A 54,408-nucleotide genomic window follows, 5' to 3' on the forward strand; every position below is an offset into this window, starting at 1 on the left:
CACCCCCCCGGGCGGGGGTTCAGGCCCCCCCCCCCCGCCCCCCCCCGTGGGAAGGGGGCCTTCACGCGCTTCCCCAGTGCAAGGCGCCAGGCCACCAGTAGGTACCTAAAAGAGGGTTCGCTCTAACGACACTCACCACTGGCGACCAGGACCTTTCGGGCCCGGTGACGTGGGGCGATGGCTCTGACCGGCGGCGTGCGAGCGTGGAGGATTCGGGACGTTGAATGTCCCGAATCCTCCACGCTCGAGCGTGTCTCACGGTCCTGAGTGACCTGACCTCGCAGGTAGTCGACCACTTGCGAGGTGTCTGCACCGCGAACCAGGATGGAAAAGACGCTATGAAAGGTCCTTTCCTCGCAAAATTTGCGAGGAAAGGACCTTTCCTAGCGCTTGCGGGGCCTAGTCGATCGGCGGTTCGCCCGGGTCCAGTTCGATGAGGTCGCCCTCGGCGAGCAGTTCCTCGATGGACGCCGGCAGCAGGTACGCCGATCCGCCACCGGGCTGGTTGAACCACGGGATCGCGACACCGGCGAGCGCTTCGAGCGGACGCTGCACGCGATACACGTGGTACGGCCGGTTCACCCACTCCGGCACGAGCGAGCGCTCCTCGAACGGCGTCCCGGCCGCGTAGGTCAGGTTGCCGTTCGGGCCGCCGAAGCGGTCCAGCTCGCTGCCGGCGGGCAGCTCACGCAGTTCCTTGCCGCGGAACAGCGTCAGCGGCGGTTCGCCGCTGAGCGGCGAGATCGGCCAGTTCTGCTTGGCGTCGGGCTGCCCGGCGCTCGCCGCGGCGGCGGGCGGACGTGCCGGTTCCTCGCGTCGCATCGGCGGCGGAGGCGGCGTCACCGGCGGTTCGCGCCGGGGCGGGGCGGGCGGCGGGCTCGACAGCGTCGGGTTCGGCCGCACCGGGGGAGCGGGCGGGACGGGAGCCGGGGAGGGCTCGTCGTCCAGGTCGTCCCCGAGCAGTTCCTCCGCCGTCGTGAACGCCGTCTGCTCCTGCGCCGGGATCGACTCCCGCGGCGGCACCGGATGCGAACCGGTGGCGATCTCGGGAGAGAGCGTCGCCAGCACAGGAGGTGCCGGAGCGGGCGGTTCCTCGGCAGGCTGCTCTTCGACGGCGGGAGGCTCCTCGAAGGACTGCTCGGCGGGGGGCGGAGCGCCGTTCGGGTTCAGCAGGACCTTGCCGAGCATGAACGCGGCCGCGTCCTCGGCGTCGCCGAACACGGCCGGGTTGGTCAGCTTCCCGTCGTACCAGCCGACCCGCCAGCCACCGCCGTCGACCTGCTCGACACTCCAGCCGTGCTCGGCGGGCGAGCCGATGCGGTAGACGTCGTCGGGCACGTCGAGTTCGTCGAACTTCGACTGCAGCTCGTTCAGCACCGGAACGGGGTGCTCGGCTCGCCGCGGCCGGCGGTGATCCTGTGGCTCCGGGGCCGCACGACGCGGGGCTTCCTCGCGCCGTGGCTCGGGTTCCGGCCGGGGCGGGTGCGCGGCCGCCACCGGGGCGGGCTGCTCCGGCGCCGGAGCGTCGACCTGCGTGACCTCGGAGTCCGACGGCGGGGGCACATTCGGTGCCTCCGCGTCATGGGTGAGGAGGGGCAGCGAATCGGCGTCCGCCTGCTCGACCGGCGTATAGCCCGCTGTGGTCTCGGTGTCGTCCTGGTCGTACGAAGCGTCCTCGGGCCGCGTGTCCTCGTGTTGCTGGGCGTAAGAGTCGCCCTGCAGAGGCCGCGCGTACGTCGTGGCTTCGGGATCGGCGAGTTGCCGCTGCTGCGGGGCCTGCGGCTCCTGTTCGGGCTCGGCGCGCTGGTGCGGCTCGTCGTCCTGCCGGGCTTCGTCGGCGTAGACGTCCTGTTCGGACTCGTGGAACCGCGCCTCTTCGTGCGGATACTGCTCTTCGTAGCCGTCCGCGTACTGCTGCTCGGCGGCGGCTTCGTGGAAGTCCTGCGCCTGGTAGTCCTGAGTGTCGTAGTCCTCTTCGTACCGCTGGGCCTGCTCGGTCTGGTCCGGGAGGGTGTTCTCTGCCGCGGGAACGGCCGCGGCGGCGGCGACCGGTGCGGCCGACGCGGCGGCCACCGAGGCAGCGTCGGGGCCCTGCTGGTGCGAAGGCGGGATCGGCGGCTGAGCGGCCTGGTTCGGGCCGGGACCACCCGGACCAGCGAGCCCGTTGGGGCCGGGCTGACCGGGACCGCCCTGGTTGACCGGGGCCTGCTGCGGCGGCACCGGGCCGTTCTGCGGCGGGCCCTGTGGCGGCGGGCCACCGGGACCACCAGGGCCACCGTTGGGTCCACCCGGCCCACCGGGACCACCCGGGCCGTTCGGCCGCTGCTGCGGGGGCTGATTCCCCCGGGTGAGGTACCCCGCCGCGGCCTGCAGCGTCGGGTCATCGACCTCGGGCAGCGTGAAACCGTTCTGCCGGACGTGCTCGATCAGGTCGAGTTCCGGCGAGACGCCGTACTCGCGCAGGTAGAAGTTGACGGCGGCGGGCCAGATCCACTGGCCGTCGCTGTGGAAGGCGACCGGGACGGTGGCCTCGGGGGTCTGCGCGAGCCTGTCGATGTCGTAGCCGCGCTCGGTGACCACCAGCGGCGCGTGGTCGAGGTATTCGAGCAGCCTGTCCTGCTCCTCGATCTCCAGATCGGGCCGGTTGATCACCGGACGACCGGCCGGGCCGATGGTGTCGAAGATGCGGGCGATGCGGAAATGCGGTCCGGGTTGCTCCGGGCCGAGACCGGACATGCGCCGGATCAGCCATTCGGGCACGTTCTCCTCGGAGCGGGGGAACATGCGGAGCTCGTCGGAGTACGCCTGCGGAGGCGGCGCGAGGCGCCACTGCGGCTCGTCGCGGTTGTACTCGAGGTTGTAGCTGGAGGGGTGGTCGAGCTGGTAACGAGCGTTGAACCAGGTGCCGCGACCGTCGCGATACATCCCGGCACGGAGCCTGCCGAACAGCGTCGCGATGTCGTGCGTCGCGACCCATTCGTGCGCGGTGCCGTCCTCGGTGATGATCTCGCCGGTCATCTCGTGGTACCTGCCGACGGCTCGGTACTCGGCGGTAACCTTCCGCCAATCACGCGGAGCGGCCCGCAGCAGGGCGAGGCCGATCTGCTTGACCAGGGTGTCCTGCTCGGTCGCGTTCAGCTGAGTCGTCGGTTGTGCCACGGTCACATTTTGACCGTATCCGCGTCCGCGTGCACCCCGCATGTGGGTTTTGCCGCTCTTGACACCGCGGAAGACGCCCTGACCTGGTGTCCGGTTACTCACCCGGGATACTGGCGAGGTGAACCGATTTGCCCGCGAGGCCATGAAGGACGAGGACTGATGGCGGTGGCCGGACAGCGGCGTGACCGTGGGGCACTGGTCCGTCACCTGCCGTTCCTGCTGGTGATGCTGGTGGTGGCCGTCGCGGCACTGCGGATCGGCCAGTACCACTGGCGCCAGGGCGCCGTGCTGATCGGCGGGGCCCTGATGCTCGCGGGTCTGCTGAGGGCGGTCCTCCCCGACGTGAAGGCGGGGCTGCTGGCGATCCGGGGCAAGCCGGTCGACGTCCTGACTTATGGCGCGCTTTCTGTCTTGATCCTTTTCATCGCCTTCACGATCACCGGCGGTCCCCTGTCCTGACGCGCGTGAAGGCCCCCTTCCCTCGGCTCAGCCGAGGGAAGGGGGCCTTCACGCGCTTGGGGGGTCAGGAAGCCATGGCCGGGGTGAGCCGGGCCTCGCGGCGGTCGAGACCGCCGGACACCGCGGCCAGGGAGAGCCCCAGCACGGCCAGCGACGCGCCGACCCAGTTGGGCGCGACCAGGCCGAGCCCGCCCGCGATCACCAGGCCGCCGAGATAGGCGCCGATCGAGTTCGCGATGTTGAACGCCGACTGCACCGCGGCCGAGACCAGCGACGGCGTCCCGCCCGCCTTCTCCATGATCCGCGCCTGCATCATCGGGCCGATCATGAAACCGGCCAGGCCGACGAAGAAGATCGTCACCGCGGCGCCGACCTTGCCGTTCGCGGTGATCGTGAAGATCGCGAGCACCGTCGCGAGCCCGGTCAGCGCGAGGTAGAGACTCGGCATCAGCGCCTTGTCGGCGAGCCTGCCGCCGAGGTAGTTGCCGATCGTCATGCCGACCCCGGCCAGCGAGAGCAGCAGGGTGACGTTCGACGGCGAGTAGCCGGTGACGTCGGTCAGCATCGGCGCGATGTAGGACAGGCAGGCGAACACGCCGCCGAGGCCGAAGGTGACGATCGCGAGTGCGAGCCACACCTGCGGACGGCGGAAGGCGCCGAGTTCGCCGCGCAGCGACGGTTCGGCCGGTTTGCCCTGGTGGGGGACCAGTTTCGCGATCGCGGCGATGGCGACCAGGCCGATCAGGGCGACGACGCCGAACGTCGCGCGCCAGCCGACCTTCTGGCCGAGCAGTGTCCCCAGTGGCACGCCGACGACGTTGGCCAGGGTCAGGCCCATGAACATCATCGAGACGGCCTTCGCGCGTTCGCCCGGCTTGGCCAGGCTGGACGCGACGACCGCGCCGGCGCCGAAGAACGCGCCGTGCGGCAGGCCCGCGAGGAAGCGGAAGGCGACGCCGAAACTTTGGTTCGGCGAGAGCGCGAAGAGGGCGTTGCCGAGCGTGAACAGCCCCATCATCGCCAGCAGCATGGTCTTGCGCGGCAACCGGACCGCGGCCGCGGTCAGCAGCGGGGCGCCGACCACGACGCCGAGGGCGTAGCCGGAGATGAGGTAACCGGCGGACGGGATCGACACGCCGAAATCAGTGGCGGCTTCGGGCAGCACGCCCATCATGACGAATTCGGTGGTTCCGATGCCGAAGGCACCGATGGCGAGCGCGAGCAGCGCGACGGGCACGGCTCTCCTTCCGGGGGTCGTACTGGTAAACGATTACTCGCCCACCGTCGCGGATGGTCGACTGAATCGATTTAGGTCTCGGACACAAAAGAAGACAGCGCGTTCGGCCCCAGCGTCGACGAGCTGTCCTGCATCCAGTTCAACGGATGGAGGGCGCCTTTGTCATCCCGGTTTCGGGTGAGGCTGACCACCCTCAGCGGCGCGCGGCGAGGACTCCCTGGAGCAGCCCCGGGAAGAGCTCGTCGAGATCGTTGCGGCGCAAGGAGTTGTAGCGGGTGGTGCCCTGCTGGCGGCCCATGATGACGCCCGCTTCGCGCAGGGTGCGCAGGTGATGGGTGAGTGTGGACTTGGTCACGGCGACGTCGAATCCGCTGCAGGAGATCTCGGTGCCGGGCTCGGCCAGCTGGCGGACCATGTCGAGGCGCACCGGGTCCGCGAGGGCGGCGAGGACCGCTTCGATCCGGATCTCGTCCTGCCCGGGGTAGACGTACTGCGGTGTCGTGGTCGCGGCCATGGGTCCATAGTACGACGCCCCTCGAACTTCCCGAAGGTTCGTAGTACGGTCGTCATCGAACTACGACAACCATCGAACAACGATCCCTGAGCGACTTTCGCCCGCTAATCGCGCTCCGGCGCCAGCCGAGCGCCCCGGGACCCAGGTCGCCTTTAGCGGGCTAAACGCGATCCGGCGGGCACCTGGGCGACCGGGGCCCGGAGCGACTTTCGCCCGCTAATCGCGATCTGGGCCGGAGGCGGGAGGCGCCGTGAAAAGGGGTCTGGAGCTGGGGAGTCCATGACTTTCGCACCACCTAGGACCTCGGTGCTGGCACTCGGCACCTTCGCGGTCGGCACCAGCGGCTACGTCGTCGCCGGGCTGCTGCCCGCGCTGACCGGCGAGCTCGGCGTCTCCGAGACGGCCGCCGCTCAGCTGGTCACCGCCTTCGCCATCGCGTACGCGGTCGGCTCGCCGCTCTTCGCCGCGGTCACGGGCCGCTGGGAGCGGCGCACCCTCCTGGTCGCCGCCCTCGTCGTCACCGCCGTCGGCAACGCCCTCGCCGCCCTCGCACCCGGCTACGTGACCCTGCTCCTGGCGCGGGTCGTCACCGCGATCGGCGCGGCGGTGTTCACCCCCGCCGCCAGCGCGGTCGCCGCCGAACTCACCACCCCCGAACGCCGGGGCCGCGCCGTCGCGCTCGTCTTCGGCGGCCTGACCATCGCGACCATCCTCGGCGTCCCGCTCGGCAGCGTCCTCTCGCAGAGCGTCGGCTACCAGGCCGTCTTCGCGCTCGTCGCGGCCTTCTCGCTTCTCGGCGCCTTCGCGGTCCGGATGGTCCTGCCCGCCGTCCCGGCACCGCCTCCGGTTCGCCTGGCCGAACGGTTCACCGTCGCCAAGGACCCGCGCGTCCTCGCCATGCTCGGCGCGACCGTGCTCGGCTGCCTCGCCGCGTTCTCCGTCTACACCTTCATCTCGCCGGTCCTGTCCGCCACGGCCGGCGTCCACGGCACGACGGTCAGCCTGCTGCTGTTCGTCTACGGCGCGGGCGGCGCGCTCGGCAACGTCCTCGGCGGCCGCGCGACCGACCGCTGGGGCGCCAAGGGGCCGCTGCTGGTCGTGTTCGGCGGGATCACCGTGGTGCTCGCGATGCTGCCGCTCGTGGCGACCACCGTCGCGGGCGCGGCCGTCGTCCTCTTCCTCTGGGGACTGGCCACCTGGTCGATCAATCCGCCGATCCAGCACCGGCTGATCGAGTTGTCCAGCAAGAACGCCGGGCTCGTCCTCTCGCTCAACGCGTCCGCCATCTACCTCGGCGTCGGCCTCTCCGGGCTGGTCGGGGGAGCGGTGCTCAGCGGCGGCGGCCCGCTCCTGCTGCCCGAGATCGCGGCGGTGCTGACCGCGCTGGGCGCGGCCGTGGTCGTGACGGGCTGGCGGAGCCGCGTGCGGCGGCCCGTGCCCGCCGAGTGACGCCTATTCGGCGCGAGACTGGACTTCGCAGTCGGGTCCGGGGAAGACCAGCCCTTCGTGCCCGTCGGCGAACCGGACGAGATACGGCGGGGCGCCGTGTTCTCCGCGTACCTCAAGGATTTCGCCGCGCTGCTCAGCCGAGCCCACCGTGCGTCCGTGCACGTGGATCTCGTCTCCGACGGTCGCGTGCATGAGTACCACCTCCGACGCTTCAAGGTTAGGAGCGTCGGAGGTGATCCCGCTACAGTGTCGGCATGATCCTCGAAATGCTTGGAGGCGCGGCGCCTCACGTCCGGTGAGCCCGTCGATCAGGGTCCGCACGCCCTCGGAACTCCGTGCGACCAGAAGAAGGAAATCCCATTCCTGCTGGGGACATCTCGTCGCGGCACCGCTGTGGCCACTGCACGGCGCCAATCTCGGCACCCTTTTGCGAACCTGCGACGCGGTGGGCGCCTGCCTCGCCGTGCCGCGGTTTCCCTGGGTGCCCGAGGCGCTGCGCCGCGGGAACACCTTGCGGCGCCCCGCTTGTGTGCACTGGGTGCACGATCCGCCGGGGTGGCTGGCCAGGGAACGGGTGGCGGGCACGGCCGTCGTCGGCGTCGAACTCGCCGACGAAGCCGTGCGCCTCGCCGATCTCCCACCCGCGCGCGGCCGGACGATCGCCGTACTCGGCCATGAGCAGCGGGGCATTCCGCCGGAGGCGCTCGATCTTCTCGACACCGTCGTCGAAATCCCCATGGTGGGTACCGGCGCGAGCCTCAACGTCGCCGTCGCGGGCAGTCTCGTGTTGTACAAATTGGCGGGCTTGCTGTGACCATCGCCGATAGGCTGCCCGGATGACCGACGTACTCGACGTGGTGGACGGGAGGAGCGGCGAACTCGTGCTTCGCCGCGCGGGCGAGGATTTCGAAGTCATCGCCAACGGCGTCTTCCTGATGGACACCCGCAACGGTGAATCCGAACGGTTGCTCGTCTCGGTGGCGGCGGATCTGGTGCCGGGCAAGGCGCGGATGCTGATCGGCGGCCTCGGTGTCGGCTATTCGCTGCGCGCCGCGCTGGACCACCCCGGCGTCGGCGAGATCGTGGTCGTGGAGCGCGAGCCCGCCGTGATCGCCTGGAACCGCGAGGGCCCGCTCAAGGACGTCCACGACGACGCCCTTTCCGACGAACGGGTCACCGTGGTCGAGGCCGATCTGGTGAAGTGGTTGCGCCGGACGGAAGAGCGGTTCGACGCGCTGTGCCTCGACATCGACAACGGTCCTGAGTGGACGGTAACGGACGGCAACGCGAAGCTCTACCAGGACGACGGGCTCGACATGCTCGCCGCGCGGCTGCGGCCCGGCGGCGTGCTCGGGGTCTGGAGCGCCGAGGCGGTTCCGGCGTTCGCGAAGCGGCTGCGAGCACGATTCGGCGAGGTGCGGGAGCTGAAGATCCCGGTGCCGCAAGGGGAACCGGACGTGCTGTGGTTCGCGCGGGTGTAACGGACGCCGCGCGGGTCAACGCTCGCTGGTGCGACACGGTGTGCCGGTCACACGGACTCATCGGCACGTTCGGCCCGCGCTCCTGGAGATCGGCACACCGGACACCGCCGCTGTACCCGGACGCGGTGACCCTGACCCCCGACGCGTCGGTATCGGACGTGCTGGACGGCATCGACACGTCGCCGGGCTGCTCGGTGAAGGACAGTTTCGGATGCCTGGACCTCTCCGAAGCGGGTTTCGAGGTGCTCTTCGAAGCGACCTGGATCGCGCGGGAGGTCCGGATGCCGCTCGAACCGGGCTGGGCCCGGGTGCCGGACCAGTTCGACGATCCGTTCGTCGCGGTGTGGTCCGACGTTGTGTCCGGCGTGACGGCCAACCGTGACGGCGGCTTCGCCGGACTGTCCAATTTGTACACTCAAGGCGATCTCGACGACGCGTGGCACGGCGCGACCTCGGCGGTCGCCGCGACGTTCCCCGGCCTGCCGATCACCGGTTACGAACGCGGCGACGACCTCGCCGCCGCCTTGCGGGCCGGGTACAGGGCGCTGGGGCCGCTGCGGATCTGGCTGAAATGATCGCTGGATGGAGATCACCACCTGGCACCTCGAACAGACCTCGCCGGACGACCTGAGCGCCGCGAAACCACCCGCCACCCCGATCACGGTCACCCGCGCCGAACTGGTCAGCCCGGAACTGAACCGGTACCTCTACACCGCCGTCGGCGGCGACTGGTTCTGGATGGACCGGCTCGGCTGGACTTGGACGCAGTGGATCGAGTGGCTGGACAGGCCCGGCGTCGAGACCTGGGTGGCCTACGCGCAAGGAACGCCGTGCGGGTACTTCGAACTCGACGGCAGCGACCCTGAAGGCACTGTCGAACTCGCCTACTTCGGCCTGATGTCGTCCTTCGTCGGGAAGGGCATCGGCGGTCATCTGCTGACCGTCGCGCTCCGCGAGGCCTGGGCGCTCGCGGAACGGTGGCCCGGCAAGACGGCGACGCGTCGGGTGACGGTCCACACCTGCACCTCGGACGGCCCGGCCGCGCTCAAGAACTACCAGGCACGCGGTTTCCGGATCTTCTGCACCGAAGTCGGGCAGGAAGAACTGCCCGCCGAGACACCGGGGCCGTGGCCGGGAGCCGAAAAGAAGTAGCTACTCCGCCGGAGCCTTGGCGGCTGCCTTCGCCGCCTTCTTGAACGCCCGCACCTCACCGAGGGTCTTCGTGTCGACGACGTCCGCGATAGAGCGCCGCGAGCCGCGGTCGCCGTACGCACCGGCGGCCGCGCGCCAGCCCTTGGGCTGCACGCCGAGCTGTTTGCCGAGCAGCGCCAGGAAGATCTTGGCCTTCTGCTCGCCGAAACCGGGCAGCGCCTTGAGCCGCTTGAGGACCTCGGGCCCGTCCGGCTTGGGCCGCCCGGAGGTCCAGATCCCGGCGGCGTCGCCGTCGTAGACCTCGACGATGTGCTGGGCGAGGTCCTTCACCCGGCGGGCCATCGAGCCGCCGTAGCGATGGATCGCCGGCGGGACCACACAGAGTTCGACGAAGGTCTCGGTGTCCATCGCGACGATCTTCTCGATGTCGAAACCGTCCATCCGGTCCGCGATCTTCTGCGGCCCCCGGAACGCGTGCTCCATCGGGAACTGCTGGTCCAGCAGCATGCCGACGAGCAGTGCGAACGGGTCTTCGCTCAGCAGTCGGTCCGCTTCCTCGTCCCCGACCAGGTGCAATGCGCGCGTCATGCGCACAGGATCTCACGACCGGGCCGGGGTGCGCGTCCTCATCCGGGTGGGTCGACCAGCAGGTCCGCGGCCGCCGTGGTGACGGCGGCCGACACCGCCGCCAGCGCGGGGGAGTCGAGTTTCCACTGCTGCCAGAACAGCGGTACGTCGATCGGGTGGTCCGGGTCGAGACAGACGAAGGTGCCGTCGCGCAAGCGGTCCCCGAGCTGCGCGACCGGCACCATGCCCCAGCCCATCCCGGCCGCGACGGCGTCGAAGAACCCTTCGGACGACGGGACGTAGTGCCGCAGCGAACTCGTGATCGTCCCGCGCTCACGAGCGAAGCGGTCCTGGAGGTCGTCGCGGCGGTCGAAGACGACGACGGGGGCTTCGGCGAGGGTGAGGTCCGTGCCGAGCTCCGGGCTCACGACGGCCAGGTACCGCATGTGCCCGAGCCGGTGCACCGAACATCCCGCGACCGGATCCGGTGACGACGTCACGGCCGCCATCACCAGCCCCTCCCGCAGCAGGGTCGTGGTGTGGTCCTGATCCTCGCGGTGCAGTTCGAAGCAGATCTTCTGCCCGTGCGGCACCCGCGTGAGCGCCGGAAGGAACCACGTCGCCAGCGAGTCGGCGTTCACCGCGATCGGCAGCCGGACCGGTTCGTCGCCGGCGGTCAGGCCGAGTTCGGCCCGGGTGTCGGCCTCCAGCAGGGCCAGTTGACGGCCGAAGCGCACGACGGCCTGCCCGGATTCGGTCAGGCGCACAGGTTTCGTGCGGATCAGCAGCACCCGCCCGGTGCGCTGTTCGAGCGCCTTGACGCGTTGGCTGATCGCCGACGGCGTCACGTGCAGTGCCGAGGCGGCGGCGTCGAACGTGCCTTCGTCGGCGACCGCCAGCAGCGTCCGGACGAGGTCGAGCGGCAGATCGGTCATCATGAGCGCTAATGTTACGTAAGAATCTTTAGCTGTACTGTTGACTCGTCGGTTCCTACTGTCCTCCCTATGGAAGACGTCCTGTTCAGTGCGGCCGCCGGATTCGGCGCCACCATGGCCCTCATCGTCGCGATCGGCGCGCAGAACGCCTTCGTGCTGCGCCAAGGCATCCGCCGGGAATCGGTGCTCGTGGTCGTCCTGATCTGCATCGTCTCGGACGTCATCCTGGTGAGCCTCGGCGTCGGCGGAGTGGGTGCCTTGGTGGGGACCTCGCCCGAAGCGCTGACCATCGTCGCCCTGGTCGGCGGTGCTTTCCTGCTCTGCTACGGCGCTCTCGCGGCCCGTCGCGCGTTCAAACCGGCGGCGCTGGAGACCGGCGGCCCCGAGACCGGCGGATCGCTGCGCCGCATCGTGCTGACCACGCTGGCGCTCACCTGGCTGAATCCGCACGTCTACCTCGACACGCTGCTCCTGCTCGGCGCGATCGCCGCGGGGCACGGTGGCGGCCGGTGGGCGTTCGGCGTCGGTTCGGTGCTGGCGAGCGTGCTCTGGTTCCTCGTCCTCGGGTTCGGCGCGAGGCTGCTCAGCGGGTTCTTCCGCAAGCCATCGTCGTGGCGGGTGCTGGACGGTCTGGTCGCCGCCACGATGATCGCCCTCGGGGTGACGCTGGTGGCCAGCGCCTGATCGGTTGCGGGGTTCCGCGGGCAGTTGTATGCATGAGTCATGCATGAATGGATCGCACTTCTGGCGGCGCTCTGTTTCGGCACCACTCATTTCGCGGGCGGAATGCTGTCGAGACACGCTCCCGGGATGACGATCTCGCTGTACGCGCAGGTCGGCGGCACCGTGCTCAGCGTGGCCGCTGCACTGGTCTTCGGTGGTCCCACCACGGCGCAAGCGCTTGCGTGGGGCGCCCTTTCCGGCCTCGGGACCGGCGTCGGCGTCGCCTTCCTCTACCGCGCGATGGGCCGGGGCGCGATGAGCGTCGTCGTCCCGGTCAGTGATCTCGGCGCGGTGATCATCCCGGCCGCGGTCGCCGTGCTGGCCTTGGGCGAACGGCTGTCCGTGCCCGCCGCGGCCGGGATCGTGTTGGCGCTGCCGTCGGTGTGGCTGGTCTCCCGCACCGGCGAGGGACACGGCTCCGCCGGGGTGGCCGACGCGCTCGTCGCGGGTGCCGGGTTCGCCGTGCAGTTCCTCGCCATGGCCAGGGTGCCCGCCGACGCCGGGTTCTGGCCGATCGCGGTCAGCCGGGCGGTCTCGGTCTGCGCGATCGTCCCCCTCGTGCTCCTGTCGTCGGCGGCGTTCCGGCTGCCCAGCGCGACGGCCGTGAAGGCGGCCGCCGCCGGGGCGCTCGGCTCGGTCGCGATCCTGCTGTACTGGTATGCCACGCAGCGGCAATTGGTCGCCGTCGCGACCGTGCTCACCGCGCTCTACCCGGCCATCCCGGTCGTGCTCGCGATGCTCTTCCTGCGCGAGCGCGCCAACCGGGCGCAGGTCGCCGGGCTGATCGGCGCCGGTGCCGCCGTCGGGCTCATCGCCATCGGATGATCACGGCAGACGAGCGAGATCGTCGGCGGTGAGCACGAGGTCGGCCGCGGCCGCCGAATCGCGGATCGTCGCGGGCCTCGTCGAGCCGGGGATCGCGATCACCGACGGCGACTTCGCGAGCAGCCACGCCAGGCAGACCCGCTGCGGGCTGACACCCTGTTCCTCCGCCACGGCAAGGAAACCCGCGTGCGCCGCGCCGACTCGCGAGGCGCCGGAGATGCCGCCGAGCGGACCCCACGGCAGGTAGGCGAGCCCGAGTTCGGTGCACAGCGCCAGTTCCGGTTCGTGCGCCGGATACGCGGGCGAGTGTTCGTTCTGCACCGAAACGAGCTGCTCGCCGAGGATTTCGCGTGCTTCGAGGATCTGTGCACTGGACACATTGGACACCCCGGCGAGCCGGATCTTGCCTTCGTCGGCCAGGTCCTTGATCGCGCCGACGGACTCCGCCCAGGGCACGTTCTCGTCGGGCTTGTGCAGCTGGTAGAGGCCGATCGCGTCGACGCCGAGCCGTTTCAGCGAACCCTCGCAGGCGTTTTTGAGATGCGTGGGTGTCGCGGTGACGGTCCACGAGCCGTCACCGGGCCTGCCTCGCCCGCCCTTGGTCGCGACGAGTACCGCGTCCGAGTCGCCGCCGTAGGTGGCCAACGCGTCGGCGATCAGCGTCTCGTTGTGCCCGGTTTCGCCCGCGTGCCAATGGTAGGAGTCGGCCGTGTCGATGAGGGTGACCCCGGCGTCGAGCGCGGCGTGGACGGTGGCGATCGCGCGGTCGCGGCCGGGGCGGCCTTCGATCGACAACGGCATCGCGCCGAGGCCGATCGCGCTGACTGCGACGTCGCCGATGGTGCGGTACTGCATGGTCAAAGTGCCTTTCGGAGTTCTTCGACGACATCGCCGAGCCAATCGGTGGTGGAGGAGAAGGAGAAACCGAGACCGGTCGCGCGGGAGGTGTCCAGGACGGCGTACCGGTCGAAGGAGTACGGCGAGGCGTCCCGCTCGACGATCCGGAACCGCGGCTCGGCCACGATGGCACGGGCGAGGTCCGTCGCGGACAGCTCTCCGTGCGAACCGGCGTTGATCGGGCCGGTGAAGTCCGCTTTCGCCGCCCAGGCGAGGAAATCGGCGATTTCCCGCTCATGGATGAACGTCGACGGCCGCGGTTCCGCGTGGACGCCGACGGCGTCGCCCGCGTCCAGCCGTTCGACGTAATGCCGCAGCCGTCCGGTGAAATCGTCGCCACCGAGGACGTGCGCGACCCGTACCGAGACGAACGGCACGTCCCCGGCGGCGAAGACCGCTTCGGCCTGCCGCTTGCCTTCGCCGTAGTGCGCTTCGAGGAAATCCCCGTCGTGCCAAGGAAGTGTGCGGTCGGCGGACGGCAGGGCGACCAGCGATTCGGCCATCGGCGCGTCCGTGAGGACTTGGTTGTAGACCTCGATCGTGGACGTCATCAGGTACCGGTCCGCGCGGATCACCCGGCGCGCGATATCCGCTTGGACCGGGGTGTAGCAGACCTGGTCGAGCACGACGTCGAAGGAACGGGAACCCAGCGCGGCCTTCAACCCCGCTTCGTCGTCGCGATCGGCGATCAGGTGGGCGACGCCGGACGGTGCCGGCGCGGAGCCGCGGTTGAGCACGGTGACGTCCAGTCCGGCGTCGCGCAGCCGCTCGACCACCCCGCGGCCGAAGTACCGGCTCCCACCCAGAACGAGCACTTTCTTCATGTCCACCAGTGTTACGGTGGCGATCCAGGTGTTTGAAGGGGAAATGATGGGCACATCGGCCGAAGCGCTGAAAGAACAACGGCAAAAACCGGCTTCCACTGAAAGTTCACTGGACGTGATCGACCGGCGACTCCTGGAACTTCTTCAGGAGGAAGGCCGCATCACCCTGAGCGAACTCGGCCGCCGCGTTTCGCTGAGCCCGGCGGCCGTCGGCGAGCGGGTCAAACGGCTCGAAGCCGACGGCACGATCACCGGCTACGCGGCGCTCGTCTCGCCGTCCGGCGTCGGCCTCGGACTGCGGGCGTTCGTGCGGATGGCGCCGCACAGCGGCTTCACCGTCCGGCATCCACGCACGCGGAAGCTCATGGACCGCCCCGAAATCCTCGAACTGCACCATGTGGTCGGGGAGGACTGCTGGATCCTCAAGATCGCCGTCCGCGACACCACGCACCTGGAAGAACTCCTCGAGGACCTGTCCACGCTGGGCGCCACGACGACGTCCATCGTGATGTCGAGTCCGATCGAACGACGAGTCCTGCTGCCTTTGTGATCTGTCACAAGGAGAGGTGGTCAAGTCTGGTTTTTCTCCCGGTTCTCGCCGTTGGTTTGTGACGGATGATGACTCGCACCACATACTGACGAGTAATCGGAGGCAGGGATGCGGGTTCGGGTCACCAACGGCGGTGCCACGAAGACCAGAAGGATCCTCACCACGCTTGTCGCGGCTTTGACGTTCACGGTCGCCGCCCCCGCGGTGGCGGACGCCGCGACGACGAGTGGCTGGAACGACTGGTCGTGCCGTCCGACCGCGAAGCATCCCGAGCCTGTCGTGCTGGTGCACGGTCTCGGTGGCAACGCGACGACCAACTGGTTCTATCACGCGCCGAAGCTCAAGAACGCCGGCTACTGCGTCTACTCGCTGACCTACGGCGCCACTGTCCTGGGTGGACAGTTGTTCGGCGGGCTCGGCTCCATGCGGAAGAGCGCCGTCGAACTCGACGCGTTCGTCGACCGGGTGCGATCGAGCACCGGCGCGGACAAGGTCGACCTCGTCGGGCATTCCGAGGGTACGACGATGCCCGCGTACTACCTCAAATTCGTGGGCGGCGCGGAGAAGGTGAAGCATTTCGTCGGCTTCGGTTCGAACTTCAAGGGCACGTCGCTCAACGGCCTTTCCGAGCTGGCCAGGGCCGTCCTTTCGCTGCCCGGCATCGACCTGCTCGCCGACGGCGTGTGCGGGGCGTGCCGGGAATACCTCGCGCCGTCGGACTTCCTCGACGATCTCGCCCGCGGCGGCGTGAGCGTTCCGGGGCCGACCTACACGAGCATCGTCAGCCGCCACGATCGAGTGGTCACGCCGTACACCAGCGGTGTGCTGGGCGAACCGGGCACGACCGACATCGTGCTGCAGGACCGGTGCGCGACGGATCTGCCCGGCCACCTGAGCCAGGCGATCGACCCGAACGTGACGGGCCTGATCCTCAAGGCGCTCGACCCGGCAGGCGCGCCCGCGCCGGTGTGCGTGCCGTTCTTCGCGCCGCTGTAGGCCTCAGGGCCTGGTCGCGTGCACCACGAACACCGATCGGGTCCGGTCCGGCGTTTCGACGTCCAGACGTTTGACCGTCACCTCGGTGAACCCCGCTTCGGAGGCCAGTTCCGCCGCCTCGTCCTCGGTTTCCGGCAGCTTCAGGTCGGTGGGGACGATGGCGGCGAACGCCGCCGAGGGCCGGAACGCCGACGCCGGCGGCAGGCTGAAGCCCACGCGGCCGCCGGGGCGCAGCACCCGAAGCCAGTCACGGAGCGCGGCCGCGCCGAGGAAATGCAGCGAGGAGGCGCAGAGCACGGCGTCCGCGCCCTCGTCCTCCACCGGCGCGGGGACCGCCGACGCGACCTGCCAGGTGACGCGCTTGCCGGGATCCCGCGTCGCCGCCTTCGCCTCGGCCTGGGCGATCATGCCCGGCGAGATGTCGATCGCGAGGACCTCGCCCGGCTCCAGGCGCAGCGCGGCGAACGCGGCCACACCGGTGCCGGTCGCGACGTCGAGAACGCGTTCGGGAGCCGTGCGGCCGAGACCGTCGACGAGTGCGTCGGCGACGAGGCCGTGAAAGGTGTCTTCGTCGTAGTGCGCGGCGATGCCGTCGAAAAGACCGGCCGCGATTTCCTCGCTCACGGCGTCGACCTTATCGGGCAACCGGCGTCGTCCGGCGAAACCCAGGTCGGCGCGGTGATACCAGCACAGTTCCTGGTCGCCTTCGAGCCAGCAGAGCAGGACGTCGACGCCGTCGAGGTCGGCGGGGAAGTCGATCAGGAGCGGAGCGAACCCCTTCAGTTCCGCGCCGGTCCGCTGCACGGTGGTCATCAGATCGTCCAGCCGGGCCTGCGCGGCCTTCCACTCCGGCATCCCGCCGAGCGCGGTCTCGCGGCCGCCCGGGCGCAGGGACGCGGCGAGCTCGGCGGCGTCGGCACGCAGGCGGACGAGCTCGTCGAGCACGGGGCGTAGCCGGGCGAGTTCGGCGCGGGCTTCAGGAACGGTGAACAATCCCATGCGCCGATGGTCCCAGTCCGCTCAGCGGCGGCGCCGGGCGAGTCTCGCCGCGAGGCCCGCGCCGATCAGGAGGAACCCCGTCCCGAGCAGTCCGCCGATGAACAGCCAGCTCGTGACGCCGTAGGTGACATCGTTCTGCGGCAGGTACTTCACCAGCCGGAAGCCCCATTCGGGCACCGCGGCGGCGGCCACGCCGGGTGCGACGCCCCAGACGAGACCGCCGACGATCGGGCCGGTCGCCGAGAGCGCGCCGAGCAGCCCGACCGCGAGCAGCAGGATCCCGCCGCCCACCAGCAGGCCGATGCCGAAGACGTCACGCTGGGTGCTGAGGGTCGCCTGGACGAGCATCTGCTGCCGCAGGCCGCCCCAGGCCAGCAGGCCGAGGGCGACCGGCGTCAGGATCAGGCCGCCGGCCCCGCTGAGCACCCGGCGCACGCCTCGACCCGCACGGCTGTCTTCGGGGACCACGTCGTCGTCGAAGGGCTCGTACGGTTCGTACGACTCGACGTCCTCGTAAGGCCTGCGAGGGTCCTTGGGCTGCTGGTCGTACTCGCCGTACTCCTGGTAGTCCTCGTCGTCGTACTCCGCGACGTACCGGTGCGATGACATGGGCGGGCCACCTCCCTTAACCGGACTACGGATGCCGGGCCCGCTCGGTTCACATCGATCTCGCCCGGGAGCGCGTTTAGCCCGCTAAACGCGCTCCCGGGCGGCGGCGGGTGAGGGTGCCGACCAGGCCTGCCCCGACCAGAAGGACCCCGCTTCCGAGCAGGGAACCCATCACCAGCCAGGTCGCCAGGCCGACGCCGAGTTCACGGCCGCCGATGTCGTACATGAGGCCCAGGAGATCCGACGAGCCGGCGAGAGCCGCCAGTCCGGGCAGCACACCCCAGATCAGGCCGCCGATCACCGGACCGAGCCCGGACAGCGCGCCGAGGAGTGCGACGCCGAGCAGGAGCAGGGCGCCGAACAGCAGCAGGATCAGTCCCATGGGGTCCTCGCCGACGCTGTAGGCCTGCGCGAACACGCGCTGCAGCCGCGAGCCGCCGTAGATCACCATGCCGAGCGCGACCGGGGTGAGCAGCACGCCACCGAGCGCGCTGAGCACCCGAGGCACCGCGCGGCTGCTTTGCCTAGGCTGGAGGTAGGGCTCCGGAGCCGGTTGCTGCTCGTGAGGCGGCACGGCGTAGGGGTTGGTGGACATGGGGACCGCCTTTTCCGATGACCGGGAGAGAAGTGCGGTTCGATGATGTCGCGGTTTCGCCGGTTCCGTGACGGCCGGATGGCCGTCGTCCGACCGGGTGACGTCGGCCACATCGGCTTCGTGGAGACTTGATGCCGACCACTACTTGAACCATCCAGGACCGTTAAGCAGTACGCTTGTACCGCTACCGGAGATTTAGAAGAAGAACGCGAAGATCCGCGGAAGGAGCACCGCTGCTCATGGCCAAGATCAAGGTCCAGGGCACCGTCGTCGAGCTCGACGGCGATGAGATGACCCGCATCATTTGGCAGTTCATCAAGGACAGGCTGATCCACCCGTACCTGGACGTGAACCTGGAGTACTACGACCTGGGCATCGAGGAGCGGGACCGCACCGACGACCAGGTCACCGTCGACTCCGCCAACGCGATCAAGAAGCACGGCGTCGGCGTCAAGTGCGCCACGATCACGCCGGACGAGGCGCGTGTCGAAGAGTTCGGCCTGAAGAAGATGTGGCTCTCGCCCAACGGCACGATCCGCAACATCCTCGGCGGCGTGATCTTCCGTGAGCCGATCGTCATCCAGAACATCCCGCGCCTGGTGCCCGGCTGGACCAAGCCGATCATCATCGGCCGTCACGCGCACGGTGACCAGTACAAGGCGACCAACTTCAAGGTCCCGGGTCCCGGCACGCTGACCATCAGCTACACCCCGGACGACGGCTCCGAGCCGATGGAGTTCGAGGTCGCGAAGTTCCCCGAGGGCGGCGGCGTCGCCATGGGGATGTACAACTACCGCAAGTCCATCGAGGACTTCGCGCGCGCCTCGCTGCAGTACGGCCTCGACCGCGAGTACCCGGTCTACATGTCGACCAAGAACACCATCCTGAAGGCCTACGACGGCATGTTCAAGGACGTGTTCGAGGAGATCTACCAGGCCGAGTTCAAGGCCGACTTCGACGCCAAGGGCATCTCTTACGAGCACCGCCTGATCGACGACATGGTCGCCGCCGCGATGAAGTGGGAGGGCGGTTACGTCTGGGCGTGCAAGAACTACGACGGTGACGTGCAGTCCGACACGGTCGCGCAGGGCTTCGGCTCGCTGGGCCTGATGACGTCGGTGCTGCGCACCCCGGACGGCAAGACCGTCGAGGCCGAGGCCGCGCACGGCACGGTGACCCGGCACTACCGTCAGCACCAGCAGGGCAAGCCGACCTCGACCAACCCGATCGCGTCCATCTACGCGTGGACCCGTGGCCTCGAGCACCGCGGCAAGCTGGACTCGAACCCGGAGCTGATCGGGTTCGCGAACAAGCTGGAGCAGGTCGTCGTCGAGACCGTCGAGAGCGGCAAGATGACCAAGGACCTCGCGCTGCTGATCAGCAAGGACCAGCCGTTCCAGACCACCGAGGAGTTCCTCGCGACGCTGGACGAGAACCTGGCCAAGAAGATCAGCCAGGGCTGAGCCTCTCGCTGAGTACGTGAAGGCCCCCTTCACCGCGCTGGACGCGGTGAAGGGGGCCTTCACGTACTCCGGCCCGGCCTGTGACGGTGGGTAGTACGCGTGCCGTCCGGTTGGCGCCTCCGGGTGGTTGGCATTCCGGGATCTGGGCGACCGCCCCGGCTTCTGCCACTCTGTTCGAGGAAGAAAACGATTCCCTTGTTCGAGGAGTGACCACCATGGCCATCTCGAAACCGGTTTTGTTCGCCGGCGGCGGACTGGCGTTGATCGTCATCGTCGCCATCTCGGGTCAGGACAGGGAGTCGAGCGCTTCGAGCCCGACCGGTTGCCAGGTCGTGGTGACGGCCGACGTGCTCAACGCCCGCGACACCCCTGGCGGGCAGAAGATCGTCGGCAAGTACGTCAAGGACGCGAAGATCGACGCCCAGCCGGTGGTCGAGAACGGCTTCCGCAAGATCGCCGAGGGCAAGTGGGTCTCCGCCCAGTACGTGGCCCCGGTCGAAGGCTCGAAGTGCGGCCCGTGACCCCCTCCCGCGCGGATCGCGTTTAGCCCGCTAAACGCAGGTGGGTGCCCTCTTCGGCCGCCAGTACCTCGCCACTGAACTCCTCCCGCGCCTCGGCCACCGAGACCTCGCGGTCGGAGCCGGGCCAGAAGTGGGTCAGCAGCAGCCGCCGGGCGCCTCCGCGCTCGGCCCAGTACCCGGCCTCGCCCGCCGTCGACACCAGCCGCGGCGTCTCGTCGGGAGACGGACCCTGCAGGGTCGCGTCGGCGATGAGCAGGTCGGCGTCGCGCCCCAGCTCCGCCAAGATCGGGCTGGGCCCACTGTCGCCGGTGTAGGCGATGGTGAGCCCGGGCGCCGTCAGTCGGACGCCGTAATTCGGCACGTGATGCGGCAACAGGAACGTGGTCATCCGGAACGGCCCGATCTCGCGCGGCGGACCGAGGTCCAAGATGTCGAAGATCGTCGTCGGATGCGGCCGCGGTTCCAGTGCCTCCAGCCGCCGGACCGTGCCCGGCGTGCAGTGCAACGGGATCCTCGGCTCGTCCGGCAGCCCATAGGCACGCGCGCGGCCGAGCGCGCTGACGTCCGCGCAGTGATCGGGATGCTCGTGCGTCACCACCACCGCGTCGACCCGGCCGCCGGGACAGTGTTCGAACAGCCGCGACGCGGCGCCGTAGCCGAGGTCCAGCACGAGCCGGAAACCTTCGTGGACCAGGAGGAAGCCGGCGCAGGCGCGGCCCGGTTCCGGCCAGGCGCCGCAGCTGCCCAGCACGGTCAGCTCGCTCATGCGCGCAGTCTCGCAGAACGAACACCCTGACGGTTCTGTCGGACCCTCCGGGTAGCGTGCGAAGGGTGCTGACCGTCTCCACTGTGAATGTCAACGGCCTCCGTGCCGCCGCGAAAAAGGGCTTCGTCGAGTGGCTCGGCTCCACCAAGGCCGATGTCGTCGCCTGCCAGGAGGTCCGGGCCGAGCTCAAGGAGCTCCCGGCCGGTGCCGCCGCGCCCGAAGGCTGGCACGTGGTGCACGCGCCGTCGGCGCAGAAGGGGCGCAACGGCGTCATGCTCTTCAGCCGCGCCGAGCCGGACGAGGTCCGCATCGGTTTCGGCGAGCCCGAATTCGAGGACAGCGGCCGCTACGCGGAGATCCACCTGCCGAACGTCGTGGTCGCGAGCCTGTACCTGCCCAGCGGTGACGTCGGGACCCCGCGCCAGGACGAGAAGGAGCGCTTCATGGCGGCGTTCCTGCCGTACCTCGTCGACCTGCGCGCCAAGGCCGAGGCCGGCGGCCGTGAGGTCGTCGTGGTCGGGGACTGGAACATCGCCTACGAGAAGACCGACCTGAAGAACTGGCGCGGGAACCAGAAGAGCTCTGGCTTCCTCCCGGAGGAGCGGGAGTGGCTCGGCCGCGTGTTCACCGAGGCCGGTTATGTCGACGTGCAGCGCAAACTCGATCCGGAAGGTCCCGGCCCGTACACGTGGTGGTCGTATCGCGGGAAGGCGTTCGACAACGACTCGGGCTGGCGTATCGACTGCCAGATCGCCACTCCTGGACTCGCCGAGCGGTGCACCTCGGTCGTCGTCGAGCGCGCCGAGTCCTACGACCAGCGGTGGTCCGACCACGCGCCGGTGACGGCGACCTACTCCGACTAACCCGGGCCGGTCATGGAGACGAACGAAGCCAGGCGTATCGAGGCGACGAACGCCGAGCGCTACCAGATGTCCGGCCAGTACGGGTGGGAGTTCAGCCCGGACGCGCCGAACCTGCTGGAACGCTGGACGGTGCTGCCGTTCAACCAGCGTGGCGACAAACGGATCGCGTTCGGCGCGCTGAGTGGCGTGTACAACGGGCTCCCGTTCAGCGTTTTCGACTATCACCGCCGCCCGACGGTCACGAGCGTGCACACGCGGTGGACCAACAAGAAGGTCAACGAGCTCGACACGATCTCGATCGACACGGTCTGGGTGATCACCCTGCCCGCGCCGATGCCGAACTTCCAGATCGTGTCGAGCATCGAATCCGCCTGGGACGTCGAGCAGTACCCCGAGCCCGCCACCGCGGACCGGAAGTTCAATCGCTGGTACAAGCTGATCGACACCGATCCGAACATCGCGGTCCAGGTGCTGACGCCGCAGGTCGCCGCCCTGATGCGGTCGTCGAAGCTGCACACCTGGTCGCTGGTGGGGGCGGAGCTGGTCTACGTCGAGAATCCGACGTTCGGCCGGACCAAACCGGACGACGTCCTCGCGACGCTCGGCAAACTCGGGCAGCTGGTGTCAGTGCTGCCTTTCCACCTCGGCGGTGGGCAGCCCGCCGCGCCGCAACCGCAGCCTCAGTACCCGCCCCAGCCGCAGCCGTATCCGGCCCAGCCGTATCCGCCGCAGAACCCCGGCTATCCGCAGCACTATCCGCCCCCGCCGCAGTACGGCCAGCCGCCGTATCCGCCGCAGCAGCCGGGATATCCGCCACCCCAGTACCCGCAGCAGCCGTATCCGCAGCCCGGCTATCCGCCGCAGGGGCCTCCGCATCCCGGGCCGTACGGGCCTCCGCCCGGCTATCCGCCGCAGGGGCCTCCGCATCCCGGGCCGTACGGGCCTCCGCCCGGCTATCCGCCGCGCGGCTACTGACGGTTCTTCGCGCTCTCCGTCCACACTGGACTTTCGACGAAGTGGTTGTCGAACTTTTCCTGACTGTCCAAGAGATCCTGGACGGTCGCCTCGCCGTGGCCGACCTTCTCCAGCAGCCGGAAGTAGTCGAAGCGTTCGACACCGGGGACGAATACGATCAGCACGTCCGCCGATGAGCCCGCCGCCGTACGGAAAGCGTGCGTCGTCAGCGGTGGGACGACGAGCATGTCACCCTCGGAAACGGTGACGATCTCTTCTCCCACAAGGACTTCCATCATTCCGCCGAGCATGAAGAACAGCTCGGACGATCCGGTGTGGTAGTGCGGCGCCGCACCGTCGGCGCCGACGCCCAGCCGTGTTCTCGCGCTGCTCATGACGCCACCTGTGGTCGAGACGTCGGCGAGCAGGGTGACGAAGTTCGGGGCGGCGCCGACGGTTTCGGCTTCGGCGGCGCGGACGAGGACGGTTTCGCGGGTTTCGCTGTGCTGAGTCATAGCGCGATAGTTCCACCGCTGATAGTTCGCTGTCAAACTATCTCCCGTCGAATAGACTGTCGTCGTGAGTGAAGAACGGAACGCCGACGCGATCGACGCGGTGGTCGGCGCTTGGCGGCGGGAACGGTCGGACCTGGATCTGACCGCCATCGGGGTCGCCGGGCGCCTCGGCCGCGCGGTGCTGCTGACGACGCCGATGGTGGAGGCCGTGTTCGCGAAACACGGCTTGAAACAAGGAGAGTTCGACGTGCTCGCGGCGCTCAGGCGGTCCGGGAAGCCGTACACGCTGATCCCGTCCGAGCTGTCCGCGACGCTGATGATGTCCAGGGCCGGGATGACCAGCCGGATCGACAGGCTGGAATCGGCGGGGCTGGTCGAGCGCGCGCTCGATCCGGAGGACCGGCGCAGTTTCCGGGTCACGCTGACCGAGCGCGGCTTCGAAGTCGTCGACGCCGCGATGACCGAGCACACCGCGAACGTCACGAAGCTGCTCGCGCCGCTCGGTGAGGACATCGGCGTTCTGGACGCATCCCTGCGCCGGCTGCTGATGACCCTCGAAAACTGAAGGGGCACTTCGCCGCGTCATGTGCGGCGAAGTGCCCCTTCGGCTCCCTGGATGGATCAGCAGTACAGGTTGCCTCCGGGGTCGACGCCGAGGATGCCGGTGAACTGCTGGTACTTGCTCACGCGGCTCTGCACCTGGCTTGGGTTGCCGCCGTTGCACTCGAGGCTCCCGTTGATGCTGCGGATCGTCTCGCCGAAGCCGCGGCTGGTGACCATCGCGTCGTGCGGGGTCATCGTGCCCGGCCCGCTCTGGGTCATCCAGTACCAGATGCCGGTCTTCCAGGCGACCGCCGCGTCGTTCTGCACCAGCCACGGGTTGGTCAGCAGCGGCAGGCCCAGTGCGTCGCCGGCGGCCTTGTAGTTGAAGTTCCAGCTCAGCTGGATCGGGCCGCGGCCGTAGTAGGCGGCGTTGCCCGCCGGGCAGCCGTAGGGCTGGGTCGTGTCGCAGTAGTGCGGGTAGTTGGACGTGTCCTGTTCGACGACGTGGACCAGGCCGCCGGTCTCGTGGCTGACGTTCGCCAGGAAGGCCGCCGCTTCCTGCTTCTTGACGGTGTCGCTGCCCGTGCCCGCGAAGGCGGGGTATGCGCTCAGGGCGGTGACCAGGCCGTTATAGGTATAGAACGAGTTCCGGCTCGGGAACATCTGGTTGAACTGGGCTTCGCTGACCACGAAGCCGGACGGGCTCGGCGGGTTGGTCGTGCCGCCGCCGCAGGTGCCCTGATCGGCCCAGACCTGGGCGGTTCCCGGGGTTTCGTTCTGTGTCCACCACTTCGCGGACCAGTTGTGTCCGTTGTAAGAGGCGGTGTTGCCGCCCCAATAGACCGAGCTCGCGTTCCACGGCGCCACGCAGTCCGCCGCGGCGGCGGACTGGGCCGGGACGATCACGGCGACCGTGGTGGCGGCGAAGGTGGCGGCGACCGCCGCGAGAATACGTCGAAGAGACATCGGTGGCTCCTTCGTACGAGGGGACCATGCAGGGATAATGGTCTATACCTTTTAAGGGGTATGGCCAACAGGTATAGACCATTGCGCACAAGAAACCAACCGGCGAAAGCGGGATCGTGCCTGTTCGGCCGCACGGTGGCGGGGAAACGGTCCAACCTGTCCAGTTTTGTCAGAAACCACTTCCGTCCGCGGCACACTTTGCGGAGAGGGGTGGTCGAAAGATCCCCCCTGTGAGGGGCTACTCTCGTGCCCCGAGTTGATCAGAACCGACAGGTCTTGACACGCTCGGTAGTTTTTTGACCAGCAACCTGGAAATGCTCACTCGTTCGGGTTAGCGTTCCGGTTCGGCAATGTCACGTCACGGGAGGCACTCCGGTGCGGAACCCAGTTCATCTCCTGATGCGGTCGGCTCTGCCCGCGGCCAGGGCCGCGGCGGTCGTCGCGATCCCTGTCGCGCTGCTCGTCGCGGGCGCTGTCCCCGCGTCGGCGGCGGAGTCGACTACGCGCTCGGAGATGGCGTTCGGTCTGTTGGGCCCGGTCGGCCTGATCGCCGTCGCCCTCGGCATCGTCGGTATGGCCTTCGGGGTCTTTCGTCAGCGCCGGAAGGCGCGTGCCGCCGCCGTCATCCCCGCCGCCCCGGTCCAGCCCGCCGGCCAGGACGTCACGGCGATGGCCGAGGCCGTCCTCGCCGAGGACGACGGCCTCGCCCGCCCGCAGCGCCCCTGACCTGCACCTTCTCGGCTCAGATCGCGTTTAGCCCGCTAAAGGCGACTGCCCGCCGGAGCGCGATTAGCCCGCTAAAGGCGACTTGCCGGATTTCTTGGGTAGGTACACCTAGTCCGGCCCGGATTGTTTAGCGGCGCGCTGATCGCCACGCTCAGGTCCATGACGGTGACGCGGCGTCGCAGCCGGCCCGGTGATCCTTTCCCGCGCGCACTGGACCAGGCGATCACGGAGAGCGGTCTCGGTCTCGACCGGATCCGCCACCGGCTCGCCCAGCAGGGTGTCCGGGTCAGTGTCGCGACCTTGAGCTACTGGCGGACCGGAAGAAGCCGCCCCGAGCGGTGCGACTCCCTGAAGGCGGTCGCGCTGCTGGAGCGGCTCTTCGAACTTCCGCACGGATCCTTGCTGAACCGGCTGGGCCCGCGTCGCCCCCGGGGACGGTGGGGCGACGCGGGAACCGGATCAGACTCCGGTGTTGGTGCGGATCCAGCTGCGGAAGTAGGGGACGTCGACGTAGATGGACGGCCCGGTCGCGCAGGTGCTGCTGTTGTTCCCCGCGCGGCTCGTGGCGCCGATCAGCTGCCAGACACCGTTGACCTGCTTGATCTGCGGGCCGCCGGAGTCGCCGTAGCAGGCGCCCGAGTTCCCGTTGGGGTTGTTGGTGCAGATCTCGCTGGCACCGTTGATGCCGAGGCACCGGCTGTCGGAGACGATCGAGGTGTTCAGTTCCTGCAGGGTGATCGGGGCGCCACAGCCACCCTGCGGGGCGCAGGTCTGGCCCCAGCCGATGATCCGCGTCGCGGTGCCGACGGCCCCGGACGTGTCGGCGATCGTGACCGGCGCCTGCGAAACCGCCGTCGAGAGGCGCAGCAGCGCCAGGTCGGCGCTCGGGTGGGCGATCCGCTGGGCCACGCGGGCCACGGTGCCGCCGCTGGTGCGGTTCGTGGTGCCGACGCGTACCTGGTACGGCGTGCCACAGTGCTTCGCGGTGACCACCCAGGTCGAGCTGATCAGTGAGCCACCACACTGGTGACCGCCGGAGCTCGACTGCTGCGACACCATGAACGAGTAGACCTGGGTCGCGTTGCCGCCGCCGACGATGTTCGGCTGGACGCCGCCGGTGGGCTCGGTCGCGGTCGCGACGCCGGGGAGCGAGAACACGGCCGCGGCCGCGATGGCCAAGCCCATCAGCAGGGATCGTGCCTTCATCTGGGTTCTCCTTCGGTGTGGCCGGAAGATCCGGTGCCATGAACGCTAGGAACCGGGCTCCTCGCTCAGAACCGTCGGAAGTATGTGGCGTTTAACCGTTTAGACCGTTCGGCCGGGGTGACCTCCGGTGACCCGCCACGGCGCGGCCTGACAGAATCCGGGCGTGTCCGACGAACTGAAGCGCCCGCGGGTGCTCTCCGGGATCCAGCCGACCGCCGACTCGTTCCACCTGGGCAACTACCTGGGTGCGCTGCGGCAATGGGTGCGGCTGCAGGACACGCACGAGACCTTCTACATGGTCGTCGACCTGCACGCGATCACCGTCGAGCAGGACCCGAAGGTGCTGCGCGACCGCACTCGGCGCTCGGCGGCGCAGCTGCTCGCGCTCGGCGTCGACCCGGCCCGCAGCGCGTTGTTCGTCCAGAGCCAGGTGCCCGAGCACGCCCAGCTGAGCTGGGTGCTGGAGTGCCAGACCGGGTTCGGCGAAGCGAGCCGGATGACGCAGTTCAAGGACAAGGCCGCGAAGCAGGGCACGGATCGCGCCAGCGTCGGCCTGTTCACCTACCCGGTCCTGCAGGCCGCGGACATCCTGCTGTACCAGGCGAACGAGGTCCCCGTCGGCGAGGACCAGCGGCAGCACCTGGAGCTGACGCGCAATCTCGCGCAGCGGTTCAACAACCGCTACGGCAAGACGTTCACCGTGCCGGAGCCGCATATCGTCAAGGACACGGCGAAGATCTACGACCTGCAGGACCCGACCGCGAAGATGAGCAAGTCCTCGTCGACCGGCAACGGTCTCATCGAGCTGCTCGAAGACCCCAAGAAGTCGGCGAAGAAGGTCCGCTCGGCGGTCACCGACACCGGCCGCGAGATCGTCTTCGACGCCGAGAACAAGCCGGGCGTCTCGAACCTGCTGACGATCCTCTCCGCGCTGACCGACCAGCCGATCGCCGAACTCCAGACCTCGTACGAGGGCAAGGGCTACGGCGATCTGAAGAAGGGCGTCGCCGAGGCGTTCGTCGAATGGGTCACGCCCGTGCAGGCACGCGTCCAGTCCTATCTGGACGACGTCGCCGAGCTCGACAAGGTGCTGGCCCTCGGTGCGCAACGGGCCAGGGAAGTCGCTTCGGTGACGTTGCGGAACGTCTACGCGAACATCGGGTTCCTGCCTCCGGCCGGCTAGCTCGCGTTGCGGGTCGCCCTGGGCGTGGTTAGCGTCTACTGGTGGCGAAAGATGACGGCGCGAAGCCGGAAGAGGACAAGCTGTTACCCCGTCTCCGGCGAAAGTACGGCTGGCTCGATCACCTCATCCGGGCGAACGACGCCTTCACCGAGCGCTACGGCAACCACTACGCCGCCGCCATCACCTACTTCAGTGTGCTTTCGGTGATCCCGATCTTGATGGTCGCCTTCGCGGTCATCAAGATCGTGCTCGCCGGCGATCAGACGGTGACGAACCAGCTCGTCGACGGCATCAAGAAGTCGGTGCCGGAGGGGCTGAGCGATCTGGTCGGCAGCATCATCAAGGCGGCGCTGGACTCCGGCGGCGGTATCGGGATCTTCGGTCTGCTGCTCGCGCTGTACTCGGGTGTCGGCTGGATGTCGAACCTGCGTGACGCGCTGACCGCCCAATGGGGTCAGGAAAAGCAGAAGCTGCCGTTGGTCTCGACGACGATCAAGGATCTGCTGTCCTTGGTCGGACTCGGCGTCGCGCTGGTGGTCTCGTTCGGTCTCACCGCGGCGGGCAGCGGGGTCGGCCGGTTCCTGCTCGAACTCGTCGGCCTGGAAAACCAGGGCTGGGCCGTGTTCCTGCTGAAGGTCGCGACGATTCTGCTCGGTCTGCTCGCGAACACGCTGGTGTTCCTGTGGGTCATCGCGAGGCTGCCGCGTGAGCACGTCGCGCTGCGCAGCGCCGTCAAGGGCGCGGTGTTCGCCGCCGTCGGCTTCATCGTGCTTCAGCAGGCCGCGACGTTCTACCTCGGCAGTGTCACGAAATCGCCGGCGTTCGCGTTGTTCGGCCCGGTGATCGGCCTGCTCGTGTTCGCGAACCTGGTTTCGCGGTTCCTGCTGTTCGTCACCGCGTGGACGGCGACCGCGAAGGAGAACATGTCGACGGTCATCGAGCCGCCCGCCCCCGTCGCCATTCACCCGAGGGTGACCGTGCAGCAGGGGCCGGGCCTCGGTGCCGTCGGCGGTGCTTTCGCGACCGGCGCGCTGTTGGGCTGGCTGGGTCGCCGGAAGTCCTGACCGGCGCCGCTACTTGCTCGCCATGGCCTTTTTGCGCTGGTGGCCGATGACGAACGACGCCACGATGATCAGGAAGACGACGAGCGTGATGATCCAGCCGATCGTCCCGAACGGGTCTTCGGCCGCGACCGCGGCACCGCTGTTCGACGCGCCGTCGCCGTTGGGTGCGGCCTTGGCCACGCCCGCGTCCACGGTGTCCGCCGGTTTGTAGTCGATCCGCCCGACCGATTCGGCCTTGTCCTGGCGCAACGCGATGCCGTAGTCGAGGAGCTTCGCGGCCTGCTCGGTGACCCGGGTCGGGCGCTGCTCGGCGCGAAGCATCACGACGGCGACACGGTGGCCGTTCTGGAGCGCGCCGCCGACGTAGGTGTGGCGCGCGTCGTCCGTGAAACCGGTCTTCCCGCCGAGGAATCCTGGATAGGAACCGAGAAGCTTGTTGTCGTTGTAGATCGTGATGGCCGGTTTCCCCGCCGTCGGCGGGATTTCGAAGGACTTGGTCTTGACCACCTGCGCGAACTCGGGCTGCCTCATCCCGTAGTGGAAGATCAGGCTCATGTCGTAGGCCGAGGTCGTCATGCCGGGCCCGTCGAGCCCGGACGGCGTCGCGGCCCGCGTGTCCGTGGCGCCGATGCGGGCGGCCAGTGCGTTCATCTTCCCGACGGTGGCGTCGACACCGCCCAGCACGGTGGAGAGCGCGTGCGCCGCGTCGTTGCCGGAGTGCATCAGCAGCCCGTGCAGCAGCTGGTCCACTGTGTACTGACCGCCGGCGGCGATGCCGACGCAGGTGCACTCCTGCTCGGCGTCCTCCTTGGTCGGGACGATGACCTTGCGCGGCGGCAGTTCGGTGACCACGACCAGCGCGAGCAGGGTCTTGATCAGGGAAGCGGGCCGCTGACGGGCGTGCGGATCCTTCGCCGCGATGATGTCGCCGGTTTCGAGGTCCTGCAGTACCCAGGACGCGGCGGTGGTCCCCTCGGGCGGGTTCAGCGCGCGTTTGGGGAGCACGAGCCCGCATTCGGCCATCCGCTCGCCGCCGACCGGAGCGGGCGGGACCGGCAACGGCGCCGGGACGGCCTCGCCGGGGCGCGGCTTCTCGGAGGTGTCGACGGGCGGCGGTGGCACCGTCTTGTTCGCGCACGGCTGCGCCTGGTCTGGAGGCTTCGGGGCGGCTGTGGCCACCGGCGTCACCGCGAGGGCGAGCACACCGGAGACGAGGACCAGGAGCGACCGGGAGATAGCGCTGTGCACCCGAGCAATGTAGCGTCGCGGCGCCCGCTGCATACTCAGGGGCATGCGCATTTCGCGAGGTACTTCGATGTTCCTGCTGGGCTTCGGCGTGTGGTCGTGGATCATCTGGATCACGTTCGCCAAGAATCTCTGGGACAGCGACCGAGCCTGGGCCGCCGACGGCTCACCCACCGCCTACTTCATCGTGCACGCGGTGCTGACGGTCGTCTCGTTCGTGCTCGGCACCATCATCGGCCTGATCGGTCTGCGCACGCTTCGTGGCGCCAAGTCACGGGACGCGGAAAAGGCAGGCGCCTGATCAGGTTTGTCGTCCTTTTGACGGTGGCGGGCCCGGCGTCGGCTCCTTAACGTTCACTCCACCGAATCATGGAGGTTGAATGTCCCGGATCAGACGTCTGCTCGTCCCCGCGCTCGTCGCGGCGGCGGCGGGAACCGTGTTCGCGGCCCCGTCGGCGAGCGCCGCGCCCGCCCCTGAGTGCGACACCGCGAGCGCGCCGTTCACCTACGTGGTGCTTTACAACCCACGTACCCCGGAGCGGAAGGTTGACACCGAGCTGCGCGCGAAGTGCGGCGAGAAGGTGGCGTACTACCCGGAGATCGGCGTCGCGGTGGCGACGTCGCGCAACGCCGACTTCCAGGCGAAGATCGGCGTTTTCCGCGCCTACTCGGGCGGCCGTGACGTCGCGTTCCCGCCCGCGGCCTCGGCAAGGGCGACCCGCTCCGCGGTGGTCGACACCAAGGAAACCGAAGAGACCACCAGCGTCGCCGTCGAAGAGGACCTGTCGGCCCAGCAGTGGGACATGCGCGCGATCCAGGCTCCCGAGGCGAACAAGATCTCCGGCGGCAGCAGCTCGGTGACCGTCGGCGTGCTGGACTCGGGCATCGAGCCCACGCACCCCGCGCTCAAGGCCGCGCTGGACCCGTCGGTGTCCGCCGGCTGCAACAGCGGTGCGCCCGACACGACCCCCGCGGCCTGGGCGCCCACGAACTCCGACCACGGCACGCACGTCGCCGGCACCATCGCGGGCAAGGACACCGCGCGCGGCTTCACCGGCATCGCGCCCGGCGTCAAGCTGGCGTCGGTGAAGGTCGTGAACGACGACGGCCTGATCCTTCCCGAAGCCGCCGTCTGCGGGTTCATGTGGGCCGCGAAGCACCGCTTCCCGGTCACGAACAACAGCTACTACATCGACCCCGGCATGTTCTACTGCTCGAAGGAGCCGGGCGACGCCGCCGCGTACGAGGCCGTCCGCCGCGCGGTGGTCTACTCGACCGGCCGCGGCGTGCTGAACGTCGCCGCCGCCGGCAACAGCGGCTTCGACGTCACCAAGCAGACCACCGACCCGAACCGCCCGCACCCCGTCGACTCGAGCTGCGGCATCCTGCCGAAGTCGATCGAAGGCGTCGTGACCGTCTCGGCCATCGGCTACGCCGGCACGAAGTCGTCCTACAGCAACTACGGCGCCGGCCAGATCGAGGTGACCGCCCCCGGCGGTGACCGCGCCCAGCTGCCGCCCACCGGCGAAGGCGCGGGTTGCCCGCTGTCGACCATCTTCAACGGCGCCTACGGCACCAAGTGCGGTACCTCGATGGCGTCCCCGCACGCCGCCGGTGTCGCCGCGCTGCTGGCGTCCCGCTACCGCCATGCTCCGCCGCGGCTGCTGACCTGGCTGCTGGAGCACCAGGCCGACCCGGTCGCGTGCGGCACCGCGGCGCCGGTCTGTGAAGGCACGGAGAAGGACAACTCGTTCTACGGGCACGGCCGCGTCAACGCACTGGACGCGGTGAAGTAGTTCGCTGAAGAAGTACATGATGGCCCCCTTCCTTGCGCTAGGCGCAAGGAAGGGGGCCATCATGTACTTCAGGCGGCAGACACGAGGTGGATGTCGGGTCGAGGTCTGGCCGTCGCCACGCTGTGGGCGGCAGTGAGGTCCTCAAGGACCCCGCCTGGGTCGTCTCGCAGCCGCGAAGGCAGCGTTTGTACGACGACGAGGCCAGCCGCGGCATAACGCGTGTTTCGGTCGATGGTTCGAGCGTAGTCCGCTTTCCGGAAATGGAATTCGAAAGAATCGATCTCCCAGACGAGACCCACGTCCTCCCACAACGCGTCAGGGCGCCCGATATAGCGCCCTTGACGGTCGTAGATCGCCGCATTCCAATGGCTCGGTGGAATGGGTAGACGCTGCCCGAGGATCTTAGCCTGTGCCTCCGCCATGGAACGGAGATCCACCCAGCCCGTCAGGAGTCGTCTCGGGACAGCGGTTCCTCGTAGCGAGCCATGATCGAGTTCGTTGAGCAAGGCTTTCGGATGGCATCCGCCGTTTTGGACGGATTCGATCAGGATCGCCTCCACTTGGTCGGCATTCCTGAGCCGGCGCACCGTGTCTGTCGTGGCCCGGACCAACGGGGCCAAGGGAACCCCGTGGCGGACGATCGGTGACGGCAATCGAATCGTCCGCTCCATTGTCACGAATCCTGTACTGCGAATCTTCCGATCATGCGGGATCAGCAGGTGAAGTCCGGTATCCGGAGGCATCGCGGCCTGCCGAAGACCATGTCGCAGACAGGCTGCCGTTCCGGTGAGGACCGCGTCCGCTCCGCCGTGCAGGAGCCCAGCCGTCACTAGTTGCTCGGCCGTGGGTTCGGTGTTGTGCAGCAGGATTATGCCGGGCAGCAATCGCTGCCAAGGCCCACCGGGCAGACAGCGGGTATAGATCGTCCGGCTGCTCATCTCCAGACTTTCCAGGTCGGACGCCCGGACGACGCCATTGCGGCTTCGCTCCAGCAGCAGTTCGGGATGCTGAGCCCATCTCCCCCTCTTGGTCATGATCCTCAGCGTGAGTGCGGAGCATCCTGCCTGCCAGAGCCGATTTGCTGACCTGTGGATAACCATCCTGTTGTGGATAACTCAGTCCAAGTACATGATGGCCCCCTTCCTTGCGCCTAGCGCAAGGAAGGGGGCCATCATGTACTTCCAGAAGCGTTAGACGCGCTTGAAGAGGAGCGCGCGCTTGACCTCTTGGATCGCCTTCGTGACCTGGATGCCGCGCGGGCAGGCGTCGGTGCAGTTGAACGTCGTCCGGCAGCGCCACACGCCTTCGGCGTCGTTCAGGATGTCCAGCCGCTCTTCGGCGCCTTCGTCACGCGAGTCGAAGATGAACCGGTGCGCGTTGACGATCGCGGCCGGGCCGAAGTACGAGCCGTCGTTCCAGTACACCGGGCACGAGGACGTGCAGCAGGCGCACAGGATGCACTTGGTCGTGTCGTCGAACCGGTCGCGGTCGGCCTGCGACTGGATCCGCTCGCGGGTGGGCTCGTTCCCGTAGGCGATCAGGTACGGCTTCACCGCACGGTACGCCTCGAAGAACGGGTCCATGTCGACGTAAAGGTCCTTGAGCGTGGTCAGGCCCTTGATCGGCGCGATGGTGATGACGGTCTTCTTGCCGCCGGTCTCCAGCAGGTCCTTCATCAGGACCTTGCACGCCAACCGGTTGATGCCGTTGATCTGCATCGCGTCGGAACCGCAGACGCCGTGCGCGCACGAGCGCCGGAACGAGAACGTCCCGTCGATGTAGTCCTTCACGTAGAAGAGCAGGTTCAACAGCCTGTCGGTGCGCTGCGCCGGGACGTCGTAGGACTCCCAGTGCGGCTCGGTGTCGACCTCGGGGTTGAACCGCAGGATCTTCAGCGTGACGGTGATCGGCGTGTGGTCGGAGGACACGGCCTCCGACTTCTCGGGGGTGGCCGTGGTCATCAGTACTTCCGCTCCATCGGTTCGTAGCGGGTGAAGGTCACCGGCTTGTAATCCAGTCGGATGTCGGCGGTCAGCTCAGAACCCTGCTTGTAGGCCATGGTGTGCCGCATGAAGTTCGTGTCGTCGCGGTTCGGGTAGTCCTCGCGCGCGTGTCCGCCGCGGGACTCCTTGCGCGCCAGGGCGCCGACGACCAGTACTTCGGCGAGTTCGAGCAGGAAGCCCAGCTCGACGGCCTCGAGGACGTCGGTGTTGTACCGCTTCCCCTTGTCCGACACGGTGATCCGGCTGTACCGCTCCTTCAGCGCCTGCACGTCGGTCAGCGCCTGCTTCAGCGTGTCCTCGGTGCGGTACACCGAAGCGTGCGAGTCCATCGTCCGCTGCAGCTCGGTGCGGATGTCGGCGACGCGTTCGTCACCGTGCTCCGAGAGCAGCAGCGACAGCTGGTCCTCGACGACCTTGGTCGGGTTCTCCGGCAGCTCGACGTGGTCGTGCGCCAGCGCGTATTCGGCGGCGGCGATGCCGGCGCGACGGCCGAAGACGTTGATGTCCAGCAGCGAGTTGGTGCCGAGCCGGTTCGAGCCGTGCACGGACACACACGCCACCTCGCCCGCGGCGTACAGGCCGGGGATGACGTTTTCGTTGTCCCGCAACGCCTCGCCGTGGACGTTGGTCGGGATGCCGCCCATCACGTAGTGGCAGGTCGGGAACACCGGCACCGGTTCGGTGACCGGGTCGACACCCAGGTACGTCCGCGAGAACTCCATGATGTCCGGGAGTTTCGCGTTCAGCGTCTCCTCGGGGATGTGCGTGACGTCGAGGACGACGTAGTCCTTGTTCGGCCCGCAACCGCGGCCCTGCAGCACTTCCTGCACCATCGACCGGGCGACGATGTCACGCGGCGCGAGGTCCTTGATGGTGGGGGCGTAGCGCTCCATGAACCGCTCGCCGTCGGCGTTGCGGAGGATGCCGCCTTCACCACGCACGGCTTCGGAGATGAGGATGCCGAGCCCGGCGAGACCTGTCGGGTGGAACTGGAAGAACTCCATGTCCTCCAGCGGCAGGCCCTTGCGGAAGATGATGCCGAGGCCGTCACCGGTGAGGGTGTGCGCGTTCGACGTCGTCTTGAAGATCTTGCCCGCGCCGCCGGTGGCGAACACGATCGACTTCGCCTGGAAGACGTGCAGTTCACCGGTCGCCAGCTCGTAGGCGACGACGCCGGAGGCGACCGGGTTGCCGTCCTCGTCCGGGGTCAGCACCAGGTCGAGCACGTAGAACTCGTTGAAGAACTCGGTGCCGTGCTTGACGCAGTTCTGGTACAGCGTCTGCAGGATCATGTGCCCGGTGCGGTCCGCGGCGTAGCAGGCGCGGCGGACCGCGGCCTTGCCGTGGTCACGGGTGTGCCCGCCGAAGCGGCGCTGGTCGATCTTGCCCTCGGGCGTCCGGTTGAACGGCAGGCCCATCTTCTCGAGGTCGAGGACCGCGTCGATGGCTTCCTTCGCCATGATCTCGGCGGCGTCCTGGTCGACCAGGTAGTCGCCACCCTTGATCGTGTCGAAGGTGTGCCACTCCCAGTTGTCCTCTTCGACGTTCGCCAGCGCGGCGCACATACCGCCCTGCGCGGCGCCGGTGTGCGAACGCGTCGGGTAGAGCTTGGTGAGGACCGCGGTGCGGGCACGCTGGCCGGATTCGATGGCCGCGCGCATCCCGGCGCCACCGGCGCCGACGATCACCACGTCGTACTTGTGGAACTGCATAGGGACTCCGCTTAACGTGTGGTGGGCGTCAGTTGGCCGAGATACCGGGATCGAAGGTGAAGATCACCATCGTGCCGACGGCGAGGATCAGCACCATCGAGACATAGAGCACGATCTTCAGCCAGAACCGGGTGCTGTCCTTGCGGGCGTAGTCGTCGATGATCGTGCGCAGCCCGTTGCCACCGTGGATTTCGGCGAGCCACAGCATCGACAGGTCCCAGAACTGCCAGAACGGCGAGGCCCAGCGGCCGGCGACGAAGCCCCAGTTGATGCGGTGCACGCCGCCGTCGAGGATGTTCATGATGAACAGGTGGCCGAGCACCAGCACGATCAGGGCGAGGCCCGAGATGCGCATGAACAGCCAGCTGTAGAGCTCGAAGTTGCTCCGGCGGGCGGCGGGGCGCTTCGGGGAGCGCGGCTTGTCGAGTGCGAGAACTTCGGATGCCATGGTCAGTTCCCCCCGAAGAGCGTCTCGACGGTGCGCTTCATCATGAAGAAGGCACCGGGAATCATCACCACGACCCAGATGGCCAGGATGGTCCAGAGCATCGGCTTCTGGAACTTCGGTCCCTTCTCCCAGAAGTCGACCAGCATGACCCGGATGCCGTTGAGCGCGTGGAACAGCACCGCGCCGACCAGGCCGACCTCGAGGAGGTTGACCAGCGGGGTCTTGTAGGTCTCGATGACCTCGTTGTACGTGTCGGGCGACACGCGCACGAGCGCGGTGTCGAGGACGTGCACGAAGAGGAAGAAGAATGTCAGCACGCCGGTGATGCGGTGCAGCACCCAGGACCACATACCGGGGTCGCCCCGGTAGAACGTCCCTTGCCGGCGTGAGGCACCCGCCCGATCGCTCGCTGCCGCCTCGGTGGCGGTGCTAGCCGTGGTGGACATCGGTGAACGGCCTCCAACGTCATGGCTTGGGCCCGCTGACCGCTGGTTTCCGCGCCTGCCGCCGGGACGTCCACTGGGGACGGCTCCGGCGACGGTGCCGAGATCATGGTCATCGAGCGTGGATGAAAAAGATGCTAGACCCGGACCTCACGGTGGGCTCACCTCCGGGTTCGTCTGTGTGATGGACCAGACATCACGCCCCGTCGCGAGCGGCGGTGGCGAGTCCGTTCCGATTCGTCGCTTACGCCCCGAGGCGGCTCCTTCAGAACGCTGGACATCGGATCTCTCTCAGTGGTACATCGCGGAGCTGGTCGGCGGGATCGGCCGAATGAGTCGTCATGCCTGTGAATCATTGACGAGGTATATGTCATATCTTACGTTCAAGCCGGATAGACATCCGATCAATCGGCCGAGTTCACGATGGGGTGACCATGGGCCAGCCTGCCGGCTTCCCGCGACGCGACCTGCTCGGCGGCACCGTCGCCGGAGTCCTCTTAGGAGCGCTTCCGGGCACGGCGTCGGCCGATCCGCCGGAAATGGCCGAATCGCGGACCGGCTGCCACGGGATGAGCACGGACGCGGAGTGGTCGCGGTTCCTCGCCGGTCAGGATCCGCGCTGGGAGCGGCTGCCGCGCACCTGGTACGAGGGGCCGTTCCTGGGCAACGGTTTCGTGGGCGCGCAGGTCTATCGCGATCAGGGCGCGCTCGAATTCACCGTCGATCACAGCGAATCCCAGGACCATCGGCCCGCCTTCGGCAACGAGTGGGGTGTCGCGCGGCTCCCGATCGGGAAAGTCCTGCTCACACCGGTGGGTGAACTTACCGGGGCAAGACTGCGCCTCGACCTCTGGAACGCCGAACTCACCGGGACGGTGACCACGGACAAGGGCACGCTGGAGATCCGCGCGTTCGTGCACAGCACCCGGGATCTGCTGGTGGTGGACGTCGCACCGAGCCCGGGAGAACGAGGATTCGGGCTCACCTTCGCGCCGGTTCCCGCGGTGAGCCCGCGCATCGTCCGCGAGCAGCCGCCGAAAGGCTTCGAGCCGAATCCGCCGCCGGTGACCCGGGCCGATGGCGATCTCACCGTGGTCGTCCAGCCGCTCGTCGCCGGTGGGCAGAACGCGACCGCTTATCGGATGCGCCGCGCCGCGCACGGCGGCCGGACACTGCTCCTGTCGACGGCGCACAGCCATCCGGGCACCGAAGCCGAGGGAAAGGCGCGGTCGGTCGTCGGGGGAGTGTCCACCGTGGACGCGCTGGCGGGGACACATCGGCGCTGGTGGCACGCTTTCCACCGGCGGAGCTTCCTGTCCATTCCGGACGCGAAGCTGCAGGGTTTCTACTGGATCCAGCTGTACAAACTGGCGTCCGCCGCCCGCGCCGAAGCACCGATCATGGCGACCACCGGGCCTTGGCTGGCGCCGACGCCGTGGCCGTCGGTCTGGTACAACCTCAACGCCCAGCTCGAATACTGGCCCGTGCACGGCTCGAACCACCTCGAACTCGATCCGATCCCGCGCACCGTCGCCGAGAACCGGCAGACGCTGATCGACGGCCTCCGGCCCGAGTACCGCGCCGACTCGATGGGCCTGCGGCGCAGTGCCGACGCGCGGTTCGCCGACGCCGGGTTCGTCGGGGTCCCGGGGCCGGACGCGGACGCCGAGATCGGCGATCTGCCGTGGCTGCTGCACAACGTCTGGCTCAGCTATCGCCACACCATGGACGTGACGATCCTGCGCGACGTCCTGTTCCCGGTGCTGCGTAAGGCGATGAACTATTACCTGCACTTTCTCGCGCCCGGCGCCGACGGCCGTCTGCATCTGCCGCCGACGTTCTCACCCGAGTACGGCCGCGCGCCCGACTGCCATTACGACCTCGCGCTGATCCGGTGGAGCTGCCTGACCCTGCTGGACGCGGCGAAGGCCTTGCGTATCAACGATCCGCTGGCGCCGAAATGGCGGGAAGTGCTCGACAAGCTGGTGGACTTCCCCGTCGACGAACACGGTTTGATGGTCGGCACCGGCGTCCCGTTCGCCAAATCCCACCGCCATTACTCGCATCTCCTCGCGGCCTATCCGTTGTATCTGCTCAACGTCGACGACCCCGAGCAGGCGGAACTGATCTCGAAATCGCTGGCGCACTGGGTCGGTTTCGAAGGCGCCCTGCGCGGGTTCAGTTTCACCGGCGCGGCCTCGCTTTCCGCGGCGCTGGGGCGCGGGGACGACGCGCTGAAGCAGTTACGCGCGTTCGTCACGCGGTTCGCGCAGCCCAACACCATGTACTACGAAGCGGGCCCGGTCATCGAAACACCGTTGTCCGCCGCGCAATCGATCCACGACATGCTGTGCCAGAGCTGGGGCGACACGATCCGGATCTTCCCCGCGCTGCCCTCGACCTGGCGCGATGTCACCCTGCACGACTTCCGGACGCAGGGCGCGTTCCTGGTCAGCGCGGTACGTGAGGCCGGGGTCACGAAGTTCGTCCGCGTCCGGAGCCTGGCCGGCGAGCCGCTGAAACTCAGGCCGTCGATCCCCGGGAAACTCGAGGTCGAGGGGGCGCGGCACTGGCGGCAGGGGCCTGACGGCACGGTGACCATCGAGCTCGCTCACGGCCACGAGGTGCTGGTCTACGCCCGGGGGAGGCGGCCGGACACGAGGATCGCGCCGGTCCCGATCTCCGAACCCGCGCCGCCGTGGGGACTTCCCGCGCTGCCGCCCGCCGGGGACCTGGTCCCGGTGGATCTCGCCGCGGTGCTGAACTCCGACGGCGTGACGAGCGAGTTCTACCTGGGGGACGGCGATTTCGACGGCGGTGGCAACACCTATCCGGCCGCGCAGCTGCCGCAGACCGGGCAGGTGATCGACGACGGCGTGCCCTTCCTGTTCGTCAACGGGAGCGAGGGCACGCCGAACAACGTCGTCGGCGCGACGATCCCGTTGCCCGCGGGAAAGTACGCGACCCTGCATCTGCTGGGCGCCGCGGACACCAGCAACGCGGTTACGGCGATCACAGTGTCCTATGTGGATGGATCGGCCGAGGTGCCCCTGAAGCTCACCGGATGGCGTTCTGCGGCGGCGTTCGGCGAGAGCGAGGCCGTCACCACGAATCAGCTGCACTCCCGCGCGGGTGTCCAGCCGGTGAAGCTCGCGATCTTCCATCAGCGTGTTCAGCTCGACCCGGCGCGTCAGGTCGTGTCGGTCACGCTCCCCGCCACCACCCCGAGACCGCATGTCTTCGCGGTCACCCTCGAGAAGGGAAGGTAGCCATGGAGAACATCGACCGCCGGAAGGCGCTCATCCTGGGCGCGGGGGTGCTCGGCGCGGCCGCGCTCGGCACCGGGACGGCGGAGGCTGCGACCTGGACGCCGAGGTGGAGTCCCGACCCGGCGAAGGACGGCTTGCGCGCCTTCGAGGGCCTGGAGGACGACCGCGCCGGATCGCATCCCGGCGTCAAGCACATCTACCCCGAAGGCGACCACTGGCGCTTCGACATGCACACGCGAGATGTCGACACATCGACAGACCGGCAGCGCAACGAGGCGAAGGGCATGCGCGACGGCGACACGACGTACAAGATCCTGCGTGATCAGACCTGGCGGATCTCCTACCAGGCTTTTTGGCCCACCGAGCTGACCGCGACGACGGCCTTCACCCACCTGTTCCAGATGAAGGTCCCCGACGTCGGTCCTCCACAGTGGACCCTCACACCGCGCCAGAAGGGCGGCAAAGGGGTGCTGACCATCGCCGGTGACTCGGGCGCGGAGGCCGACCTCGCCGACTACGCGCCGCTGCAGAACAAGTGGATCGACGTGTCCTGGGAGTTCAAGGCGTCCCACAGCGGCTACCTGCGCTGTGTGCTCAAGGACGGTTCCCGGACCGTCGCCGACGTCCGGAAGGCCGCGGATCTGTGGCGGGACGTGAACTACCTGCGGCCGAAGTGGGGCGTTTACCGCAGCCTGAACTCGTCCGGTCTGAAGAACTGTCATCAGAACATCCGCGCGCTGAAGTCCTTCCAGCTCGTGTGAGGAGCCGGGTGCGTGCTCACCGACGGTGGCGAAGGCGCCGAACGTGACCAGGGAGCCTTCACGCGACTACTCCGTTTCGATCACCGTAAGTACTCCATTCGTCGCGCGTACGACTCATGAGTAAACGTTTGTGTTACGTAGCGTGCCTTTCCTATGGCGGCTAAGCGGCCGTTAGGTACCGTTCCTCGGTCGACCCGGCATTCATCGCCGGGCCGTTTCTTCGGACCATCCGCTGGATCAGCGGGGAGGGAGACACACGTTGCGTCGCATGCGTGGAACCGCGCTGGCCGCCGCTGCCATGGCCGGTGCTCTGGTACTGGCTGGGTGCGCGAAGGATTCCGGAGCGGGGAACAACAACAACGCGAGCACGGGGGATCAGTCCGCCAGCTGCGTGACCGCGCCGAAGCCGCCCGCCGCGGCCGCCGCCTCGACGAGCACCAGCCAGGCAGGCGAGAAGGTCGACGGCAGCAAGCTCAAGGTCGCGCTGGCCTTCGACGTCGGCGGCCGCGGTGACGCGTCGTTCAACGACTCCGCCGCCGCCGGTACCGACAAGGCCAAGGCCGAACTCGGCGTCACCACGGTCACCGAGAGCACCGCCGCCGCGACCGAGGACGAGGCCGCCAAGTCGCAGCGGCTCGACCAGCTCGCCGCGCAGGGCTTCAGCCCGATCATCGCGGTCGGCTTCGCCTACGCCAACGCGGTCAAGGCCGTCGCGCCGAAGTACCCGAACGCCAAGTTCGCGATCGTCGACGAGTCCGTCGAGGCCCCGAACGTCACCTCGCTCGTCTTCGCCGAGGAGCAGGGCTCGTTCCTGGCCGGTGTCGCCGCCGCGTACAAGTCGAAGAAGTGCCACGTCGGCTTCGTCGGTGGCGTCAACACGCCGCTGATCCAGAAGTTCGAGGCCGGCTTCCTCCAGGGTGTGAAGGCCGCTTCGAGCAAGGCCAAGATCGAGGACGAGTACCTCACCCCGGCCGGTGACTTCTCCGGGTTCCAGGACCCGGCGAAGGGCAACGTGAAGGCCGCCGCGCAGATCGCCAAGGGTGCGGACGTGCTCTACCACGCCGCCGGCGCCTCCGGTAAGGGCGTTTTCGAGGCCGCGAAGTCGAACAACGCCATGGCCATCGGCGTCGACTCCGACCAGTACAACCAGAAGACGGTCGAGGCGTCGAAGGACGTCATCATCACCTCGATGCTCAAGCGCGTCGACGTGGCGGTCTTCGACTACCTCCGCGCGCTCGCGAAGGGCGACCTGACGTCGCTGCCGAAGCGGTTCGACCTCAAGGTCGACGGCATCGGCTACGCCACCTCCGGCGGCAAGATCGACGACATCAAGGACGTCCTCGAGGGCTACAAGGCGCAGATCGTCTCCGGGGCGATCACCGTCTCGGACAAGCCGCAGAAGTAAGCTTCACCAGGCAGCGGGGCTCGGGAGGGTAACCCCTTCCGAGCCCCAACCTGTTTACCCAGAACTGGATGGCTTTTCATGAGCGCTCCCCAGGCCGAGGTCACCGACGCCCCCGACCGGGGTGAACCGGCCGTGCAGCTGACCGGGATCACGAAACGGTTCCCCGGTGTCGTGGCCAACTCCGACGTCAACCTCACCGTCACCAAGGGTGAGGTGCACGCCGTCTGTGGCGAGAACGGCGCGGGCAAATCGACCCTGATGAAGATCCTCTACGGCATGCAGCAGCCGGACGAGGGTGACATCGCGATCAACGGCGAACCGGTGAAACTGCGCAATCCGCAGGACGCCATCAAGGCCGGGATCGGGATGGTCCACCAGCACTTCATGCTGGCCGACAACCTGACCGTCGGGGAGAACGTCTTCCTCGGGGCGGAGAACCTGCACGGCATCGGCCGCGCCGCCAGGGCCAAGCTGGCGGAGTTCGCCGACCGGGTCGGCCTCCGCGTCCGGCCGGACGCGCTGCTGGAGGAACTCGGCGTCGCCGACCGCCAGCGCGTGGAGATCGTCAAGGTGCTCTACCGCGGCGCCCGGATCATCATCCTCGACGAGCCCACCGCGGTGCTCGTGCCGCAGGAGGTCGACGCGCTGTTCGAAACCGTCCGTGCCATGCAGAAGGACGGCTTCACCTTCCTCTTCATCTCGCACAAGCTCGACGAGGTGCGCGCGATCGCCGACACGGTCACCGTGATCCGCCGCGGCACCACCGTCGGCACGGCCGATCCGAAGACGATCACCTCGCGCCAGCTGGCCGAGATGATGGTCGGCTCGGAGCTGCCCAGCCCGGAGACCCGCGAGTCCACCGTGACCGATCGGGCCGTCCTCCGCCTGGACGACGTGTGCCTGAGCGTCGAGGGGTCCGAGCGGAACGTGCTCGACCACATCTCCTTCACCGTGCACGCGGGCGAGGTGCTCGGGATCGCCGGTGTCGAGGGCAACGGCCAGACCGAACTCGTCGAGACGATCATGGGCATGCGCAAGGGCGGCGGCCGGATCGAGCTGACCGGGGCCGACGGCGAGGTCGTCGAACTGCACAGACTGGGGACGCTCGCCCGCCGCGAGGCCGGGATCGGCTACATCGCCGAAGACCGCACGCGGCACAGCCTCCTGCTCAGGCAACCCTTGTGGGTCAACAGGATTCTCGGCTACCAGACGCGCAAGCCGGTGGCGAAGGGGCAACTGCTCGACATCGACGGCGCGCGTGAGGACACCCGCCGCATCGTCGAGGAGTACGACGTCCGCACCCCGGGCATCGACGTCCCGGCCGCCGCGCTTTCGGGTGGTAACCAGCAGAAGCTGATCGTCGGCCGTGAGCTTTCCGGCAATCCGGTGCTGCTGATCGCGTCGCATCCGACGCGCGGTGTCGACGTCGGCGCGCAGGCGTTGATCTGGGAACAGATCCGCCAGGCCCGCGCGGCCGGGCTGGCCGTCCTGCTGGTCTCGGCCGACCTCGACGAGCTGATCGGGCTTTCCGACACCATTCAGGTCATGTTGCGCGGACGGCTGGTCGGCAAGGCCGACCCCGCGAGCGTGACCCCGCAGGAACTGGGCTCCGCGATGACGGGTGCTTCCGAAGACTCCGAAGAGGACGGTGCAGCGTGAGTTCTTGGCGTACGAGGCTGCTGCCGCCTCTGCTCGCGATCGTCTTCGCGGTCATCCTGACAGCCATCGCGCTGATCATCTCGGGAGCCGACCCGCTCCAGGCCTACGGCACGATGATCGGCCAGCTCTTCAAGGGCTCGACAGCCGTCGACACGGTGAACCTCGCGACGGTCTACTACCTGTCGGGGCTCGCGGTGGCCATCGGCTTCCAGATGAACCTCTTCAACATCGGTGTCGAGGGCCAGTACCGGTTCGCCGCCATCGTCACCGCCATCATCGGCGGGGCGTTGCAGCTGCCGCCGGTGATCCACGTGCTCGCGATCCTGGTCGTCGCGGTGCTCAGCGGCATGCTGTACGCGGCCATCCCGGCGGTGCTGAAGGTGACCCGAGGGGTTTCCGAGGTCATCTCGACGATCATGCTGAACGCGATCGTCGGCGGCATCGTGGCGTTCCTGGTCAACGCGGACCAGTTCGGCGTGCAGACCGGCAACAACATCGCCACCCGCGAGATCGCCGAGACCGGCCGGATCCCCAGCATCCCGATCGGGTCCGGTGAGCTGTTCGGCTTCGTGATCATCGCGGCGCTGATCGGCGCGGCCTACTGGTTCATGCTCAACCGGACCCGGTTCGGCTTCGAACTGAAGGCCAGCGGCGAGTCGACGACGGCCGCCGCGGCGGGCGGGGTCAACGCCAAGAAGATGACGCTGATCGCGATGCTGCTTTCCGGTGGTGTCGCCGGTCTGGTCGCGATGCCGGAACTGCTCGGCCGCGACTTCACCTACGGCATCACCTCGACCCAGATGTACGGCTTCACCGGGATCGCGGTCGCCCTGCTCGGCCGCAACCACCCGGCCGGGATCGCGCTGGGCGCCCTGCTGTGGGCGTTCCTCGACCGGTCCGCGGTGTCGCTGGAGCAGATCAACGTGTCCAAGGAGATCGCCACGATCATGCAGGGCGTGATCGTGCTGTCGGTCGTCATCGCGTACGAGGTCGTGCGCCGCGCCGATCTGGCCGCCGAACAGCGTCGCGTCGGTCGCGCGCTGGCAGGCAACGGCCGCAAGGGGTCGAGCGTTTCCGAGGGAGGTGCGGTGTGACCACCGCGGACGTTCTTTCGCCCAACACGGGCGGGACCACCATGCCGGTGAAGCCGCCGAAGCGCCGCATCCCCGGCTGGCTCAAGGGCGCCATCTGGGGGCTGCTGGCGGTCGGGGTGCTCGCGATCGCGTCGTACGCCACCGGCGTCAACACGCTGACCTCGACCAACACCGCGCACACCGCGCTGCGGCTGGCCCTGCCGATCCTGCTGTGCGCGCTCGGCGGCCTCTGGGCCGAACGCGCCGGCGTGATCAACATCGGCCTCGAAGGCATGATGATCCTCGGCACCTGGGGTGCGGCGTGGGGCGCGTACCACGGCGGTGTCTGGGCCGGGCTGATCTGCGCGGTCGTGTTCGGCGCGCTCGGCGGCCTGCTGCACGCCGTCGCGACGGTGACCTTCAACGTCAACCACATCGTCTCCGGTGTGGCGATCAACCTGCTCGGTCTCGGCGTCGCGAAGTACCTGGCGAACCTGGTGTTCACCCCGCTTTCGGGGAACCCGCGCCAGTCGCCGCCGGTCCCGAAGTTCGACACCTACTCGGCGACCTTCCTCTCGGACTGGCTCGCGGATCTGGAGAAGATGCAGCGCGTCTTCATCTCCGACCTCGCCGGGATCCTCAACGGCCTGGTCACCGAGGTCGCGCCGCTGACGATGATCGCGATCGCGCTGGTCCCCATCAGCTACCTCGTGCTGTGGCGCACGCGGTTCGGCCTGCGGCTGCGGTCCTGCGGTGAGAACCCGGTCGCGGCCGAATCCCTCGGCGTGAACGTCTATCTGCACAAGTACGTCGCCATGATCATCTCCGGCGGGCTCGCCGGAATGGGCGGCGCGTCGCTCGTACTGCTCGCCGGCGGGGCGGACTACCTGGAGAACCAGACCAACAACCGCGGGTACATCGGTCTCGCGGCGATGATCTTCGGCAACTGGCGGCCGGGCGGCCTGCTCGGCGGCGCGGCGCTGTTCGGTTACGCGGACGGGCTCCAGCTCGCCGGTGGCGGCACCGCGGTGCTCGCGCTGCTGTACGGCGCGGTGATCCTGCTGGCCGTGATCGTGGCCGTGCAGCTGTTCCGCCGTCAGTGGATCGCCGCCGCGCTCGGTGTCTTCGGCGCGGCCCTGCTGTACGCGATCTACTGGACCAACGACGACCTGCCCAGCGACCTCATCCCGTACACCGCGCACTTCGTGACGCTGATCGTGCTCGCGGTCGCTTCGCAGCGGTTGCGGCCGCCCAAGGCGGACGGCGCTCTCTACCGGCGAGGTGAGGACTGACATGGCGGAGTACGACTGGGAAGCCCTGCGGGCCCAAGCCGTCGAGGCGGCGAAGTCGGCGTACGCGCCCTACTCGGGTTTGCACGTCGGTGTCGCGGGTGTGGTGGACGACGGCCGGATCGTCGTCGGCTGCAACGTCGAGAACGCGTCCTACGGGCTGGGGATGTGCGCGGAATGCACGATGGCGGGCCAGCTGCGGCTGACCGGCGGCGGCAAACTCGTCGCCGTCGCGTGCCGCAGTGGCGCCGGTGATCTGCTGATGCCGTGCGGCCGCTGCCGTCAGATCCTGTTCGAGCACGGCGGTGCCGACTGCCTGGTGGACACCCCCAGCGGGATCCTGCCGATGTCCGCGGTCCTGCCGGACGCGTTCGGACCGGACGATCTGCCATGAGCGCGTTCGCCGCTGTCGACGTCATCCGCGCGAAGCGGGACGGCGGACGGCTCTCCGACGAACAGATCGACTGGACGATCGACGCGTACACGCGCGGCGAGATCGCCGAGGAGCAGATGGCCGCGCTCGCGATGGCCATCTTCCTGCGCGGCATGGACTCCGGCGAGATCGCGCGCTGGACCGGCGCGATGATCGCCTCGGGGGAGCGGCTGGACCTGAAGGTCAGCCGTCCGACGATCGACAAGCATTCGACGGGCGGGGTCGGCGACAAGATCACGCTTCCGCTGGCGCCGCTCGTGGCGGCGTGCGGGGCGGCCGTGCCGCAGCTGTCCGGGCGCGGGCTCGGGCACACCGGTGGGACGCTGGACAAACTGGAGTCGATCCCGGGCTGGCGTGCCGCTTTGTCGACTTCGGAGATCATGCGGCAGCTCGACGACGTCGGCGCGGTGGTCTGCGCGGCGACGTCCGGGCTGGCTCCCGCGGACAAGAAGCTGTACGCGCTGCGGGACGTGACTTCGACGGTGGAGTCGATTCCGCTGATCGCGAGCTCGATCATGAGCAAGAAGATCGCCGAGGGCTCGGCCGGACTGGTCCTCGATGTGAAGACCGGGTCCGGTGCGTTCATGAAGACGCTTCCGCAGGCCCGTGAACTCGCGCGGACGCTGGTGGAGATCGGGACCGCGCACGGCGTCGCGACGACGGCGCTGATCACGGACATGAACGTGCCGTTGGGCTACGCCGTCGGGAACGCGATCGAGGTCGCGGAGTCGGTCGAGGTGCTGCGCGGCGGTGGCCCCGCCGACGTCGTCGAGCTGACCGTGGCTTTGGCCAGGGAGATGCTGGCGCTGGCGGGTCTGTCCGAAGTGGACCCGGCGGAAGTGCTCGCGTCGGGGAAGGCCTACGAGACGTGGTGCCGGATGATCGCCGCGCAGGGCGGGGATCCGGAGGCCGCTCTGCCGCGGCCCAAGCACGTCCATGTCGTCTCGGCGCCCGCGGATGGTGTCTTGACGTCTCTGGACGCTTACTCGGTCGGGGTCGCCGCTTGGCGGCTCGGGGCCGGGCGGGCGCGCAAGGAGGATCCGGTGCAGGCCGCGGCGGGCGTGCTGTGCCTGGCGAAACCGGGCGACGAGGTCAAGGCCGGGCAGCCTCTGCTGGAACTGCACACGGACACCCCGGACGCCGTCCCGTCCGCCCTCGCCGCGCTCACCGACGCCTACGCGGTCGCCTCCGAAGCCCCGGCGCCCACGCCCCTGGTCCTGGAGACCGTGCGCCCTGATCGCGTTTAGCCCGCTAAAGGCGACCTGCGGTCGCGCGGTCGCCTAAGTACGTGAAGGCCCCCTTCACTGCATCTAGCGCAGTGAAGGGGGCCTTCACGTACTTGGCGCCTGTGCGCGCAGGTGCGGGATGCCGTGGCCCGCGCGCGATCGCGTTTAGCCCGCTAAAGGCGATCCGCGTGGCAGGGGGCGCTCGGTACCGCGGCCGGACGAGTGCGCGACGTCAGTGCCCGGCGGATCGCGTTTAGCCCGCTAAAGGCGACGCGGCGGCGGGGCCGGGCTGAGTAGCGTGAAGGCCCCCTTCCCTCGGCTCAGCCGAGGGAAGGGGGCCTTCACGCGCTTACCAGTGGATCAGTCGGAGGTCTCGTCGCCGCCATCGGCCTTGGCCTTGGCGTCGGCCGCCTTGGGCGCCCGGCCGTTGCGGGAGCTGCGACGCGGCTGACGCGGCGCGGGCGGCGGCGGGGAGATCTGCTGCAGGGCCGGGCCACCGCCGAGCATCAGCTCCGCGAAGGTCGCCATGGCCTCGTCCAGCTGGCCGCCGATACGGCGCACGGACTCGTCGTTGCTCTTGCGCACCAGCGTGTCCACCGAGTCGGTGTCCGGCTGCTTCGACAGCGTGCTCTCGACCTTGGACAGGCCGCTGCGGATCGACCCGTCGAGGTCGCCGAGCCGTCCGGTGAAGCCGTCCTCGACCTTGTCGAGCCGCTCGGCCAGGTCGTCGAGCCGCGAGGTGACCTTCTCGAGCCTGTCGCCGAGGCCGTCGAGCCGCTCCGAGGCGTCGATCATCTCGCCGGTCTCGGTCAGCGCGGTCTTGAGCGCGTCGGCGTTCGCGGCGAGGGTTTCCTTGGTGGCCTTGTCGAGGTTCTCGACGCGGGTGCGCAGCTCACGGTCGACGGTGTCGACGCGGTCGCGCAGGACCGACTCGGCCTGCTCGACGCGCTCGCGCACCGGGCCGATCACCGACTGCGGCAGCGAGTCGGTCTTCACGTCCTGCTTGTCGAGGTGCGCGCCGAGCTCGTCGAGACGGCGGTGGATGTTCTGGAGCTTGTCCTCGAGGCCGTCCATCCGGCCCGCGACGCCTTCGAACTTCGCGGCCATGCCGTCGAGGCGGCCGTCGAGCTGGGCGAACGGCTTGGCGAGCTTGTCGACGATGCTTTCGACGGCGCGGGTCAGCGCGGCGAGCGCGTTGTCCTGCGCTTCGAGCCGTGACATGGTCTCGTCGAGGCGCTCGGCGAGCACGCTGACCTCGGTGCGGTCGGGCATCTCCGAGAGCCGCTTGCGGACGGCGCCGAGCGAGTCGACCGGGGCCAGACGGGCGTAGATGTCGTCGAGCGCGTCGAAGATCTGCTGCTGTTCGCTCTCACGCACTTCGGCCGCGCGCACCAGCATGTTGCGCATCCGGTCGAAGGACGGGGCTGCAATGTTGTTGTCAGTGGTCACTGCGGTGTCCTTCGTGGGCGGGGAAATGGGAGGGACGTGACCCGAAGCTTATCCATTGCGAAATTGCTGTGCGTATGGCCCCCGGGTATCGGACAATGCCGCCCGCTGCCCCTGATGGCCGATTCAGCCGGTGATCGACAAAGCTGAGGGTTAAGCCGAGCAGGAGACTTACCGCCATGTAGGGGAATGACAGGCTGGTTACCGTTACGTATGTCCTCTGAAAGCAGCAGTCCCCGCATCCCGGAGGCGGTACTGACCCGTGCTCCGAAGGCCCTCCTGCACGACCATCTGGACGGCGGCCTGCGGCCTGCCACGGTCGCCGAACTCGCCGACCAGACGGGGTACACGGCCTTGCCCGTCAAGGATCCCGTCGAGCTCGGCCGGTGGTTCCGCGACGCCGCCGACTCCGGCTCCCTCGTCTCGTACCTTGAGACGTTCGCGCATACCTGCGGCGTGATGCAGACCGAGGAAGCGCTGGTCAGAGTGGCCGCCGAAGCGGTGGAAGACCTCGCCGCCGACGGGGTCGTCTACGCCGAGGTGCGCTACGCCCCCGAACTCTTCGTCGAACGAGGCCTTTCACTCGATGCGGTGGTCGAGGCCGTTCAGGCCGGTTTCGAGGAAGGTGAACGGAGAGTGGCCGCCGGAGGGGGCCGGATCCGGATCGGGACGTTGCTCTGCGCGATGCGCCAGCACGCCCGTGCCCTCGAGATCGCGGGCCTCGCCGTCCGCTACCGCGACGCCGGCGTCGTCGGCTTCGACATCGCCGGACCGGAAGACGGATTTCCGCCTACCAGAAATCTCGACGCATTCGAGTTTCTTCGTACGAATAATGCGCATTTCACCATTCATGCCGGGGAGGCGTTCGGGCTCCCGTCCATTTGGGAGGCGATTCAGCATTGCGGTGCCGAACGGCTCGGTCACGGTGTGCGCATCGTCGAGGACATCAAGACCGACAGTGACGGCACGGTCCATTTGGGACGGTTGGCCGCCTACGTCCGCGACCGCCGGATCCCGCTGGAGATCTGTCCCACGTCCAATGTCCAGACGGGAGCGGCGCGCTCGATCGGCGAGCATCCCATCGGCCTGCTCACCCGGCTGCGCTTCCGGGTCACGGTCAACACCGACAACCGGCTGATGAGCGGCTGCTCGATGACCAGCGAATTCGCCGCGCTGGCCGAGGCGTTCGGCTTCGGCCTGGCCGATCTGGAGTGGTTCACCATCAATGCGATGAAATCCGCGTTCCTCGATTTCGACCAACGGCTCGGCATCATCAACACGGTCATCAAGCCCGGGTACGCCGCGCTGCGCTGAGGCGCCGGAGGCGCGAACGCGGCCGCCACCTCGGCGGTTGCGTTCGTTAGCATAGCCAACTATATTTCACTATATAGGAGAACTTTCCCAAATAGTGGAACGGTGGCGAAGATGTCGCAGGTCATGGCCGTGGGGATCGGCGGAAAACGACGCTGGCTCATCCTCGCGCTCGGCCTCGCCGCGCAGACCGCGAGCTGTTCGTTCCTCTACGGGATCCCGTTCCTGGTGCCGTCCATGCAGCGTGCGGAGGGGCTCACGCTGGCGGAGGCGGGAACGGTGGTGGCGGCACCGAGTCTTGGCCTGTTGTTCACCTTGATCTTGTGGGGTGCGGCCGCGGACCGTTACGGAGAGCGTTTGGTCATCGCACTAGGCCTGGGCGCATCGGGATTACTCCTCGTGTACGCGGCCCTCGGTGATCACTCGCTCGGGGTTCTCTTTGGGGTGTTCCTGCTCGCCGGCGCGTGCACCGCGTCAGTGAACGCCGCCAGTGGCCGGGCCGTCCTCGGCTGGTTCGGCCCGGCCGAACGCGGCTTCGCGATGGGTATTCGCCAGACGGCCCAGCCGCTCGGCGTGGGGGTCGCCGCGTTCGGCCTCCCGCCGCTCGCGGATCGCTGGGGTTTCCAGGTCTCGCTCCTGCTGCCCGCGCTGGCCGCGATCGTCGTCGCGCTGCTCGTCGCCTGGCTACTGGTCGATCCGCCGCGCCCGGAGCCGCGATCCGCGACCGGCGAGAAGCCGCCGTCGCCGTACCGGAAGCCGGCGTTGTGGCGGGTCCACGGCGCGAGCGCGCTGCTCGTCGTCCCGCAGTTCACGGTTTCCGCGTTCACGCCGGTGTACCTGGTGACCATGCACCACTGGACGGCCGCGTCGGCGGGCTTGTTCGTCGGCGGTGTCCAGATCCTCGGAGCGCTGGGCAGGCTCGCGTCGGGTTACTGGTCCGACCGCGTCGGCAGCAGGCTGCGGCCGATGCGGCAGCTGGCCGTTTCGAGTGCCGCGGCGATGCTGCTCGTCGCGCTCGGGGACGCGACGTGGCCGTGGCTGGTGCTGCTCGCGCTCGTGCTGGCCGCGGTGATCACCGTGTCCGACAACGGACTCGGGTTCACCGCTTCGGCGGAGATGGCCGGGCTCGCGTGGGCGGGGCGGGCGATGGGCACGCAGAACACCGGCCAGAACATCGCCGCCGCGCTGACCCCGCTGATGCTCGGCCTCGTGATCGGCGACTCGCGGTACGCGCTGGCCTTTTGCGTGGCGGCGGTCTTCCCGGCCCTCGCGATCGCCCTCGTGCCCGTCAAGAACGAGGCCCCTCAAGTGCAATGAAAGGTCCTTTCCTTGCAAAATTTGCAAGGAAAGGACCTTTCATAGCGTCCCGTAGGAGGGGTCAGGCGACCGTCAGGCGGTTCTCGAAGGTCTCGACGAGCTTGCGCCACTCGGACTGCTCCGCGTCGAACGGGGCACTCGGCTCGAGGCGCGAGGGGTCCGGCCGCAGCACGAACGACACCAGCCAGCCGAGGCTTTCGTTGGCGGCCAGCGCGGTTTCGACGCTGTCGTCCTCGGCCCACTCGGCGGCGTCGGTGATCAGCTCGACGGCCAGCTCCAGCTGGGTCGGGTCGATCGCCTCCGGGCCCTCGGCGATGTCGTCGGCGATACCGGTCAGCACGTAGGTGTTCTCGGTGTCGACGTCGATTTCGAGCTCGCCCGCGGTGGCCTTCGTGGCCACCTCGTCCCAAGTGGACACTTGGGCGAGGTCGTTGCCCGCCAGGTCCTTGCCGTCCGCGATCGCGCGGATGAGCGCCTTTTCGGAGGTGAAGACGTCGATCTCGCCTTCGCTGCCGAAGAAGATCGGCTTGTCGTCGAGGTAGCAGCGCAGCGTGTAGTACTCGGCGCCGGAGGTGATGATCTTGATCGGGTCGATGCCGACCTCGCCCCAGAAACCGACGGGCTCGTCGTCTTCCTCGTCCTCGTCGACCTCTTCGAGATCCTCGTCGTCATCGGCGGCCGCTTCGGCTTCGGCGGACTCCGCGAGGAAGGTCGCGAGCTCCTCCGCCGTCTGCTCCAGCACCTTCTCGTCGACGTCGGGAGCGGTCACCAGACCGTCGATCGCGTCGAGCACGGTGTCCCACTTCTCGGAGACCGCCTCCGACAGGTCCGCCCACAGCCGCTCGCCGTCGCGGCCGGTGAAGGGCAGCGTGCCCTGGTCCAGCAGCGAGAAGCTCTCGTGCGCGTCGAGGACCTCGTGGACTTCTTCGAGTTCGCACACGTCCGCGAGCGAACGCACGATGCCGATGATCTCGGCCAGCTCGCCGATCGTCCACTGGTCCGGCTTCTCGGCCACCAGCTCCGGGACGCCGACCAGGTCGAAGGTGTGGTCGTCGTCCGGGATCAGCTCGGGCACGTTCAGCGCCGGCACGACCTCCCACGCGGGGTGGTCGAGCAGATCGTGCTGCTCCGACGTCCGCACGAACGCGGCGAGATGCGCGGCGTCGGGGAAGGCGTACAGGTCTTCCTCGTCGCCGAGGAAGGCTTCCCACTCCTCGCCGTCTTCCCGCCAGCGCGGCGCCCAGAGAGTGACGACGTCACCCTGAGGCAGGCCGAGTTCGATCGGGATGATGTCCTGTGCCATTCCTAAGCCCTCTCGGATTACCGCCTGTGTGCGCGCGACCGGGTGATGCTTGCCCGATTGGATGCGCGGTACCGCGAAGCCTACGGGTTTCCGGCGGAGGGCGCGATCACCCCTGGGCAAGAAGCGACCAACGGATGGCACGATAGGTCCTCTGATGACTCTTACAGACCTCCTGCCTGCGGATCCCGACCCCGACTCGCTGTTCGAAGCCTTCTCCACCTGGACGGCCGAGCGCGGGCTCGAGCTGTACCCGGCGCAGGAGGAGGCCATCATCGAAGTGGTCTCCGGCGCGAACCTGATCCTGTCGACACCGACGGGCTCGGGAAAGAGCCTGGTCGCCGTCGGAGCCCACTTCACCGCGCTCGCGCACGGCCGCCGCAGCTACTACACGGCACCGATCAAGGCGCTGGTCTCGGAGAAGTTCTTCCAGCTCATCGAGATCTTCGGCGCCGAGAACGTCGGCATGATGACCGGCGATTCGAGCGTCAACGCCGAGGCGCCGATCATCTGCTGCACGGCGGAAATCCTGGCGAACATGGCGTTGCGGTTCGGTGCCGACGCGCCGGTCGGCCAGGTCGTCGCCGACGAGTTCCATTTCTACTCGGAGCCGGATCGCGGCTGGGCCTGGCAGGTGCCGCTGCTGGAACTGCCGAACGCGCAGTTCGTGCTGATGTCGGCGACGCTCGGCGACGTCTCGTTCTTCGAGAAGGACCTCACCCGCCGGACCGGCCGCCCGACCGCGGTGGTCACTTCGGCGCAGCGGCCGGTGCCGCTCACCTTCCGCTACGCGCTGACGCCGTTGCACGAGACGATGTCCGAGCTGCTCCACGGTGGCCAGTCGCCGGTCTACGTCGTGCACTTCTCGCAGGCGGCGGCCATCGAGCGCGCGCAGACGCTGATGAGCATCAACGTCACCACCAAGGCGGAGAAGGAGGCCATCGCCGAGATGCTCGGCGACTTCCGCTTCGCCGCCGGGTTCGGGAAGACTCTCTCGCGGCTGGTCCGGCACGGCATCGGCGTGCACCACGCCGGCATGCTGCCGAAGTACCGGCGTCTGGTCGAGCAGCTCGCGCAAGCCGGGCTGCTGAAGGTGATCTGCGGGACCGACACCCTGGGCGTCGGCATCAACGTACCGATCCGCACGGTGGTCTTCTCCGCGCTGACGAAGTACGACGGTGTGCGGCAACGGCATCTCAAGGCGCGCGAGTTCCACCAGATCGCCGGCCGCGCGGGCCGTGCGGGCTACGACACCGACGGCTACGTCGTCGTGCAGGCGCCGGACCACGTCGTCGAAAACGCCAAGGCGCTGGAGAAGGCGGGCGACGACCCCAAGAAGAAAAAGAAGATCGTCCGCAAGAAGGCGCCGGAGGGCTTCGTCAACTGGACGGAGAGCACCTTCGACCGGCTGATCGCGGCCGAACCCGAACCGCTCACGTCGAGTTTCCAGGTCAGCCACTCGATGCTGCTGAACGTCATTTCCCGGCCAGGCAACGCGTTCGACTCGATGCGGCATCTGCTGGAGGACAAC

Annotated in this window: 54 protein-coding genes (1 of these 54 only partly in view); 31 read left to right on the top strand and 23 right to left on the bottom strand. The window is 68.4% G+C overall.

Annotated features, from left to right (window positions below; translation table 11 throughout):
• Positions 1 to 399 precede the first annotated feature (399 nt).
• Positions 400 to 3,201 (bottom strand): TNT domain-containing protein, encoded by a 2,802-nt coding sequence (locus tag ACZ5ZX_RS06505; RefSeq protein ID WP_465500925.1) that lies wholly within the window; start codon positions 3,199 to 3,201, stop codon positions 400 to 402.
• 117 nt (positions 3,202 to 3,318) lie between these two features.
• On the opposite strand from ACZ5ZX_RS06505, the gene ACZ5ZX_RS06510 reads away from it, so the two are divergent.
• Positions 3,319 to 3,618 carry a DUF3017 domain-containing protein gene (locus ACZ5ZX_RS06510; protein WP_465500926.1) on the top strand — a complete coding sequence of 100 codons (300 nt, stop codon included), beginning with the start codon at positions 3,319 to 3,321 and terminating at the stop codon, positions 3,616 to 3,618.
• 64 nt (positions 3,619 to 3,682) lie between these two features.
• On the opposite strand, the gene ACZ5ZX_RS06515 is transcribed toward ACZ5ZX_RS06510, so the two are convergent.
• Together ACZ5ZX_RS06515 and ACZ5ZX_RS06520 are read right to left on the bottom strand one after the other, a co-directional pair.
• Positions 3,683 to 4,855 (bottom strand): MFS transporter, encoded by a 1,173-nt coding sequence (locus ACZ5ZX_RS06515; RefSeq protein ID WP_465500927.1) that lies wholly within the window; start codon positions 4,853 to 4,855, stop codon positions 3,683 to 3,685.
• 193 nt (positions 4,856 to 5,048) lie between these two features.
• Positions 5,049 to 5,369 (bottom strand): ArsR/SmtB family transcription factor, encoded by a 321-nt coding sequence (locus tag ACZ5ZX_RS06520; RefSeq protein ID WP_465500928.1) that lies wholly within the window; start codon positions 5,367 to 5,369, stop codon positions 5,049 to 5,051.
• Positions 5,370 to 5,648: 279 nt separating this feature from the next.
• Between ACZ5ZX_RS06520 and ACZ5ZX_RS06525 the strand changes: the two genes are divergently transcribed.
• Positions 5,649 to 6,818, top strand: a complete 1,170-nt coding sequence (locus tag ACZ5ZX_RS06525) for an MFS transporter (protein WP_465500929.1) — start codon at positions 5,649 to 5,651, stop codon at positions 6,816 to 6,818.
• A gap of 3 nt (positions 6,819 to 6,821) precedes the next feature.
• Here ACZ5ZX_RS06525 and ACZ5ZX_RS06530 read toward each other — a convergent pair whose 3' ends face one another.
• Positions 6,822 to 7,010, bottom strand: coding sequence for a DUF1918 domain-containing protein (locus ACZ5ZX_RS06530; protein ID WP_409489685.1), 189 nt, complete (start codon positions 7,008 to 7,010; stop codon positions 6,822 to 6,824).
• A 103-nt stretch (positions 7,011 to 7,113) separates the two neighbouring features.
• On the opposite strand from ACZ5ZX_RS06530, the gene ACZ5ZX_RS06535 reads away from it, so the two are divergent.
• From ACZ5ZX_RS06535 to ACZ5ZX_RS06550, 4 genes are all read left to right on the top strand, one after another.
• Positions 7,114 to 7,632, top strand: a complete 519-nt coding sequence (locus ACZ5ZX_RS06535; protein ID WP_465500930.1) for a TrmH family RNA methyltransferase — start codon at positions 7,114 to 7,116, stop codon at positions 7,630 to 7,632.
• Positions 7,633 to 7,654: 22 nt separating this feature from the next.
• Positions 7,655 to 8,299 carry a spermine/spermidine synthase domain-containing protein gene (locus ACZ5ZX_RS06540; RefSeq protein WP_465500931.1) on the top strand — a complete coding sequence of 215 codons (645 nt, stop codon included), beginning with the start codon at positions 7,655 to 7,657 and terminating at the stop codon, positions 8,297 to 8,299.
• A 125-nt stretch (positions 8,300 to 8,424) separates the two neighbouring features.
• Positions 8,425 to 8,874, top strand: coding sequence for a hypothetical protein (locus ACZ5ZX_RS06545; RefSeq protein ID WP_465500932.1), 450 nt, complete (start codon positions 8,425 to 8,427; stop codon positions 8,872 to 8,874).
• Positions 8,875 to 8,881: 7 nt separating this feature from the next.
• Positions 8,882 to 9,451, top strand: coding sequence for a GNAT family N-acetyltransferase (locus ACZ5ZX_RS06550; protein WP_465500933.1), 570 nt, complete (start codon positions 8,882 to 8,884; stop codon positions 9,449 to 9,451).
• Here the strand turns inward: ACZ5ZX_RS06550 and ACZ5ZX_RS06555 are convergent, their stop codons facing one another.
• Together ACZ5ZX_RS06555 and ACZ5ZX_RS06560 are read right to left on the bottom strand one after the other, a co-directional pair.
• Positions 9,452 to 10,039 carry an HhH-GPD-type base excision DNA repair protein gene (locus ACZ5ZX_RS06555; protein WP_465500934.1) on the bottom strand — a complete coding sequence of 196 codons (588 nt, stop codon included), beginning with the start codon at positions 10,037 to 10,039 and terminating at the stop codon, positions 9,452 to 9,454.
• Positions 10,040 to 10,077: 38 nt separating this feature from the next.
• Positions 10,078 to 10,956 carry a LysR family transcriptional regulator ArgP gene (locus ACZ5ZX_RS06560; protein WP_465500935.1) on the bottom strand — a complete coding sequence of 293 codons (879 nt, stop codon included), beginning with the start codon at positions 10,954 to 10,956 and terminating at the stop codon, positions 10,078 to 10,080.
• Between the two features lie 66 nt (positions 10,957 to 11,022).
• On the opposite strand from ACZ5ZX_RS06560, the gene ACZ5ZX_RS06565 reads away from it, so the two are divergent.
• Together ACZ5ZX_RS06565 and ACZ5ZX_RS06570 are read left to right on the top strand one after the other, a co-directional pair.
• Positions 11,023 to 11,637, top strand: a complete 615-nt coding sequence (locus tag ACZ5ZX_RS06565) for a LysE/ArgO family amino acid transporter (RefSeq protein WP_465500936.1) — start codon at positions 11,023 to 11,025, stop codon at positions 11,635 to 11,637.
• 39 nt (positions 11,638 to 11,676) lie between these two features.
• Positions 11,677 to 12,501 carry an EamA family transporter gene (locus ACZ5ZX_RS06570; protein WP_465500937.1) on the top strand — a complete coding sequence of 275 codons (825 nt, stop codon included), beginning with the start codon at positions 11,677 to 11,679 and terminating at the stop codon, positions 12,499 to 12,501.
• Here the strand turns inward: ACZ5ZX_RS06570 and ACZ5ZX_RS06575 are convergent, their stop codons facing one another.
• Both ACZ5ZX_RS06575 and ACZ5ZX_RS06580 read right to left on the bottom strand, forming a co-directional pair.
• Entirely contained in the window at positions 12,502 to 13,356 is an 855-nt protein-coding gene (locus ACZ5ZX_RS06575; RefSeq protein WP_465500938.1) for an aldo/keto reductase, read from the bottom strand.
• Between the two features lie 2 nt (positions 13,357 to 13,358).
• Complete coding sequence (locus ACZ5ZX_RS06580) at positions 13,359 to 14,222, bottom strand: NAD-dependent epimerase/dehydratase family protein (protein WP_465500939.1); 864 nt, start codon at positions 14,220 to 14,222, stop codon at positions 13,359 to 13,361.
• 43 nt (positions 14,223 to 14,265) lie between these two features.
• On the opposite strand from ACZ5ZX_RS06580, the gene ACZ5ZX_RS06585 reads away from it, so the two are divergent.
• Together ACZ5ZX_RS06585 and ACZ5ZX_RS06590 are read left to right on the top strand one after the other, a co-directional pair.
• Positions 14,266 to 14,772 carry an Lrp/AsnC family transcriptional regulator gene (locus ACZ5ZX_RS06585; RefSeq protein WP_465500940.1) on the top strand — a complete coding sequence of 169 codons (507 nt, stop codon included), beginning with the start codon at positions 14,266 to 14,268 and terminating at the stop codon, positions 14,770 to 14,772.
• A 108-nt stretch (positions 14,773 to 14,880) separates the two neighbouring features.
• Entirely contained in the window at positions 14,881 to 15,768 is an 888-nt protein-coding gene (locus ACZ5ZX_RS06590) for an esterase/lipase family protein (RefSeq protein WP_465500941.1), read from the top strand.
• A gap of 3 nt (positions 15,769 to 15,771) precedes the next feature.
• Here the strand turns inward: ACZ5ZX_RS06590 and ACZ5ZX_RS06595 are convergent, their stop codons facing one another.
• The 3 genes from ACZ5ZX_RS06595 to ACZ5ZX_RS06605 all read right to left on the bottom strand — a co-directional run bounded on the left by ACZ5ZX_RS06595 (position 15,772) and on the right by ACZ5ZX_RS06605 (position 17,971).
• The gene (locus ACZ5ZX_RS06595; RefSeq protein WP_465500942.1) at positions 15,772 to 16,767 is read right to left on the bottom strand and encodes a DUF2203 family protein; all 996 of its coding nucleotides are present in this window, start codon (positions 16,765 to 16,767) and stop codon (positions 15,772 to 15,774) included.
• A gap of 21 nt (positions 16,768 to 16,788) precedes the next feature.
• On the bottom strand, positions 16,789 to 17,376 hold the full coding sequence (locus tag ACZ5ZX_RS06600) for a hypothetical protein (RefSeq protein WP_465500943.1): 588 nt from the start codon (positions 17,374 to 17,376) through the stop codon (positions 16,789 to 16,791).
• A gap of 76 nt (positions 17,377 to 17,452) precedes the next feature.
• Positions 17,453 to 17,971: a hypothetical protein gene (locus tag ACZ5ZX_RS06605; protein WP_465500944.1), complete on the bottom strand. Its 519-nt coding sequence runs from the start codon at positions 17,969 to 17,971 to the stop codon at positions 17,453 to 17,455.
• Positions 17,972 to 18,210: 239 nt separating this feature from the next.
• Here ACZ5ZX_RS06605 and ACZ5ZX_RS06610 point away from each other — a divergent pair, with 239 nt between their 5' ends.
• Complete coding sequence (locus ACZ5ZX_RS06610; protein WP_061983438.1) at positions 18,211 to 19,434, top strand: NADP-dependent isocitrate dehydrogenase; 1,224 nt, start codon at positions 18,211 to 18,213, stop codon at positions 19,432 to 19,434.
• A 215-nt stretch (positions 19,435 to 19,649) separates the two neighbouring features.
• On the top strand, positions 19,650 to 19,955 hold the full coding sequence (locus ACZ5ZX_RS06615; protein ID WP_465500945.1) for an SH3 domain-containing protein: 306 nt from the start codon (positions 19,650 to 19,652) through the stop codon (positions 19,953 to 19,955).
• A 22-nt stretch (positions 19,956 to 19,977) separates the two neighbouring features.
• On the opposite strand, the gene ACZ5ZX_RS06620 is transcribed toward ACZ5ZX_RS06615, so the two are convergent.
• A complete protein-coding gene (locus ACZ5ZX_RS06620; protein ID WP_465500946.1) occupies positions 19,978 to 20,721 on the bottom strand; it encodes an MBL fold metallo-hydrolase in 744 nt (247 codons plus the stop codon).
• A 56-nt stretch (positions 20,722 to 20,777) separates the two neighbouring features.
• On the opposite strand from ACZ5ZX_RS06620, the gene ACZ5ZX_RS06625 reads away from it, so the two are divergent.
• Both ACZ5ZX_RS06625 and ACZ5ZX_RS06630 read left to right on the top strand, forming a co-directional pair.
• Positions 20,778 to 21,584 carry an exodeoxyribonuclease III gene (locus ACZ5ZX_RS06625; protein ID WP_465500947.1) on the top strand — a complete coding sequence of 269 codons (807 nt, stop codon included), beginning with the start codon at positions 20,778 to 20,780 and terminating at the stop codon, positions 21,582 to 21,584.
• A gap of 12 nt (positions 21,585 to 21,596) precedes the next feature.
• The gene (locus ACZ5ZX_RS06630; RefSeq protein WP_465500948.1) at positions 21,597 to 22,559 is read left to right on the top strand and encodes a hypothetical protein; all 963 of its coding nucleotides are present in this window, start codon (positions 21,597 to 21,599) and stop codon (positions 22,557 to 22,559) included.
• On the opposite strand, the gene ACZ5ZX_RS06635 is transcribed toward ACZ5ZX_RS06630, so the two are convergent.
• A complete protein-coding gene (locus ACZ5ZX_RS06635) occupies positions 22,553 to 23,053 on the bottom strand; it encodes a cupin domain-containing protein (protein ID WP_465500949.1) in 501 nt (166 codons plus the stop codon). The two genes, ACZ5ZX_RS06630 and ACZ5ZX_RS06635, sit on opposite strands and share 7 nt — an antisense overlap.
• Before the next feature lie 64 nt (positions 23,054 to 23,117).
• Between ACZ5ZX_RS06635 and ACZ5ZX_RS06640 the strand changes: the two genes are divergently transcribed.
• Complete coding sequence (locus ACZ5ZX_RS06640) at positions 23,118 to 23,618, top strand: MarR family winged helix-turn-helix transcriptional regulator (RefSeq protein ID WP_465500950.1); 501 nt, start codon at positions 23,118 to 23,120, stop codon at positions 23,616 to 23,618.
• A gap of 56 nt (positions 23,619 to 23,674) precedes the next feature.
• On the opposite strand, the gene ACZ5ZX_RS06645 is transcribed toward ACZ5ZX_RS06640, so the two are convergent.
• A complete protein-coding gene (locus ACZ5ZX_RS06645; protein ID WP_465500951.1) occupies positions 23,675 to 24,562 on the bottom strand; it encodes a glycoside hydrolase family 19 protein in 888 nt (295 codons plus the stop codon).
• A 399-nt stretch (positions 24,563 to 24,961) separates the two neighbouring features.
• On the opposite strand from ACZ5ZX_RS06645, the gene ACZ5ZX_RS06650 reads away from it, so the two are divergent.
• A complete protein-coding gene (locus ACZ5ZX_RS06650) occupies positions 24,962 to 25,288 on the top strand; it encodes a hypothetical protein (protein WP_465501062.1) in 327 nt (108 codons plus the stop codon).
• Between the two features lie 459 nt (positions 25,289 to 25,747).
• Here ACZ5ZX_RS06650 and ACZ5ZX_RS06655 read toward each other — a convergent pair whose 3' ends face one another.
• A complete protein-coding gene (locus tag ACZ5ZX_RS06655) occupies positions 25,748 to 26,494 on the bottom strand; it encodes a S1 family peptidase (protein ID WP_465500952.1) in 747 nt (248 codons plus the stop codon).
• 163 nt (positions 26,495 to 26,657) lie between these two features.
• Here ACZ5ZX_RS06655 and trpS point away from each other — a divergent pair, with 163 nt between their 5' ends.
• Positions 26,658 to 27,677 carry a tryptophan--tRNA ligase gene (gene trpS, locus ACZ5ZX_RS06660; protein WP_465500953.1) on the top strand — a complete coding sequence of 340 codons (1,020 nt, stop codon included), beginning with the start codon at positions 26,658 to 26,660 and terminating at the stop codon, positions 27,675 to 27,677.
• Between the two features lie 41 nt (positions 27,678 to 27,718).
• A complete protein-coding gene (locus ACZ5ZX_RS06665; RefSeq protein ID WP_465500954.1) occupies positions 27,719 to 28,741 on the top strand; it encodes a YhjD/YihY/BrkB family envelope integrity protein in 1,023 nt (340 codons plus the stop codon).
• A gap of 9 nt (positions 28,742 to 28,750) precedes the next feature.
• Here the strand turns inward: ACZ5ZX_RS06665 and ACZ5ZX_RS06670 are convergent, their stop codons facing one another.
• A complete protein-coding gene (locus ACZ5ZX_RS06670) occupies positions 28,751 to 29,989 on the bottom strand; it encodes a D-alanyl-D-alanine carboxypeptidase family protein (RefSeq protein ID WP_465500955.1) in 1,239 nt (412 codons plus the stop codon).
• Positions 29,990 to 30,032: 43 nt separating this feature from the next.
• Between ACZ5ZX_RS06670 and ACZ5ZX_RS06675 the strand changes: the two genes are divergently transcribed.
• Both ACZ5ZX_RS06675 and ACZ5ZX_RS06680 read left to right on the top strand, forming a co-directional pair.
• On the top strand, positions 30,033 to 30,287 hold the full coding sequence (locus tag ACZ5ZX_RS06675; protein WP_465500956.1) for an SCO4848 family membrane protein: 255 nt from the start codon (positions 30,033 to 30,035) through the stop codon (positions 30,285 to 30,287).
• A 79-nt stretch (positions 30,288 to 30,366) separates the two neighbouring features.
• Positions 30,367 to 31,782: a S8 family peptidase gene (locus ACZ5ZX_RS06680; protein WP_465500957.1), complete on the top strand. Its 1,416-nt coding sequence runs from the start codon at positions 30,367 to 30,369 to the stop codon at positions 31,780 to 31,782.
• A 68-nt stretch (positions 31,783 to 31,850) separates the two neighbouring features.
• Here the strand turns inward: ACZ5ZX_RS06680 and ACZ5ZX_RS06685 are convergent, their stop codons facing one another.
• From ACZ5ZX_RS06685 to sdhC, 5 genes are all read right to left on the bottom strand, one after another.
• A complete protein-coding gene (locus ACZ5ZX_RS06685; RefSeq protein WP_465500958.1) occupies positions 31,851 to 32,816 on the bottom strand; it encodes a hypothetical protein in 966 nt (321 codons plus the stop codon).
• Positions 32,817 to 32,972: 156 nt separating this feature from the next.
• The gene (locus ACZ5ZX_RS06690; protein WP_465500959.1) at positions 32,973 to 33,743 is read right to left on the bottom strand and encodes a succinate dehydrogenase iron-sulfur subunit; all 771 of its coding nucleotides are present in this window, start codon (positions 33,741 to 33,743) and stop codon (positions 32,973 to 32,975) included.
• Positions 33,743 to 35,497, bottom strand: coding sequence for a succinate dehydrogenase flavoprotein subunit (gene sdhA / locus ACZ5ZX_RS06695; RefSeq protein ID WP_465500960.1), 1,755 nt, complete (start codon positions 35,495 to 35,497; stop codon positions 33,743 to 33,745). The genes ACZ5ZX_RS06690 and sdhA overlap by 1 nt, the downstream gene beginning before the upstream one ends.
• Positions 35,498 to 35,525: 28 nt before the next feature.
• Positions 35,526 to 35,945 carry a succinate dehydrogenase hydrophobic membrane anchor subunit gene (locus ACZ5ZX_RS06700; protein WP_037315751.1) on the bottom strand — a complete coding sequence of 140 codons (420 nt, stop codon included), beginning with the start codon at positions 35,943 to 35,945 and terminating at the stop codon, positions 35,526 to 35,528.
• A gap of 2 nt (positions 35,946 to 35,947) precedes the next feature.
• Entirely contained in the window at positions 35,948 to 36,391 is a 444-nt protein-coding gene (gene sdhC / locus ACZ5ZX_RS06705) for a succinate dehydrogenase, cytochrome b556 subunit (protein ID WP_073847418.1), read from the bottom strand.
• A gap of 431 nt (positions 36,392 to 36,822) precedes the next feature.
• Here sdhC and ACZ5ZX_RS06710 point away from each other — a divergent pair, with 431 nt between their 5' ends.
• The 8 genes from ACZ5ZX_RS06710 (at position 36,823) to ACZ5ZX_RS06745 (ending at position 47,524) form a co-directional block, all read left to right on the top strand.
• Positions 36,823 to 39,657, top strand: a complete 2,835-nt coding sequence (locus ACZ5ZX_RS06710; protein WP_465500961.1) for a glycosyl hydrolase family 95 catalytic domain-containing protein — start codon at positions 36,823 to 36,825, stop codon at positions 39,655 to 39,657.
• 2 nt (positions 39,658 to 39,659) lie between these two features.
• Positions 39,660 to 40,418: a Tat pathway signal sequence domain protein gene (locus ACZ5ZX_RS06715; RefSeq protein WP_465500962.1), complete on the top strand. Its 759-nt coding sequence runs from the start codon at positions 39,660 to 39,662 to the stop codon at positions 40,416 to 40,418.
• Positions 40,419 to 40,686: 268 nt separating this feature from the next.
• Complete coding sequence (locus ACZ5ZX_RS06720) at positions 40,687 to 41,823, top strand: BMP family lipoprotein (RefSeq protein ID WP_465500963.1); 1,137 nt, start codon at positions 40,687 to 40,689, stop codon at positions 41,821 to 41,823.
• 78 nt (positions 41,824 to 41,901) lie between these two features.
• The gene (locus ACZ5ZX_RS06725; protein WP_465500964.1) at positions 41,902 to 43,482 is read left to right on the top strand and encodes an ABC transporter ATP-binding protein; all 1,581 of its coding nucleotides are present in this window, start codon (positions 41,902 to 41,904) and stop codon (positions 43,480 to 43,482) included.
• The gene (locus ACZ5ZX_RS06730) at positions 43,479 to 44,576 is read left to right on the top strand and encodes an ABC transporter permease (protein WP_465500965.1); all 1,098 of its coding nucleotides are present in this window, start codon (positions 43,479 to 43,481) and stop codon (positions 44,574 to 44,576) included. Before ACZ5ZX_RS06725 ends, ACZ5ZX_RS06730 begins: the two co-directional genes overlap by 4 nt.
• Positions 44,573 to 45,847, top strand: coding sequence for an ABC transporter permease (locus ACZ5ZX_RS06735; RefSeq protein WP_465500966.1), 1,275 nt, complete (start codon positions 44,573 to 44,575; stop codon positions 45,845 to 45,847). The genes ACZ5ZX_RS06730 and ACZ5ZX_RS06735 overlap by 4 nt, the downstream gene beginning before the upstream one ends.
• A 1-nt stretch (position 45,848) precedes the next feature.
• Positions 45,849 to 46,238 (top strand): cytidine deaminase, encoded by a 390-nt coding sequence (locus ACZ5ZX_RS06740; protein ID WP_076163141.1) that lies wholly within the window; start codon positions 45,849 to 45,851, stop codon positions 46,236 to 46,238.
• The gene (locus ACZ5ZX_RS06745; protein WP_465500967.1) at positions 46,235 to 47,524 is read left to right on the top strand and encodes a thymidine phosphorylase; all 1,290 of its coding nucleotides are present in this window, start codon (positions 46,235 to 46,237) and stop codon (positions 47,522 to 47,524) included. Before ACZ5ZX_RS06740 ends, ACZ5ZX_RS06745 begins: the two co-directional genes overlap by 4 nt.
• A 339-nt stretch (positions 47,525 to 47,863) precedes the next feature.
• On the opposite strand, the gene ACZ5ZX_RS06750 is transcribed toward ACZ5ZX_RS06745, so the two are convergent.
• Positions 47,864 to 48,952 carry a PA containing protein gene (locus ACZ5ZX_RS06750; protein ID WP_465500968.1) on the bottom strand — a complete coding sequence of 363 codons (1,089 nt, stop codon included), beginning with the start codon at positions 48,950 to 48,952 and terminating at the stop codon, positions 47,864 to 47,866.
• Positions 48,953 to 49,162: 210 nt separating this feature from the next.
• Here ACZ5ZX_RS06750 and ACZ5ZX_RS06755 point away from each other — a divergent pair, with 210 nt between their 5' ends.
• The gene (locus ACZ5ZX_RS06755; protein WP_465500969.1) at positions 49,163 to 50,263 is read left to right on the top strand and encodes an adenosine deaminase; all 1,101 of its coding nucleotides are present in this window, start codon (positions 49,163 to 49,165) and stop codon (positions 50,261 to 50,263) included.
• A 111-nt stretch (positions 50,264 to 50,374) separates the two neighbouring features.
• Positions 50,375 to 51,577 carry an MFS transporter gene (locus tag ACZ5ZX_RS06760; RefSeq protein WP_465501063.1) on the top strand — a complete coding sequence of 401 codons (1,203 nt, stop codon included), beginning with the start codon at positions 50,375 to 50,377 and terminating at the stop codon, positions 51,575 to 51,577.
• Positions 51,578 to 51,638: 61 nt separating this feature from the next.
• On the opposite strand, the gene ACZ5ZX_RS06765 is transcribed toward ACZ5ZX_RS06760, so the two are convergent.
• On the bottom strand, positions 51,639 to 52,880 hold the full coding sequence (locus tag ACZ5ZX_RS06765; RefSeq protein WP_465500970.1) for a primosomal protein: 1,242 nt from the start codon (positions 52,878 to 52,880) through the stop codon (positions 51,639 to 51,641).
• Between the two features lie 154 nt (positions 52,881 to 53,034).
• Here ACZ5ZX_RS06765 and ACZ5ZX_RS06770 point away from each other — a divergent pair, with 154 nt between their 5' ends.
• A protein-coding gene (locus tag ACZ5ZX_RS06770) for a DEAD/DEAH box helicase (protein WP_465500971.1) crosses the window boundary here: on the top strand, positions 53,035 to 54,408 show its 5' portion. The gene runs 1,131 nt beyond the window's last position; only the first 1,374 of its 2,505 coding nucleotides appear in the window; its start codon is at positions 53,035 to 53,037; its stop codon lies beyond the right edge, outside the window.

Source organism: Amycolatopsis sp. NPDC033938, from assembly GCF_055575975.1.

Excerpts from the sequence above, each read along its gene's own strand:
- ACZ5ZX_RS06575 (WP_465500938.1), bottom strand. The coding sequence starts at position 13,356 with ATGCAGTACCGCACCATCGGCGACGTCGCAGTCAGCGCGATCGGCCTC.
- ACZ5ZX_RS06510 (WP_465500926.1), top strand. The coding sequence starts at position 3,319 with ATGGCGGTGGCCGGACAGCGGCGTGACCGTGGGGCACTGGTCCGTCAC.
- ACZ5ZX_RS06600 (WP_465500943.1), bottom strand. The coding sequence starts at position 17,376 with ATGTCATCGCACCGGTACGTCGCGGAGTACGACGACGAGGACTACCAG.
- ACZ5ZX_RS06655 (WP_465500952.1), bottom strand. The coding sequence starts at position 26,494 with ATGAAGGCACGATCCCTGCTGATGGGCTTGGCCATCGCGGCCGCGGCC.
- ACZ5ZX_RS06720 (WP_465500963.1), top strand. The coding sequence starts at position 40,687 with ATGCGTGGAACCGCGCTGGCCGCCGCTGCCATGGCCGGTGCTCTGGTA.
- ACZ5ZX_RS06745 (WP_465500967.1), top strand. The coding sequence starts at position 46,235 with ATGAGCGCGTTCGCCGCTGTCGACGTCATCCGCGCGAAGCGGGACGGC.
- ACZ5ZX_RS06540 (WP_465500931.1), top strand. The coding sequence starts at position 7,655 with ATGACCGACGTACTCGACGTGGTGGACGGGAGGAGCGGCGAACTCGTG.
- ACZ5ZX_RS06645 (WP_465500951.1), bottom strand. The coding sequence starts at position 24,562 with ATGTCTCTTCGACGTATTCTCGCGGCGGTCGCCGCCACCTTCGCCGCC.
- ACZ5ZX_RS06620 (WP_465500946.1), bottom strand. The coding sequence starts at position 20,721 with ATGAGCGAGCTGACCGTGCTGGGCAGCTGCGGCGCCTGGCCGGAACCG.
- ACZ5ZX_RS06715 (WP_465500962.1), top strand. The coding sequence starts at position 39,660 with ATGGAGAACATCGACCGCCGGAAGGCGCTCATCCTGGGCGCGGGGGTG.
- ACZ5ZX_RS06530 (WP_409489685.1), bottom strand. The coding sequence starts at position 7,010 with ATGCACGCGACCGTCGGAGACGAGATCCACGTGCACGGACGCACGGTG.
- sdhA (WP_465500960.1), bottom strand. The coding sequence starts at position 35,497 with ATGCAGTTCCACAAGTACGACGTGGTGATCGTCGGCGCCGGTGGCGCC.
- ACZ5ZX_RS06675 (WP_465500956.1), top strand. The coding sequence starts at position 30,033 with ATGCGCATTTCGCGAGGTACTTCGATGTTCCTGCTGGGCTTCGGCGTG.
- ACZ5ZX_RS06685 (WP_465500958.1), bottom strand. The coding sequence starts at position 32,816 with ATGACCAAGAGGGGGAGATGGGCTCAGCATCCCGAACTGCTGCTGGAG.
- ACZ5ZX_RS06635 (WP_465500949.1), bottom strand. The coding sequence starts at position 23,053 with ATGACTCAGCACAGCGAAACCCGCGAAACCGTCCTCGTCCGCGCCGCC.
- ACZ5ZX_RS06760 (WP_465501063.1), top strand. The coding sequence starts at position 50,375 with ATGTCGCAGGTCATGGCCGTGGGGATCGGCGGAAAACGACGCTGGCTC.
- ACZ5ZX_RS06605 (WP_465500944.1), bottom strand. The coding sequence starts at position 17,971 with ATGTCCACCAACCCCTACGCCGTGCCGCCTCACGAGCAGCAACCGGCT.
- ACZ5ZX_RS06590 (WP_465500941.1), top strand. The coding sequence starts at position 14,881 with ATGCGGGTTCGGGTCACCAACGGCGGTGCCACGAAGACCAGAAGGATC.
- ACZ5ZX_RS06595 (WP_465500942.1), bottom strand. The coding sequence starts at position 16,767 with ATGGGATTGTTCACCGTTCCTGAAGCCCGCGCCGAACTCGCCCGGCTA.
- ACZ5ZX_RS06520 (WP_465500928.1), bottom strand. The coding sequence starts at position 5,369 with ATGGCCGCGACCACGACACCGCAGTACGTCTACCCCGGGCAGGACGAG.
- ACZ5ZX_RS06690 (WP_465500959.1), bottom strand. The coding sequence starts at position 33,743 with ATGACCACGGCCACCCCCGAGAAGTCGGAGGCCGTGTCCTCCGACCAC.
- ACZ5ZX_RS06555 (WP_465500934.1), bottom strand. The coding sequence starts at position 10,039 with ATGACGCGCGCATTGCACCTGGTCGGGGACGAGGAAGCGGACCGACTG.
- ACZ5ZX_RS06680 (WP_465500957.1), top strand. The coding sequence starts at position 30,367 with ATGTCCCGGATCAGACGTCTGCTCGTCCCCGCGCTCGTCGCGGCGGCG.
- ACZ5ZX_RS06710 (WP_465500961.1), top strand. The coding sequence starts at position 36,823 with ATGGGCCAGCCTGCCGGCTTCCCGCGACGCGACCTGCTCGGCGGCACC.
- ACZ5ZX_RS06550 (WP_465500933.1), top strand. The coding sequence starts at position 8,882 with ATGGAGATCACCACCTGGCACCTCGAACAGACCTCGCCGGACGACCTG.
- ACZ5ZX_RS06650 (WP_465501062.1), top strand. The coding sequence starts at position 24,962 with ATGCGGTCGGCTCTGCCCGCGGCCAGGGCCGCGGCGGTCGTCGCGATC.
- ACZ5ZX_RS06755 (WP_465500969.1), top strand. The coding sequence starts at position 49,163 with ATGTCCTCTGAAAGCAGCAGTCCCCGCATCCCGGAGGCGGTACTGACC.
- ACZ5ZX_RS06740 (WP_076163141.1), top strand. The coding sequence starts at position 45,849 with ATGGCGGAGTACGACTGGGAAGCCCTGCGGGCCCAAGCCGTCGAGGCG.
- ACZ5ZX_RS06725 (WP_465500964.1), top strand. The coding sequence starts at position 41,902 with ATGAGCGCTCCCCAGGCCGAGGTCACCGACGCCCCCGACCGGGGTGAA.
- ACZ5ZX_RS06630 (WP_465500948.1), top strand. The coding sequence starts at position 21,597 with ATGGAGACGAACGAAGCCAGGCGTATCGAGGCGACGAACGCCGAGCGC.
- ACZ5ZX_RS06700 (WP_037315751.1), bottom strand. The coding sequence starts at position 35,945 with ATGGCATCCGAAGTTCTCGCACTCGACAAGCCGCGCTCCCCGAAGCGC.
- ACZ5ZX_RS06585 (WP_465500940.1), top strand. The coding sequence starts at position 14,266 with ATGATGGGCACATCGGCCGAAGCGCTGAAAGAACAACGGCAAAAACCG.
- ACZ5ZX_RS06765 (WP_465500970.1), bottom strand. The coding sequence starts at position 52,880 with ATGGCACAGGACATCATCCCGATCGAACTCGGCCTGCCTCAGGGTGAC.
- ACZ5ZX_RS06560 (WP_465500935.1), bottom strand. The coding sequence starts at position 10,956 with ATGATGACCGATCTGCCGCTCGACCTCGTCCGGACGCTGCTGGCGGTC.
- ACZ5ZX_RS06505 (WP_465500925.1), bottom strand. The coding sequence starts at position 3,201 with ATGCGGGGTGCACGCGGACGCGGATACGGTCAAAATGTGACCGTGGCA.
- sdhC (WP_073847418.1), bottom strand. The coding sequence starts at position 36,391 with ATGTCCACCACGGCTAGCACCGCCACCGAGGCGGCAGCGAGCGATCGG.
- ACZ5ZX_RS06610 (WP_061983438.1), top strand. The coding sequence starts at position 18,211 with ATGGCCAAGATCAAGGTCCAGGGCACCGTCGTCGAGCTCGACGGCGAT.
- ACZ5ZX_RS06570 (WP_465500937.1), top strand. The coding sequence starts at position 11,677 with ATGCATGAATGGATCGCACTTCTGGCGGCGCTCTGTTTCGGCACCACT.
- ACZ5ZX_RS06525 (WP_465500929.1), top strand. The coding sequence starts at position 5,649 with ATGACTTTCGCACCACCTAGGACCTCGGTGCTGGCACTCGGCACCTTC.
- ACZ5ZX_RS06615 (WP_465500945.1), top strand. The coding sequence starts at position 19,650 with ATGGCCATCTCGAAACCGGTTTTGTTCGCCGGCGGCGGACTGGCGTTG.
- ACZ5ZX_RS06580 (WP_465500939.1), bottom strand. The coding sequence starts at position 14,222 with ATGAAGAAAGTGCTCGTTCTGGGTGGGAGCCGGTACTTCGGCCGCGGG.
- ACZ5ZX_RS06565 (WP_465500936.1), top strand. The coding sequence starts at position 11,023 with ATGGAAGACGTCCTGTTCAGTGCGGCCGCCGGATTCGGCGCCACCATG.